The 55248-nt window shown below is 71.8% G+C and carries 54 protein-coding genes, 1 tRNA gene, 1 pseudogene and 1 riboswitch; of the genes and pseudogenes, 24 read left to right on the plus strand and 32 right to left on the minus strand.

Annotation, left to right across the window (positions count from 1 at the left end):
- Positions 1–1854, plus strand: a 1854-nt coding sequence (locus ABZ192_RS10925; RefSeq protein ID WP_356924190.1) for a cysteine protease StiP domain-containing protein, incomplete at its 5' end; no start/stop codon positions are given.
- Positions 1854–2663 carry an HAD family hydrolase gene (locus ABZ192_RS10930; protein WP_356924191.1) on the plus strand — a complete coding sequence of 270 codons (810 nt, stop codon included), beginning with the start codon at positions 1854–1856 and terminating at the stop codon, positions 2661–2663. The genes ABZ192_RS10925 and ABZ192_RS10930, both read left to right, overlap by 1 nt.
- Here ABZ192_RS10930 and ABZ192_RS10935 read toward each other — a convergent pair.
- The gene (locus ABZ192_RS10935) at positions 2584–3351 is read right to left on the minus strand and encodes a DedA family protein (RefSeq protein ID WP_356924192.1); all 768 of its coding nucleotides are present in this window, start codon (positions 3349–3351) and stop codon (positions 2584–2586) included. The two genes, ABZ192_RS10930 and ABZ192_RS10935, sit on opposite strands and share 80 nt — an antisense overlap.
- A gap of 57 nt (positions 3352–3408) precedes the next feature.
- Positions 3409–3633, minus strand: a complete 225-nt coding sequence (locus tag ABZ192_RS10940) for a zinc ribbon domain-containing protein (RefSeq protein WP_356924193.1) — start codon at positions 3631–3633, stop codon at positions 3409–3411.
- A gap of 247 nt (positions 3634–3880) precedes the next feature.
- Here ABZ192_RS10940 and ABZ192_RS10945 point away from each other — a divergent pair, with 247 nt between their 5' ends.
- From ABZ192_RS10945 to ABZ192_RS10955, 3 genes are read left to right on the plus strand one after another with little or no spacing between them, the layout of a single operon-like run.
- A complete protein-coding gene (locus tag ABZ192_RS10945) occupies positions 3881–6037 on the plus strand; it encodes a transglycosylase domain-containing protein (RefSeq protein WP_356924423.1) in 2157 nt (718 codons plus the stop codon).
- A 55-nt stretch (positions 6038–6092) separates the two neighbouring features.
- Positions 6093–7373, plus strand: a complete 1281-nt coding sequence (locus tag ABZ192_RS10950; protein WP_356924194.1) for a hypothetical protein — start codon at positions 6093–6095, stop codon at positions 7371–7373.
- Between the two features lie 57 nt (positions 7374–7430).
- Positions 7431–8585 carry an amidase domain-containing protein gene (locus ABZ192_RS10955; RefSeq protein WP_356924195.1) on the plus strand — a complete coding sequence of 385 codons (1155 nt, stop codon included), beginning with the start codon at positions 7431–7433 and terminating at the stop codon, positions 8583–8585.
- Between the two features lie 19 nt (positions 8586–8604).
- Here ABZ192_RS10955 and ABZ192_RS10960 read toward each other — a convergent pair whose 3' ends face one another.
- Together ABZ192_RS10960 and ABZ192_RS10965 are read right to left on the minus strand one after the other, a co-directional pair.
- Positions 8605–10005 (minus strand): hypothetical protein, encoded by a 1401-nt coding sequence (locus tag ABZ192_RS10960; protein ID WP_356924196.1) that lies wholly within the window; start codon positions 10003–10005, stop codon positions 8605–8607.
- A 74-nt stretch (positions 10006–10079) separates the two neighbouring features.
- The gene (locus ABZ192_RS10965) at positions 10080–10943 is read right to left on the minus strand and encodes a DUF4097 family beta strand repeat-containing protein (RefSeq protein WP_356924197.1); all 864 of its coding nucleotides are present in this window, start codon (positions 10941–10943) and stop codon (positions 10080–10082) included.
- Between the two features lie 200 nt (positions 10944–11143).
- On the opposite strand from ABZ192_RS10965, the gene ABZ192_RS10970 reads away from it, so the two are divergent.
- A tRNA-Val gene (locus ABZ192_RS10970) sits at positions 11144–11215 on the plus strand.
- 308 nt (positions 11216–11523) lie between these two features.
- On the opposite strand, the gene ABZ192_RS10975 is transcribed toward ABZ192_RS10970, so the two are convergent.
- Positions 11524–11721: a hypothetical protein gene (locus ABZ192_RS10975; protein ID WP_356924198.1), complete on the minus strand. Its 198-nt coding sequence runs from the start codon at positions 11719–11721 to the stop codon at positions 11524–11526.
- 352 nt (positions 11722–12073) lie between these two features.
- Between ABZ192_RS10975 and ABZ192_RS10980 the strand changes: the two genes are divergently transcribed.
- Entirely contained in the window at positions 12074–12490 is a 417-nt protein-coding gene (locus ABZ192_RS10980) for an HAD family hydrolase (RefSeq protein ID WP_356924424.1), read from the plus strand.
- 86 nt (positions 12491–12576) lie between these two features.
- On the opposite strand, the gene ABZ192_RS10985 is transcribed toward ABZ192_RS10980, so the two are convergent.
- From ABZ192_RS10985 to ABZ192_RS10995, 3 genes are all read right to left on the minus strand, one after another.
- On the minus strand, positions 12577–13233 hold the full coding sequence (locus ABZ192_RS10985; RefSeq protein ID WP_356924199.1) for a hypothetical protein: 657 nt from the start codon (positions 13231–13233) through the stop codon (positions 12577–12579).
- A 199-nt stretch (positions 13234–13432) separates the two neighbouring features.
- The gene (locus tag ABZ192_RS10990) at positions 13433–13786 is read right to left on the minus strand and encodes a hypothetical protein (RefSeq protein ID WP_356924200.1); all 354 of its coding nucleotides are present in this window, start codon (positions 13784–13786) and stop codon (positions 13433–13435) included.
- Positions 13787–13893: 107 nt separating this feature from the next.
- Complete coding sequence (locus tag ABZ192_RS10995; RefSeq protein WP_356924201.1) at positions 13894–14481, minus strand: TetR family transcriptional regulator; 588 nt, start codon at positions 14479–14481, stop codon at positions 13894–13896.
- A 94-nt stretch (positions 14482–14575) separates the two neighbouring features.
- Here ABZ192_RS10995 and ABZ192_RS11000 point away from each other — a divergent pair, with 94 nt between their 5' ends.
- Positions 14576–15619, plus strand: coding sequence for an NAD(P)-dependent alcohol dehydrogenase (locus ABZ192_RS11000; RefSeq protein WP_356924202.1), 1044 nt, complete (start codon positions 14576–14578; stop codon positions 15617–15619).
- Between the two features lie 70 nt (positions 15620–15689).
- Here ABZ192_RS11000 and ABZ192_RS11005 read toward each other — a convergent pair whose 3' ends face one another.
- Complete coding sequence (locus tag ABZ192_RS11005) at positions 15690–16610, minus strand: 2-dehydropantoate 2-reductase (RefSeq protein WP_356924203.1); 921 nt, start codon at positions 16608–16610, stop codon at positions 15690–15692.
- Between the two features lie 102 nt (positions 16611–16712).
- Between ABZ192_RS11005 and ABZ192_RS11010 the strand changes: the two genes are divergently transcribed.
- Complete coding sequence (locus tag ABZ192_RS11010; RefSeq protein WP_356924204.1) at positions 16713–16955, plus strand: DUF2277 domain-containing protein; 243 nt, start codon at positions 16713–16715, stop codon at positions 16953–16955.
- A gap of 35 nt (positions 16956–16990) precedes the next feature.
- On the opposite strand, the gene ABZ192_RS11015 is transcribed toward ABZ192_RS11010, so the two are convergent.
- From ABZ192_RS11015 to ABZ192_RS11035, 5 genes are all read right to left on the minus strand, one after another.
- Positions 16991–17587: a VTT domain-containing protein gene (locus ABZ192_RS11015; protein ID WP_356924205.1), complete on the minus strand. Its 597-nt coding sequence runs from the start codon at positions 17585–17587 to the stop codon at positions 16991–16993.
- Positions 17588–17826: 239 nt separating this feature from the next.
- A complete protein-coding gene (locus ABZ192_RS11020; RefSeq protein WP_356924206.1) occupies positions 17827–18279 on the minus strand; it encodes a DoxX family protein in 453 nt (150 codons plus the stop codon).
- 80 nt (positions 18280–18359) lie between these two features.
- The gene (locus tag ABZ192_RS11025) at positions 18360–20273 is read right to left on the minus strand and encodes an FAD/NAD(P)-binding protein (protein ID WP_356924207.1); all 1914 of its coding nucleotides are present in this window, start codon (positions 20271–20273) and stop codon (positions 18360–18362) included.
- A gap of 182 nt (positions 20274–20455) precedes the next feature.
- Complete coding sequence (locus ABZ192_RS11030; RefSeq protein ID WP_356924208.1) at positions 20456–22093, minus strand: alkaline phosphatase D family protein; 1638 nt, start codon at positions 22091–22093, stop codon at positions 20456–20458.
- A 100-nt stretch (positions 22094–22193) separates the two neighbouring features.
- Positions 22194–22838: an HNH endonuclease family protein gene (locus tag ABZ192_RS11035; protein ID WP_356924209.1), complete on the minus strand. Its 645-nt coding sequence runs from the start codon at positions 22836–22838 to the stop codon at positions 22194–22196.
- A gap of 399 nt (positions 22839–23237) precedes the next feature.
- On the opposite strand from ABZ192_RS11035, the gene ABZ192_RS11040 reads away from it, so the two are divergent.
- Both ABZ192_RS11040 and ABZ192_RS11045 read left to right on the plus strand, forming a co-directional pair.
- Positions 23238–23819, plus strand: coding sequence for a TMEM165/GDT1 family protein (locus tag ABZ192_RS11040; protein ID WP_356924210.1), 582 nt, complete (start codon positions 23238–23240; stop codon positions 23817–23819).
- 184 nt (positions 23820–24003) lie between these two features.
- On the plus strand, positions 24004–24696 hold the full coding sequence (locus tag ABZ192_RS11045; RefSeq protein WP_356924211.1) for an HAD-IA family hydrolase: 693 nt from the start codon (positions 24004–24006) through the stop codon (positions 24694–24696).
- Positions 24697–24717: 21 nt separating this feature from the next.
- Here ABZ192_RS11045 and ABZ192_RS11050 read toward each other — a convergent pair.
- Both ABZ192_RS11050 and ABZ192_RS11055 read right to left on the minus strand, forming a co-directional pair.
- Positions 24718–25151 (minus strand): annotated as a pseudogene (locus ABZ192_RS11050) (chloramphenicol phosphotransferase).
- Between the two features lie 41 nt (positions 25152–25192).
- Entirely contained in the window at positions 25193–27214 is a 2022-nt protein-coding gene (locus ABZ192_RS11055; RefSeq protein ID WP_356924212.1) for a peptidoglycan-binding protein, read from the minus strand.
- A 178-nt stretch (positions 27215–27392) separates the two neighbouring features.
- Between ABZ192_RS11055 and ABZ192_RS11060 the strand changes: the two genes are divergently transcribed.
- Positions 27393–29459, plus strand: coding sequence for an MFS transporter (locus ABZ192_RS11060; protein ID WP_356924213.1), 2067 nt, complete (start codon positions 27393–27395; stop codon positions 29457–29459).
- A 20-nt stretch (positions 29460–29479) separates the two neighbouring features.
- On the opposite strand, the gene ABZ192_RS11065 is transcribed toward ABZ192_RS11060, so the two are convergent.
- Positions 29480–29971, minus strand: a complete 492-nt coding sequence (locus ABZ192_RS11065; protein WP_356924214.1) for a GNAT family N-acetyltransferase — start codon at positions 29969–29971, stop codon at positions 29480–29482.
- A gap of 158 nt (positions 29972–30129) precedes the next feature.
- On the opposite strand from ABZ192_RS11065, the gene ABZ192_RS11070 reads away from it, so the two are divergent.
- Positions 30130–30846 (plus strand): hypothetical protein, encoded by a 717-nt coding sequence (locus ABZ192_RS11070; RefSeq protein ID WP_356924215.1) that lies wholly within the window; start codon positions 30130–30132, stop codon positions 30844–30846.
- Positions 30847–30851: 5 nt separating this feature from the next.
- Positions 30852–31391, plus strand: coding sequence for a hypothetical protein (locus ABZ192_RS11075; protein WP_356924216.1), 540 nt, complete (start codon positions 30852–30854; stop codon positions 31389–31391).
- Positions 31392–31412: 21 nt separating this feature from the next.
- Here ABZ192_RS11075 and ABZ192_RS11080 read toward each other — a convergent pair whose 3' ends face one another.
- Positions 31413–31820 carry a DUF1992 domain-containing protein gene (locus ABZ192_RS11080; RefSeq protein ID WP_356924217.1) on the minus strand — a complete coding sequence of 136 codons (408 nt, stop codon included), beginning with the start codon at positions 31818–31820 and terminating at the stop codon, positions 31413–31415.
- Between the two features lie 100 nt (positions 31821–31920).
- On the opposite strand from ABZ192_RS11080, the gene ABZ192_RS11085 reads away from it, so the two are divergent.
- Positions 31921–32313 (plus strand): hypothetical protein, encoded by a 393-nt coding sequence (locus ABZ192_RS11085; RefSeq protein WP_307174893.1) that lies wholly within the window; start codon positions 31921–31923, stop codon positions 32311–32313.
- Between the two features lie 9 nt (positions 32314–32322).
- Here ABZ192_RS11085 and ABZ192_RS11090 read toward each other — a convergent pair whose 3' ends face one another.
- Both ABZ192_RS11090 and proP read right to left on the minus strand, forming a co-directional pair.
- Entirely contained in the window at positions 32323–32994 is a 672-nt protein-coding gene (locus ABZ192_RS11090) for an O-methyltransferase (RefSeq protein ID WP_356924218.1), read from the minus strand.
- A 104-nt stretch (positions 32995–33098) separates the two neighbouring features.
- Entirely contained in the window at positions 33099–34436 is a 1338-nt protein-coding gene (gene proP, locus ABZ192_RS11095; RefSeq protein ID WP_356924425.1) for a glycine betaine/L-proline transporter ProP, read from the minus strand.
- Between the two features lie 323 nt (positions 34437–34759).
- Here proP and ABZ192_RS11100 point away from each other — a divergent pair, with 323 nt between their 5' ends.
- Entirely contained in the window at positions 34760–36811 is a 2052-nt protein-coding gene (locus tag ABZ192_RS11100; RefSeq protein ID WP_356924219.1) for a phosphatase PAP2 family protein, read from the plus strand.
- A gap of 10 nt (positions 36812–36821) precedes the next feature.
- On the opposite strand, the gene ABZ192_RS11105 is transcribed toward ABZ192_RS11100, so the two are convergent.
- Positions 36822–37502, minus strand: coding sequence for a VOC family protein (locus ABZ192_RS11105; protein ID WP_356924220.1), 681 nt, complete (start codon positions 37500–37502; stop codon positions 36822–36824).
- A gap of 4 nt (positions 37503–37506) precedes the next feature.
- On the minus strand, positions 37507–37938 hold the full coding sequence (locus ABZ192_RS11110) for an ATP-binding protein (protein ID WP_356924221.1): 432 nt from the start codon (positions 37936–37938) through the stop codon (positions 37507–37509).
- Positions 37939–38029: 91 nt separating this feature from the next.
- On the opposite strand from ABZ192_RS11110, the gene ABZ192_RS11115 reads away from it, so the two are divergent.
- Together ABZ192_RS11115 and ABZ192_RS11120 are read left to right on the plus strand one after the other, a co-directional pair.
- The gene (locus ABZ192_RS11115) at positions 38030–38857 is read left to right on the plus strand and encodes a helix-turn-helix transcriptional regulator (RefSeq protein WP_356924222.1); all 828 of its coding nucleotides are present in this window, start codon (positions 38030–38032) and stop codon (positions 38855–38857) included.
- A complete protein-coding gene (locus ABZ192_RS11120; RefSeq protein WP_356924223.1) occupies positions 38844–39023 on the plus strand; it encodes a DUF397 domain-containing protein in 180 nt (59 codons plus the stop codon). Before ABZ192_RS11115 ends, ABZ192_RS11120 begins: the two co-directional genes overlap by 14 nt.
- On the opposite strand, the gene ABZ192_RS11125 is transcribed toward ABZ192_RS11120, so the two are convergent.
- The gene (locus ABZ192_RS11125) at positions 39007–40176 is read right to left on the minus strand and encodes a steroid 3-ketoacyl-CoA thiolase (protein ID WP_356924224.1); all 1170 of its coding nucleotides are present in this window, start codon (positions 40174–40176) and stop codon (positions 39007–39009) included. The two genes, ABZ192_RS11120 and ABZ192_RS11125, sit on opposite strands and share 17 nt — an antisense overlap.
- A 217-nt stretch (positions 40177–40393) precedes the next feature.
- Here ABZ192_RS11125 and ABZ192_RS11130 point away from each other — a divergent pair, with 217 nt between their 5' ends.
- Complete coding sequence (locus tag ABZ192_RS11130) at positions 40394–41629, plus strand: cytochrome P450 (protein WP_356924225.1); 1236 nt, start codon at positions 40394–40396, stop codon at positions 41627–41629.
- A 12-nt stretch (positions 41630–41641) separates the two neighbouring features.
- On the opposite strand, the gene ABZ192_RS11135 is transcribed toward ABZ192_RS11130, so the two are convergent.
- On the minus strand, positions 41642–42232 hold the full coding sequence (locus ABZ192_RS11135) for a TetR/AcrR family transcriptional regulator (protein ID WP_356924226.1): 591 nt from the start codon (positions 42230–42232) through the stop codon (positions 41642–41644).
- 143 nt (positions 42233–42375) lie between these two features.
- Here ABZ192_RS11135 and ABZ192_RS11140 point away from each other — a divergent pair, with 143 nt between their 5' ends.
- On the plus strand, positions 42376–43296 hold the full coding sequence (locus tag ABZ192_RS11140) for an alpha/beta fold hydrolase (protein ID WP_356924227.1): 921 nt from the start codon (positions 42376–42378) through the stop codon (positions 43294–43296).
- Positions 43297–43512: 216 nt separating this feature from the next.
- Here ABZ192_RS11140 and ABZ192_RS11145 read toward each other — a convergent pair whose 3' ends face one another.
- Genes ABZ192_RS11145 through ABZ192_RS11165 form a run of 5 tightly spaced genes read right to left on the minus strand, consistent with a single transcriptional unit; the run spans position 43513 to position 48988 of the window.
- Positions 43513–44337: an ECF transporter S component gene (locus ABZ192_RS11145; RefSeq protein WP_356924228.1), complete on the minus strand. Its 825-nt coding sequence runs from the start codon at positions 44335–44337 to the stop codon at positions 43513–43515.
- The gene (locus ABZ192_RS11150; protein WP_356924229.1) at positions 44334–46001 is read right to left on the minus strand and encodes an ATP-binding cassette domain-containing protein; all 1668 of its coding nucleotides are present in this window, start codon (positions 45999–46001) and stop codon (positions 44334–44336) included. Before ABZ192_RS11150 ends, ABZ192_RS11145 begins: the two co-directional genes overlap by 4 nt.
- Positions 45998–47155 carry a CbiQ family ECF transporter T component gene (locus ABZ192_RS11155; RefSeq protein ID WP_356924230.1) on the minus strand — a complete coding sequence of 386 codons (1158 nt, stop codon included), beginning with the start codon at positions 47153–47155 and terminating at the stop codon, positions 45998–46000. The genes ABZ192_RS11150 and ABZ192_RS11155 overlap by 4 nt, the downstream gene beginning before the upstream one ends.
- On the minus strand, positions 47148–47774 hold the full coding sequence (locus ABZ192_RS11160) for an SCO2322 family protein (protein WP_356924231.1): 627 nt from the start codon (positions 47772–47774) through the stop codon (positions 47148–47150). The genes ABZ192_RS11155 and ABZ192_RS11160 overlap by 8 nt, the downstream gene beginning before the upstream one ends.
- Positions 47771–48988 (minus strand): prenyltransferase/squalene oxidase repeat-containing protein, encoded by a 1218-nt coding sequence (locus ABZ192_RS11165; RefSeq protein ID WP_356924232.1) that lies wholly within the window; start codon positions 48986–48988, stop codon positions 47771–47773. The genes ABZ192_RS11160 and ABZ192_RS11165 overlap by 4 nt, the downstream gene beginning before the upstream one ends.
- A 129-nt stretch (positions 48989–49117) precedes the next feature.
- A riboswitch (cobalamin riboswitch) is annotated at positions 49118–49189 on the minus strand.
- Positions 49190–49278: 89 nt separating this feature from the next.
- Here ABZ192_RS11165 and ABZ192_RS11170 point away from each other — a divergent pair.
- Together ABZ192_RS11170 and ABZ192_RS11175 are read left to right on the plus strand one after the other, a co-directional pair.
- A complete protein-coding gene (locus ABZ192_RS11170) occupies positions 49279–49953 on the plus strand; it encodes a phosphotransferase (RefSeq protein ID WP_356924233.1) in 675 nt (224 codons plus the stop codon).
- Between the two features lie 45 nt (positions 49954–49998).
- Positions 49999–50814: an SAM-dependent methyltransferase gene (locus ABZ192_RS11175; protein ID WP_356924234.1), complete on the plus strand. Its 816-nt coding sequence runs from the start codon at positions 49999–50001 to the stop codon at positions 50812–50814.
- Positions 50815–50836: 22 nt separating this feature from the next.
- Here ABZ192_RS11175 and ABZ192_RS11180 read toward each other — a convergent pair whose 3' ends face one another.
- From ABZ192_RS11180 to ABZ192_RS11190, 3 genes are all read right to left on the minus strand, one after another.
- The gene (locus ABZ192_RS11180) at positions 50837–51742 is read right to left on the minus strand and encodes a helix-turn-helix transcriptional regulator (RefSeq protein WP_356924235.1); all 906 of its coding nucleotides are present in this window, start codon (positions 51740–51742) and stop codon (positions 50837–50839) included.
- A 91-nt stretch (positions 51743–51833) separates the two neighbouring features.
- Positions 51834–52307 (minus strand): nuclear transport factor 2 family protein, encoded by a 474-nt coding sequence (locus tag ABZ192_RS11185; RefSeq protein WP_356924236.1) that lies wholly within the window; start codon positions 52305–52307, stop codon positions 51834–51836.
- 49 nt (positions 52308–52356) lie between these two features.
- Positions 52357–53412 carry an MBL fold metallo-hydrolase gene (locus ABZ192_RS11190; RefSeq protein WP_356924237.1) on the minus strand — a complete coding sequence of 352 codons (1056 nt, stop codon included), beginning with the start codon at positions 53410–53412 and terminating at the stop codon, positions 52357–52359.
- An 85-nt stretch (positions 53413–53497) separates the two neighbouring features.
- On the opposite strand from ABZ192_RS11190, the gene ABZ192_RS11195 reads away from it, so the two are divergent.
- Complete coding sequence (locus ABZ192_RS11195; RefSeq protein ID WP_356924238.1) at positions 53498–54949, plus strand: aldehyde dehydrogenase; 1452 nt, start codon at positions 53498–53500, stop codon at positions 54947–54949.
- A 2-nt stretch (positions 54950–54951) separates the two neighbouring features.
- Positions 54952–55185, plus strand: coding sequence for a ferredoxin (locus tag ABZ192_RS11200; RefSeq protein ID WP_356924239.1), 234 nt, complete (start codon positions 54952–54954; stop codon positions 55183–55185).
- Positions 55186–55248 lie beyond the last annotated feature (63 nt).

The raw sequence follows: 55248 nt of genomic DNA on the forward strand, positions 1-55248 counted from the left end.
TCGGGTGGCGTCCGGCGTCAGGCGCAGGGCGGCCAGGCAGTCGCCGGCGACCCGCTCCCAGTCGGTGTACAGGGTACGCAACGCCCTCAAGGGGCGCGGGGAACTGCGCGACCAGCCCCCACCGGCCCGCACCCGGACGGCAACGGAACCGACCCCCACGTCACCCGCGTGGACCTGCACTGGCCCGCCGACCTGCCGGACGGCGGCCGGCACGGGTTCACCCCCGCGCATCGCGAGCGCCTGGAGGACGCCCTCCCGGCGATGGCCCGCCGCCTGGCGGACGCCCTGCCCGCCGATGCCCGCCGCGTGCTCGTCCTCGGCTTCGAGGAGCTGATGTACGCCCCGCTCAGGCTGGCCCGGGAGCTGGAACAGGCGGTCGGCGCTGACGTGCGCTACTCGACCACCACGCGCTCGCCCGTCCTCGCCGTCGACGACCCGGGCTACGCGATACGCACCCGCCTGCGCTTCCCCGCCCACGACGACCCCGCCGACGGCCCGGGCGAGCGGTACGCCTACAACGTCGCCGGTGCCGGCTACGACGCCGTGATCGCCGTCGTCGACTCGGCCGCGGACACGCCCCCGCTGCACGCGCCCGACGGATTGCTGGCCCAGCTCGCCGCGCACACCCCCGAGGTCCTCCTCGCCGTCGTACCGTCGTACGTCCCCGAGGCCCCGCACGCCCCCGAAAGGCCCTCCATGCTGCCCGAGCCCCTCCGCGGCCCCGCCTTCTCCTCGTACGCGCCCGAGGAGGTCGGCTGGCTGCTCCAGGACCTCTCGGACGTGACGCTGGAGGCGCCGACCGAGGAGCGCGAGGAGGCGATCCAGAGCGGCGGCGCGCACTACGCCGAGTCGCTGCCCGTGGAGTACCAGCCGAGCGAGCAGTACCAGGAGCTGTTCCACGCCGCGCTGGAGGACTCGGCGGCCCGCATCGCCCAGGCGGTCGGCGTGGTCACCGAGACCGTCCTGGCCGAGCGGTCGCCCCGCCCGGTCCTGGTCTCCCTCGCCCGCGCGGGCACCCCGATCGGCATCCTCATGCGCCGCTGGGCCCAGCACCGGCACGGGCTCGACCTGCCGCACTACGCCGTGTCGATCGTCCGCGGCCGCGGCATCGACGCCAACGCCCTGCGCTGGCTCGCCGGGCACCACGACCCCCGGGACGTCGTCTTCGTCGACGGCTGGACCGGCAAGGGCGCCATCACCCGCGAACTCGCCCAGGCCCTGGAGGAGTTCGAGCAGTCCGACGGCATCACCGGATTCGACCCCCAGATCGCGGTCCTGGCCGACCCGGGCTCCTGCGTCCGCACCTACGGCACCCGCGAGGACTTCCTCATCCCCTCCGCCTGCCTCAACTCGACCGTGTCCGGCCTGATCTCGCGGACCGTGCTGCGCGCGGACCTGGTCGGACCGCACGACTTCCACGGCGCCAAGTTCTACCGCGAACTCGCCGGCACCGACGTCTCAGTGGCCTTCCTGGACGCCGTCTCCGCCCGCTTCCCGGAGGTCGCGGACGCGGCCTTCGCCCAGGCCAAGGAACTACTCGCCGCCGACCGCTCGCCCACCTGGGAGGGCTGGGCCGCCGTCGAGCGCATCAGTGAGGAGTACGGCATCCACGACGTGAACCTCGTCAAGCCCGGCGTCGGCGAGACCACCCGCGTCATGCTGCGCCGCGTGCCCTGGAAGGTCCTGGCACGCGCCGGGGCGGGCAGCGACCTCGACCACGTCCGCCTGCTGGCCGGGCAACGCGGCGTGCCCGTCGAGGAGGTGGCCGACCTGCCCTACACCTGCGTCGGCCTCATCCACCCCAAGTACACCCGGGGCGCGACCGGTGCCGACGGCAAGGCGGTGACCGCCTGATGCCCGCACTTGTCGCGAGCGACCTCGACCGCACCCTGATCTACTCCGCCGCCGCTCTGGCGCTGACGATGCCGGACGCGCGGGCCCCACGGCTGCTGTGCGTGGAGGTGCACGAGAGCAGACCGCTGTCGTACATGACGGAGACGGCGGCGCAGCTCCTCACCGACCTGGGCGACGCGGCCGTTTTCGTGCCGACGACGACCCGCACGCGCAAGCAGTACCTGCGCATCAACCTGCCGGGCCCCGCGCCCACCTACGCGATCTGCGCGAACGGCGGCCACATCCTGGTGGACGGCGTGTCCGACCCCGACTGGCACGCAACTGTGACCGCGCGGCTGGCCGAACAGTGCGCGCCCCTGGCCGAGGTGCAGGAACACCTGCTGAGGGCCGCCGACCCGGTCTGGGTGCGCAAGCACCGCGTCGCCGACGACCTCTTCGCCTACCTCGTCGTCGAGCGTGAACTGCTCGACGAGGACTGGGTGAAGGAACTCGCGGTCTGGGCGGAGAACCGCGGCTGGACCGTGTCCCTCCAGGGCCGCAAGATCTACGCCGTGCCCAAGCCGCTCACGAAGAGCGCGGCGATGCGCGAGGTCGCCCGGCGGACCGGCGCGGACCTCACTCTGGCCGCCGGTGACTCCCTGCTCGACGCCGACCTGCTCCTCGCGGCCGACCAGGGCTGGCGCCCGGGGCACGGGGAACTGGCCGACAGCGACTGGACGGCTCCGGCGATCAGGGCGCTTCCCGAGCGGGGTGTGCTGGCGGGGGAGCGGATCCTGCGGGAGTTTCTGGGGGCAGTGCGGGGCGCCTGAGAGCTCGGGTGTCCTGGTCGTCGTGCGGGTGCGGCGTCGCGGTGGCTTGTCGCGCAGTTCCCCGCGCCCCTTTGGGGCGTCGCAGCAGCCGTACTCCGATGAACGCCGCCACTGCCACGGCAGCCACCGCCAGGACCACCTTCGAGTAGGCGGAGACCATGTCCGTCACCTGGTGCCAGTTCGCGCCGAGCAGGTAGCCCGCGAGGACGAACGCCGTGTTCCAGATCGCGCTGCCCAGCGTGGTCAGCCCCAGGAACACCGGCAGGCGCATGCGTTCCACGCCCGCCGGGACGGAGATCAGGCTGCGGAAGATCGGGATCATGCGGCCGAAGAACACGGCCTTGGTGCCGTGCCGCAGGAACCACGCCTCCGTCCGCTCGATGTCGGAGACCTTCACCAGCGGCAGCCGGGCCGCCATCGCCACCGTCCGGTCACGACCGAGCAGCGCACCGATGCCGTACAACGCGAGGGCGCCGATCACCGAACCGGCCGTCGTCCACAGCAGGACCGCGAGCAGGCCCATCCGCCCGCTGGACGCGGCGAACCCGGCGAGCGGCAGGATCACCTCGCTGGGCAGTGGCGGGAACAGGTTCTCCAGGGCGATGGCGAGACCGGCGCCCGGCGCGCCCAGCGCGTCCATCAGGTCGTTGACCCACTGCGGCCCGGCGTCCGCTGCGATGGCTGTCATGCCGCCACGCTAGGGAACCGAAGCTGAAGGACTCCTGAGGAAGGCTGCGGAGAAGCGTCAGCCGCAGCAGCCGCCTCCGCAGCAGCCGCCCCCACCGCCACCGCTCGAGCGGGGCGCCGATACCGGGGCGGAGGCAGAGCCGCCGACCGCGACCGTGGAGAGGAGCTTCACCGTGTCGTCATGCCCCGAGGGGCAGGCCGCGGGGGCGGAGGACTCGGCCATGGGGCGGCTGAGTTCGAAGGTGTCACCGCAGGTCCGGCAGCGGTACTCGTAGCGAGGCATAGGGACAGACTAATCCGCGCCGGCGGAAATACCGCCCTTCGGGATTCCTTTTGATCACTCTTGCCGTACCGGTGTGGAGGACCTGTAAAGACCGCTGATAGTTTTCGATCGCCACGAGGAGCCGCAAGGCGGGGGACACAGGGTTCGTTGCCGTCGACCACGGCAGCCATGCCCTTCCGCGCGCGCACCACCGTGAGGGGGAGGGAGACAAGCCGTGCACAAGGCTGGGCGGGAACCGGACGAGACCATGCAGTTGAAGGTCCCCGCTTCCATGAACGCGGACGAGACCGTGCTCTTACGCACCGTCGAAGCGGCCGCCACCGACAACGCGAACCCGTCCTCCGCCACGGCCCCGGACGGCAGCGCATCCGGCAGGTCGCGCCACCGGCGCAGGGCCCCCCGGCCTTCCCTCCTGTCCCGGATCCCGGCCGCAGGCCCCGGGCTGAACCGATTCGTCACCCGCGTCGGGTCCCACGCCCACCGCCTCCGCCCCCGTTACCCGCACGCCGACCGCACCGGCTGGCGCCGCTGGGTGCCTTCCTGGCGGCAGTGGCTCGGCGCCGCGCTGACGTTCACCGGCCTGACCGTCGCCCTCCTGGGCTCCGCCTACGCCGCCACCGACATCCCGGAAAACCTCAACTCGTACGCCACCCAGCAGGACAACGTCTACTTCTGGTCCGACGGGACGCCCATGGCCCGCACCGGCTGGGTACGGCGGCAGGAGATGCCCCTGAAGGACATACCCGAGGACGTCCGGGGCGCGGTGCTGGCGGCGGAGAACGCGAGCTTCTACAGCGACCCCGGCATATCCTTCAGCGGCCTCACCCGCGCCCTGTGGCGCACCCTCGGCCAGGGGGACACCCAGGGCGGCTCCACCATCACCCAGCAGTACGTCAAGAACGTCTACCTCAACCAGGACCGCTCGGTGGGCCGCAAGTTCACCGAGGCGATGCTCGCCCTCAAGCTCGACAACGAGATGAGCAAGGACGACATCCTCGAGGGCTACCTCAACACGAGCTGGTTCGGCCGCGGCACCTACGGCATCCAGCGTGCCGCCCAGGCCTACTACGGCAAGGACGTGGGCGAACTCGACGCCGGCGAGGCCGCGTTCCTCGCCTCCCTCCTCAAGGGCGCGGGGCTCTACGACCCGGCCCTGAGCGAGGCCAACCACGCCCGGGCGGTGGAGCGCTGGTCCTGGATCCTCGACCGCATGGTCGACACCGGCGCGCTGTCGAAGTCCGAGCGGGCCCGGTACAAGGAGTTCCCCGAGCCGCTGAAGCGAACGCCCGGGTACGACACCGGCAAGCAGAGCGACTATCTCGTCGAACTGGCCGCCCAGTACGCCAAGAAGGCGGCGCACCTCTCAGCCAGGGAGTTCGACCTCGGCGGCTACCAGATCTACACGACCTTCGACCGCAAGCAGGAGACCGCGCTCACCGACGCCGTCGACAAGGCCCGCAAGCAGGCGCGGAAGGACGACCCGGCCAAGGCGAAGTCCCTGCACTTGGGCGCCGCCTCGGTGGCCACCGACGGGCGCATCCTCGCCCTCCACGGCGGCCCCGACCATCGCGAACAGGGCTTCAACGAGTCGAACGCCACCACCGTCCCCGCCGGTTCGGCCTTCCTGCCGTTCGTCTACGCCGCCGCCCTGGAGAACGGGGTGCACAAGACCCGTGAGGGCCCCGCGACCGAGGTGACCCCGCAGACGCTGTACGACGGGGACGACGGCATCGCCGTCACGACACCCGAGGGTCCCTACTGGGACCGCGGCGGCAAGAAGGTCATCTCCCACAACGACGGCAGGAAGTCGTACGGGCGGATCAGCCTGAGCCGGGCGCTCGCCCTGTCGGTGAACACGCCGTTCATGCAGCTCGGCATGGACACCGGCCTGGACACGGTGCGGGACACCGCCCAGCGGGCGGGCCTGCTCTCCTCCAGCTTCGGCCCGCAGGTACCCGCGATGTCCCTGGGCAGTGCCACGCCCAGCGCGATCCGCATGGCGAGCGGCTACGCCACGTTCGCAGCCGCCGGCAAGCACGTCGAGCCGTACTCGGTGGCCCGGATCACGCGCAACGGCTCCGAGGTCGCGCTGGCGAAGCCCGCGTCCCGCCGCGCGGTGAAGGCGACCGTGGCCGAGGCGGTCCAGTCCGCCCTCACCGACGCCTTCCGCACCGCCCGCCCGCAGGCGGCCACCACCGCCACGGTGGCCGGGAAGGCCGGCACCACGCAGAACGACACCGCCGCCTGGTACGTCGGCACGGCCGACTCCGTGTCGACCGCCGTGGTGGCCTACCGCATCGACCTCTCCAAGAGCCTCGAACCCCTGCCGCTGAAGGGGATCGCGGGTTCCCTCGACGACAGCGTCCCGTACCGCATCTTCTCCGGTGCCCGCGGCATCGGCTGATCCCGCGCCCGGCACCGCCCCATACCCCCCACCCCCCTCGCAGAATGAGCCGCGCATGACACAGCCCTCCGGCCGCCGCCGACGACCCCGCGCCCCCCGCCGCACCGCGCCTGCGGGGATGCTGACCCTGGCGGCCGTCCTCGTCGTCGCGTCCCTGGTCGCGGGCTATCTGATCCTGACCCGCTCGGACACCACCACCCCCACCGCCTCCTCCGGGGCCCGCGAGGAGCTGCCCTCCGCGAAGCCGGACCGGGAACCCGAGTGGGACGGCAGGACGAAGGTCCTCGGGGACGGCTCCACCTCCTACACGGGTCCTCCGAAAAACCAGTTGAAGCCGGTGCCGCTCAAACCGGGCGAGAAGCCGCCCCAGTTCGTCGTCTTCTCCTGGGACGGCGCGCTGCAGGGCGACGACGGGCTCTTCGCGCACTACCGGGAGCTGGCCGAGGAGTACGACGCCCACATGACCTTCTTCCTCACGGGCATCTACCTCCTGCCCAAGAGCAAGAAGGACCTCTACACCCCGCCCCAGCACTCCAAGGGCTCGGCGGCGATCAGCTTCGCCACCGACGAGCACATCCGCACCACGCTGGAGCAGCTCGGCAAGGCCTGGCAGGACGGGAACGAGATCGGCACCCACTTCAACGGCCACTTCTGCGGCAAGAAGGGCGGCGGCGACTGGAGCGTCGCGGAGTGGAAGAGCGAGATCGACCAGTTCTACGACTTCGCCGAGAAGTGGAAGACCAACACCGGCTTCCGGGACGTCGACCCGCTGCCGTTCGACTTCAGGAAGGAGGTCACCGGCGGCCGGGCGCCCTGCCTCGAGGGCCAGGAGAACCTGCTGAAGGCCGCCAAGGACTACAAGTGGCGCTACGACGCAAGCTCCGCGGGCGACTTCCAGATATGGCCCCGCAAAAAGAACGGCATGTGGGATTTCCCGCTGCAGATGCTCCCTTACGAGGGCGGCAAGTACCAGGGCCTGTCGATGGACTTCAACTTCCTCTACAACCAGTCCGAGGGCGAGATCGAGGGTGACCCGGCGAAGTACCCCCAGTGGGAAGAGGAAACCGTCGCCTCCTACATGTCCGGCTTCAACCGCGTGTACTACGGCAGCCGCGCCCCGCTGTTCATCGGGAACCACTTCGAGGACTGGAACGGCGGCATCTACATGCGGGCCGTCGACCGGGTCGTCAAGGCCATGTGCACGAAGAAGGACGTCAAGTGCGTGTCCTTCAGAGAACTGGCCGACTGGCTCGACGTGCAGAAGCCCGCAACCCTGCAGCGGCTCCGCGGCCTGGACCCGGCGCAGTCACCCGACTGGTCGACGGTCGTGAAGTGACCAGGTTCGGAAGCAACAGACGCAACAAGAGGGGAAACACCAGTGAGATCCAGGAAATTGAGCGGGACGCGGCGGCGCGTCACGATAGTCGGCGCCGCGGCGACCTCGGTCGTCGCCGGAGTCGCCCTGCTGCCCAACTGGAGCGCGGGCGCGGCGGTCAGCGACGATCCGACGGTGGACGCGCGGACCAGGGCCACCTTCCAGCGGCTGGCGGACGCCGTCTTCACCGACCGCACCAACGCCCTGGTCGACGGCGGGCAGGCCGGCGCGGACAAGCCGCTGACCGACGGCTTCACCGGTGACGTCGCGCTGTCCTCCGGCGCGGCCCGCACCGAGGACGCCACCCGCTCCGCGCTGGGGCAGCGCAAGGAGAAGCTGGCGAAGGCCGGCGAGACGTACCGCGACGCCCGCACCACCGTCACCCTGAACGCCACCCGGGTGACGGGCCGCACGGCCAAGGCGGAGGTCACGGAGACCACGACCCTGACCTACGCCCGGACCCGCGGCGACGCGCCGAAGACCACCGGATTCCAGGCCCGGCACGAGCTGACCTTCAAGGCCGACCGGCAGGGCGACTGGCGGCTGACGGGCGTCCGCGACACCGACCAGGGCGGTCTCGCGGTGAACACGCTCTCCAAGCCGGCCCCCGTCAAGGCGGCCACCACCGCCGACACCATGCCGAACGCCCCGCGCGCGGCGACCACCCGCAACCCGGCCGCCGCCCCGAAGACCGGCACGACGTACGACTACAAGGCCATGGCGGCCTACGCCGAGAAGTACTGGAACGTCTACAACAAGGACTACCCGGACTTCAGCGGCCACGGCGCCGGCGGTGACTGCACCAACTTCGTCAGCCAGTCCCTGAAGGCGGGCGGCTGGAAGCACGCCCCCGGCTACGTGTACGACTACACCAAGTGGTTCGGCAACGCCGACATCCAGTCGGACTCCTTCGTCGGCGTCAACGAGTGGTCATGGTTCGCCCAGAACTCCAAGCGGACCAAGCCGCTCGCCAACGTCTTCCAGCTCGAGGTGGGTGACGTCCTCCAGATCGACTTCGACAGGGACGGGTCCAAGGACCACACCATGATCGTCACGTACAGGAGCGGCGGTGTGCCGTACGTGACCTACCACTCCAACAACACCCTCCGCAGGTCGGTGGCGAGCCTCGTCGCGTCGTACCCGAACGCGTACTACTACGCCTACCGCACCTGAGACCGGACGGGGGCGGGGCTCAGTGTCCGGCCCCTCGCTCCTCACGGATCTCGGACACCACGCGGGACACGGCCCGGCGGACCGCTTCCGTTTCCGTGAGGAAGTGCCAGTAGTCCGGGTGGCGGCCGTCGAGCGTGGCGATGGCGCGTTCCAGGCGGGACACCGCGTCGTCCAGCGGGCGGGCGTGGCGCGGGTCGGGGGTGTTGCGGCCGGCCATGGCCAGGCGCTGGGCGTCGCGGATGGCGAAGCGGGTGCGCTCGATCTCCTGCTGGGGGTCCTTCTGCACGGCGTTCAGACGGTGCAGGCGGTCGCCGGCGGCCGAGACGGCCTCGTCGGTGGTGTTCAGCAGGGCCCGTACGGTCGACAGCAGGGCCGTGGCGTCGGCCCAGCGCTGCTCGTCGCGGGCGGACTGGGCCTCGGCCAGTTTCGTCTCCGCCCGGCGCACGTTCTCGGCGGCGACGTCGGGGACGCGTTGCAGGTCCTGCCAGCAGGCCACGGTGAAGCGGCGGCGCAGTTCGCTCAGGATCGGGTCGACCTGCTCGGAGCGGGTGGTGAGGGCCTGGGCGCGGGTGCGCAGGGAGACCAGCCGGTGATCGATCTCGGCGGCGCGCTCCGGCAGCCGCTCGGCCTCCGCGCGGACCGCCTCGGCGCCGCGCGTGACCCGCTCGGCCCGCTCCAGGGTCTGCGGCACGCCATGCTGCCCGGCGCCCTGGTTCAGCTTGGTGAGCTCGGGGGACAGGGCGGCGAGACGGGCGGCGAGGTCATCGGCCTTCAGCCCTGTCCCCCGTACGGAGTCGAGGGCGTTGGAGGCGGCGAGCAGCGCCTGCCGGGCGCGCTCGACCGCCGGGGCGAGGCGGGCCAGCTGGGTCTCGGCCTTGCCGAGCAGCGGGCCGAGGCCCTCGGTGAACCGGTCCAGCTCCTGCTTGACCCGGCCGAGCTCCTCCTTGGCGGCGGTCAGCTCGGTGCGGGCGCGGGCGGCGGACGAGGCTTCCAGGTCGTCGCGGTCGAGGTCGTGGGCGTCGACGGCGTTGATGTACTGGTGGCTGGCCTCGTCGATGCGCCGGCCGAGCGCGTCGAAGTCGGCGACGGCGCGCCGGGCGGCGGGGGAGCTGTCGACGGCGGTGATCGTCTCGATCGAGATGCGCAGATCGCGCTGCGCGGTGTCGAGCTCGTAGAAGGCGGCCGCGGCGGCGTCCTTCGCGGCCTGTGCCTCGGCCCGCTGGCTCTCGGCCCGGCCACCGAACCAGCGCCGGGTGCCTCCGCCAGCGAAGGCGGCGGGCAGCGCCAGCGCGGCCAGCAGGGGCAGTCCCATCAGGGTGAGCGCGTCACGGACCGGGCCCGGGGTGCGGGGGAGGCGGCGGCGCGGGCGGTGTGCGCGCGGCAGCGACGGCGAGTACGGCTGCGCTGGAGTCGCCGTCACATCCCTCTCCCGTGCTGTGGTCCACCCTGCCCGGTGTCATTCTCCCACCGGTTAAGGACGAACACACGGGCCGGTTAGTTCGCCGTGCGGACCGTCACTTTGCCGTCACCGGTGTGGGCGGACACCACATGGGAGCTGCTCTCGTCGCGGGGGACGGACACATCCACGCCGCCGTCACCGGTCTCGGTGGTCACGCGGTAGGGGGCCTTGGGCAGCGCGATGGTCACGGAACCGTCGCCGCTGCGGGACTCCACGCGGTCCGGTACGGCGCCGAGTTCCAGGCGGACCGAGCCGTCGCCGGTGCGGGTGCGCACGTCACGGGAGGAGACGTCCGCCCGGATGGATCCGTCGCCGGTGCGCATCCGAAGGGGGCCAGAGGTGTCGGTGACGCGGACGGAGCCGTCACCCGTGCGGATGTCCAGAGGGCCGGTGGTGTCGGTGACGCGGACCGAGCCGTCGCCCGTGCGGATGTTCAGGGGGTCCCGGAAGCCGTGGGCGCGCACGCTGCCGTCGTCGTCCTTGACCTGCACGGTGACGCCCCGCGGAACCTCGATGCGGTGCTTGGCCGAGCAGTCGACGACGAAGCCGGAGCACTTCAGCCGCAGCACCAGCCGGTCGTCCCGCATGGACCAGGTGGCCCTGGGCTCCTTGCCGACGACGACCGAGCCCTGGAACCACCGGGTGACCTCGATCTTGCCCTCCGGGTTCTTGTCGGCGGCGACGATCTCGAGGGCCGAGTCGTCGGAGTCGACGGTGAGCGTGCGGCTCCGGAGGTCGAAGGACCGGCGGTCGGGGTCGGTGTCGTCCCCCGCGGACGCGCCGCCGCAGGCGCTGAGACCGGCGACGAGCACCACGACGGCACCGGCGACGGCGACCGCGCGGGCCGAGACGGTGCGGGTGGTGCCGGTGGTGCCGGCAGTGCGAGTGGTGCGGGTCATGACGATCTCCCCCTGGACGGACGGCGAGCGCTTTCGAGCGCTCTACGACCGTATGGATTCAGGGGCCTGCCGGGGGATCCGGACCACTCCCGGAACGACGGTGGGGTTAACCCCCGGGCCGACCCGCGGATCTGGTTTGCGGGACCGTGCCCCGGGCAATGTAGGCTGTCGACTCGTCCTGGGCACATGGCCCGGGAGCCGGGTGCGTAGCTCAGGGGTAGAGCGCCTGCCTTACAAGCAGGATGTCGGCGGTTCGAAACCGTCCGCGCCCACCGGTAGCGAGCAGCAGGTCAGAGGCCCTCCAGGGATCACCTTGGAGGGCCTCTCCTGTGATCGAAGTCCACAAAGAGTGATCACCAGCTGATGGTCTGGCCCTCCGGCGTGACGGTGACGGTGAACTCCTCCGCCATCGGCGCGCCGGCCGCGCGCCAACTCCCGACCTGCTCTTCCACGTGGTCCCACAGAGCCTCAGGGCCGTCCTGCCTGACAAGCCAACGGCCACCGTCCTGGTACACCGCAGCCCACGAGCCGGTCTCGATGTCGATCAGGACGTCCTCGCTGCGTCCGTTCCGCTGGATCGTCAGCCGTTGTGGCCCGGCACGGCGAGCTGCACTACGAACCGGGAGGTCCAGTTGCTCAATACATCGGCCCCGGTGCCGGTCTCGCGTTCCTTGCCCTCGTCGAGGTCGGGGAGCAGGCCGAGCGGCGGCGCCTGATGCGGCCGCGCCAGCATGAAGTTCACCCCGCCGCCGAGCAGCGGCCCAGGCAGGGACGGCACCTTGAGGCCGCGCTCGATCTGGGACAGGTGGTCGGGCGAGATGCCGACCAGGCCGGCGACCGCGTCCTGTCAGCGCCCGCCGCGGTAGTGCCTGATCCGGTCCCCGATGGGGAGGTCTGCTGCAACCATGCGCCTACTCCTTGCTCCTTGTCATGAGCGTAGGGTGCCCGCTGCGTGGGGACCGGGAGTTCGTGAAGGGGGGAGGCGCTGGTGCCTGAGCTGGTGCTGTGGCACATCGACCACACGTTGATGGAGGAAGACGGCCCGGCTGTACGACGTCGACTATGACGAGGGCCTGTTCACTCGGTTCGCTGACGCGCTCGGCGCTGTACACGTCCGCCGCGCGGCAGAGCTGCGCGAGAGAGGTCATGCCCTGCCGGGCGCCGCCGCGGTGCTTGCTGCACTCGACGAGCGGGGTGTGCGGCAGTCGGTCGTCACGGGCAGCGTGCGTCAGGCTGCCGAGGTGAAGCTCGCGGTATTCGGCCTCGACGCTTACCTGCGGCTCGATGACGGGGCGTACGGGGAGGATGGGGAGGGGCGCCCCGAGCTGCTGCACGCGGCCCTCAAGCGGGCGGCAGTGTCGCCGAAGAGTGCAGTGTTCCTAGGGGACACCCCTGCGGACGTCGCGGGAGGGCGTGACGCCGGCGTTCGGGTGGTCGCGGTAGCGACGGGCCGGGCCTCGGCGAGTGACCTGCGCGACGCCGGCGCCCATGTCGTGCTGGACGGGCTGGAGGACACCGGCCGGGCGTGCGCGGCGATCCAGGCATGACGAAGGGCCCCCTCCCGCCCGAAGGCCGAGAGGGGGCCCTCGCCGGGTGAACCACCCAGCCGCCACCGCCGACGGGGGGAGTCAGGTCAGCAGGATTCCTCGAACTTCACCGCTGTGAGCGTCACCGGCTGACCGTCCAGCTTTGCGCCGGCGGCGGGCTCCTGGCTGCACACCTTCCAGTTCGACTCCATGAGGACCATGCGGTCCTGGCCGGAGGCATCGTTGACGGTGATGCTCGTCGAAGCGTCGAGGCTCTGGCGGGCGACCTTGACGGCCTTGCCCTTGAAGTCGGGCATCGAGCCGCCGGCCGCCTCAGGGGCGGCGCCCTCGTCCTTGGCCGGACAGTCCTCTTCGAGCTTGACCGTGGCGAAGTCGACCTTGGTGTCGGTGGAGTGCTTGCCGGCCTTCGGAGTCTGGGAGCACACCTTCCAGTTCCGGTCGAACGCCTGCATGCGTCCGCGGCCGAGGGCGTCGTGCGAGGTGAGGCTGTAGAACCCTGCCTCTTGGGCCTGGTCCTGCGCGGACTGGAGGCCCTTGCCGGTCATGTCGGGCAGGGAGGCGGTCTCGGCCTTCGTGGTGTCGTTGCTGGTGGCGGCCTTGTCGTCGCTGCCCTGGCTGGGCTTGGAGCTGTTGCCCTGGCCGGTCTTGGAGTCGTTGCCGCTGCTCGTGTCGGTGCCCTCGCAGGCGGTGAGTGTGAGCAGGGCGGCCGCGATGAGTGCGGCTGTGGTGGTGCGCTTGATCATGGTGTCCCCCAGTGGTGCAGGTGCTGAGGGAGCATCATGCGCCTCGTGAAGGCCATGTGGATGCAGAGTGATGTTCCTGTGACACGAATGGGTGTGTTGCGTTCGTTTCCAGGCATATGGCTCTGCGGCCCGTGGTGAGGATCGTCAGAAGCGCCCCGGGTTCACATCGGCCCGGGGCGCTTCTTCGGGTGTATGGCCGCTACGGCGCTCCGTCCGTCCCCTCCGGCGGAGCCTCGTGCGCGTGCTTCAGTTCCGAGCGGGCCGCCACCCGCTCGGGGCCGGAGAGTTCGGACCAGTAGCGGTGGGTGCTGATGAACACCGCGAGCTCGTGTTCTCGCCGCCGGAGCTTCTCCACTTCGGCCTGTTCGTCGGCTGTCCAGCCGGGGGAGGCGGGGCGCTCCACCTTGCGCCAGCCGTTGTCGTCGCTGAAGCCGTCCAGGGGTTCGACCGACCAGGGGAGGCGCTTCAGCAGGGCCGACAGTTCGGCCCGGACCTGATGGAGTTCCTCCTGACCGGCGAGGAGGTCACTCGGAAAGTCATAGGTCGTTGCCACGGCCCAATGATACGCCTGTTCGAATTGGCCAGGCGAGTTCCTTCCCGTGGTTCCTGCGAACTGGCGTGACCGAGCGCTCCAGTTGGCGGGCTGCCGCCCGACCGGCCTCAGTCGGCTGCCATCGCGCGGCGGACGCTGTCGCGGAGCAGGGCGCGACGCTGCTCATGCCGCTCGGGGGGCTCCTGTGCGGTCGCGGCGTAGACATTGCTGACCGGTGACCACGCCATGGACATGGCGATGACGACGGCCATGAGGTCGAACGGATCTCCCTGGCGCACCAGGCCGGCGGCTTGGGCCTCGGCGATGGCGCGCAGTTTGGGGTCGTCGAGGCGGTCGCGGTCGTCGACCAGGTGGCCGGCCGGGCGTCGCTCCAGGCGTGCCCAGGTGGCCAGCCTGATGAGGTCGGGGCGGCGGAGGTACTCGTCGTAGAGGCGTACGGCCCAGTCCGCGAGGTCGGTGGCGTCGATCGGGACGACATTGACGATCCGTTCGAGCGAGCCGAAGAAGATGGCGTCGAAGAGCCCTTCCTTGCTGCCGAAGTAGGCGTAGAGCTGCGCCTTGTTGGTGCGTGCGGCGGCCACGATCCGCTCGACGCGCGCGCCGGCGATTCCGTGCTCGGCGAACTCCTGGGTCGCGACATCGATGATGCGTTGGTACGTCGCGGCTCCGCGCGAGGTCAGGGGCTGCTCTGCCATGCTCCCAAGCTACCAAACAGAACAGTTGGTTTGCCTCGCTCTCCAGATGCCCTAGTCTCAAATAGACCGACCAGTCTGTCTATGAGGAGGCGTCATGAGGAAGACCATCGGCTGGCACGTGGACGGTCCGTCGACGACGTTGCGGCTGACGCCACTGGAGAGGCGCGATCTGCGCCCCGACGACCTCGCGGTCCGGGTGGACTTCTGCGGTGTCTGCCACTCCGATCTGCACGCCGTCGGCGCCCGGGACGGTCAGGGAGACCGGCCTCTGGTGCCGGGGCACGAGTTCACGGGCGTGGTGACCGAGACCGGACCCGCGGTCACCGGCTTCACCGTCGGCGACCCGGTCGCGGTGGGCAACATCGTCGATTCCTGTGGCGAGTGCGCCATGTGCCGGACCGGCCAGGAGAACTTCTGCCACGCCTTCCCGACCCTGACCTACGGCGGTGTCGATCGGCACGACGGATCGGCCACACTCGGGGGCTACTCCCGCGAGTACGTCGTCCGCGACCGTTTCGCCTACCTCCTTCCCGTCGGTCTGGATCCGGCCGCTGCCGCTCCTCTGCTCTGCGCCGGGATCACCGTCTGGGAGCCGCTGCGCGCCCTCGGCGTGGGGCCGGGGACGCGCGTCGCGGTGGCGGGACTGGGCGGCCTCGGCCACCTCGCGGTCAAGATGGCCGTGGCGCTCGGCGCCGACACGTCGGTCATCAGCCGCTCAGCGGACAAGGCCACCGACGCGCGTCGTCTCGGCGCCCAGGGGCTCATCGTCTCCACCGACCCTGAACAGATGGCTGATGCCCGCGACCGGTTCGACGTCGTCATCGACACCATCTCCGCCCCCCACGACCTCGGTCCTTACCTGCGCCTGGTCTCCATGGACGGCACGCTCAGCCACGTCGGGTACCTGGGACCCGTCACCGTGGAGACCACCGACCTGCTCATCGGACGCAAGAAGCTCAGCTCCGCAGGCAGCGGCGGCAGGCCGGCGACCGCCGCCATGCTGGACTTCTGCGCCGAGCACGGCATCACCGCCGACATCGAACTGCTCCCCTCGGCGCGCGTGAACGAGGCCCTCGACCGTCTCCGGCGCAACGACGTCCGCTACCGCTTCGTCCTCGACATGTCCGACCTGGACTGAACGGCGCTCCGGGCCACTGCCTTCATGTCCTCACCGCCGCTGCGGTCGGCTTTCGCGGCGCCAGGCCGGATCAGCCTCTGCCCGGGGCCTGCGCCCCCGGGCCGGCGGACAGCTCGCCCACCACGCGGGCCGTCACCGGAGCCGGTACGCCGTGCCGCTCGGCCGCGCGGAGCAACGCGCCGCCGATGGCGTCCAGTTCGAGTGACCGGCCCGCTTCGGCGTCGCGCTGCATCGAGGATTTCATCGACGGTGGGAAGGCGTCGTAGCGGGCGAGGGACTGCGCCGGGTCCGCCGGGCCGCCGCACGCCCGGCTGATCGCGGCCGTCTCCTCGACCAGTGCGCTCAGTTCGTCGCGGTGACGGGTGCGGACGTCTCCGAGAGGGACGCCGTAGCGGGTGGTCAGCAGGGCCATGGGGGCCAGGAACGACATCTTCGCCCACAGGGCCGCCGTCTCGTCGTCCTGGGCCCGGGTGACCGGGCCGGCGGCGGTGAGGGCCTCGGCGAGGGTGTCGAGGCGGGCCCGGGGCACCTCGGCGCCGGTCAGGTCGATCTCCGCGAAAGGGCTGCCGTGTTCGATGACGCCCGGGGCGACGCGGGTGGACTCGACGCGGATGACGGCGGGGGCGACGCGGTCGGGGCGGTAGCGGGCGCGCAGGGTCGCCGGGTGTTCGACGCCGTTCAGGAACGGCACGAGGAGTCCGTCGGCCAGTGCGGCCGCGGGGACGCGCGTCAGGGCGGCGTCGAGGGCGGTGTGTTTGACGGCCACGAGGCACGCGTCGACAGGTTCGCGCAGCTGCGTGTCCGCCTCGACCCGGGTCGCGAAGTCGCCGAAGTGCGCGCTGCGGACGCGGATACCGTCCGTGCGCAGCGTACGGGCCGTCTCCTCGCCGGACAGGCAGATCACCCGGTGGCCGGCGCGGGAGAGCAGGGCGGCGAGCAGACCGCCCACGCCGCCGGGGCCCAGGACGGCCACGGTGAGTTCGTTGCCCATGTCGGGTTCCTCTCGTCGGTCGGCCCCACGGTGGTGGCCGCCTCGAGAAGATCTTGGCAGGTGTCGCTGTCGTACGGGGGGCGAAAGGGTGAGACTGGGGGCATGTGCCGGAGTATCAAGACCCTGCGTCCGCCCGCCCTGCCCGAAGAGGCCACGGAAGCGGACATCCGGGCAGCCGCGTTGCAGTACGTGCGGAAGGTGTCGGGTTTCCGCGCCCCCGCCGCTCACAACCAGGAGGTGTTCGACCGCGCCGTGGAGGCCGTCGCGCAGGCCACGGCCGAGCTGCTGGACGGGCTGGAGATCCGCGGCGCCGGGGCCCAGCGGACACCTTCCAGCGCCGCCTGACGACCAGGGCCGGCCGGCCCCCCGAACGCCCCGCCCTACGACACCCGCGGCTCCCTGCGCATCAGGTACGCCGCCCCCGCCCCGGCCCCGAACAGCGCCGCCACCGACACCGCCGTCCCCAGCCAGCTCGCGCCCAGCCAGTGGGCGCCGAAGTAGCCGAGGGCGACGCTGTACACGGCCCAGGTGAGGCCCGCCAGGGCCGACCAGGGGAGGAAGTCGCGGGCGCGGCGGTGGGCGGCGCCCGCGCCGAGGGAGACGACCGAGCGGCCGGCGGGCGCGAAGCGGGCGAGGACGACGAGGGCGCCGCCACCCCGTGCGAGGGCCGTGCCGAGACGTTCCTGCGCGGTGGTCAGGCGCCGGGAGCGGGAGATCGCCCGGTCCAGCCGGTCGCCGCCGCGCCAGGCGAGGCGGTACGCGGCGAGGTCACCGAGTACGGAGGCGGTGGCCGCGCAGAGGGTCAGCACCAGGATGTCGGGCACGTCGGCCGCCGTGCCCGCGGCCGCCGCCGTCGCCGCCGTGATCACCAGGACGCCGCTGGGCAGCACCGGCAGGAACACGTCGAGCAGGACGGACAGGGTCACCACCGCGTAGATCCATGGGCTGCCGAACAGCGACCCGACATGCTCCAGCACCGCAACTCCCCGTGGTCCCCCGTGGGCCAGACCGTGCCGCGATGGCGCGGCGGAGCGGCAGGAGTGGCCGATGACAGCCATACAGCGTACGCCTGGGGTGTGACGAGCCGTTCACGGGGGGTTCGGCACGGAAACTCCCCGCATACACGGAAGCGGCGCCTCCCCTCACGAGGGGAGGCGCCGCTCCGAGGTGCACGGTCCGAGGCACACGCTCCGAGGTGCACGGTCCGAGCCGCGGCTCAGGCCGCCACCGGCGTCTGGTCCGTGGCCTGCCGGCCCTGCGCCGAGGTGCGCTTGGCCAGCAGCCGGTCCACGCCGAAGGCGCCGGAACCGGTGAAGATCAGCAGGAACATGGACCAGCAGTACATGGCCGCGCCCTCGCCGCTGTTCTCGATCGGCCACAGGCCCTGCGGCTGGTGGACCTTGAAGTACGCGTACGCCATCGCGCCGGAGGCGACGAACGCCGCGGCGCGGGTGCCCAGGCCCAGCAGGACCAGGGTGCCGCCGACGAGTTCGATGACGGCCGCGTACCAGTTCGGCCAGGCTCCGGTCGCCGCGGTACCGCCCTTGCCGTCCACGCCTCCGAGGACACCGAAGAGCGCGACGGCGCCGTGGCAGGCGAAGAGCAGGCCGATGACGATCCGGAACAGTCCGAGAGCGTACGGCTGCGCGCCGTTCAGGCGTGCGGTCATGTGGGGGTCTCCTTCGGTCGGCCGGCCTGGGGAGGGCCGGTCGGGGGACAGAACCGATGAGTAACCCACGTTAGAAGTGCCTAATAGATGCTTGCAAGTTCAACATTTGGCCACTGGTTCACCTGTCGTTGGGGCGCATTTTCCGCCGCAACCGCACGTAGGGCGGCTCTCGCCACCGCGTCCGCGTCCGAAAGCATGACCGAATCCACACCCGGACGAGCCCCTGCCGCCGTCACCCAGTGCACGCCCTCCGTCGGCACTCCGAAGGCAAACCGCCTGGTATGCGGGACTCCTTGACGGTCTATCAGATAATAAGGGCGCGGTGTCACATCCAACCCGCCTGTCTCATAACCGTCGACGGTGTGCGGACGGCACCGCCCGGTCCGCAGCAGCTCCGCGAGGAGCCCATCGGCTGATTTCCGCACGTCGGGTTCGGGCAGACGGGCCTCTATGAGGGTTCTCACACGGACGGCCGAACCCGGCACATCGGGCGAGTGCGCCGCCCAGGCCCCGTCCGCCTCCGTCACCTTCAGGCGCGGCCCGAGCACCCGCACCACCCCCGCCTCCACCAGGGCCGCCAGCTCCTCGATGCGGCGCCGGGGCGGGCCGATGGACAGGAAGGCGTTGAGCGGGGTGTACCAGCGGTCCAGGTGGTCCCGGCGGGAGGCGCCCGCGAGGCCGCCGTGGTCGACGATGAGCCGGAGTTCGTTGCGCAGGTCGCGCAGCACGTCGAGGGCCGCCTTCAGCGGGCCGCGCACATTGCCCAGGGCGGCCTGCGCGGCGTCCTCGCGCAGGTACGACAGCAGCCAGTCACGCCACTCGCCGGGGTGGGCGAACTCCCGCCCGGTGTACGGCCGGGAGATCCGCTCCCAGCTCCAGCGGTCGGCGTCCGCCACACCGAACCGGTCCAGCAGTACGGCCTCTTGGGGATCTCCGTGCGGTACGGACAGGAAGTGACCGGTGAACTCCCGGCACTGCCGCGCGGAGGCGCCGGCCCGCCGCAGCAGCGCGGTGCAGTACACCGTCTCCACCTCCTTGGCGACCAACGGCCATATCTCCGCCAGGAAATCGGGTGCCTCCCCGGAGTCGGCGCGCTTGCGGAAGCCCGCGATCACGTCCGGTGTGAGGACCAGGGGGTCGTGCCGGCCGTACGCCCCCTTCGCGTTGTCGCCACGCGCCTGGTACGGGATGCCGCGCCGCGACCCGGCGTACAGCCGCGGTTCGCGGCCGGAGGGGAGGTAGCGCAGGCCCTGGGCGTCCCGTACGAAACGGCCGCCGCGGCCGGTCGTCAGCAGGGCCGTGTGGTCGAAGAAGTTGAGGCCGAGGCCGCGCAGCAGGACGGGCTCGCCGGGCGGTACGCGGGACAGGTCGATGTCGGCCGGATTGGCGGGCGGGATGTGGCGCAGGCCGTGGTGTGCGGCGTGGGCGGCCTGGCGCCGCAGGCCCGGGTCGGCGGTCGCCGGCAGGTGCCCCTGGGCCAGGACCACGGCGGACAGGCCGGTCAGGGTGCGGCCGTCGTCGAGGGTGAGGGCCTGGTGGCCGTCGGAGGCGTCGTCGAGCCGTACCGCCCGGGCCCGGTGTGTCTCGACGCGGACGGCCGCCGGCGCGTCCCGTACGACCTGCGCGAACACCCACTCCAGGTAACGGCCGTACTCCGCCCGGGTCGGGTACTCGTCCGGGCCGAGCGTGCCGCGCGCCCACGCGTGCAGGCTCGGGCCCGGGCGGATCGGGCCCGAGCAGTCCACGCTGTCGTCGGTGAACAGGGTCACCTGGCAGGCCACGGTGTTCATCAGCAGCTCGGGCGACTGGTCGGTACGCCAGACGCGGCCCGGGCCCGGCGGGTCCGGGTCGATCACGTGCACCGTCAGCCGGGCTCCGGGCGGGAGGAGCTCAGGGGCGGAGGCGCAGAGGCGTTCCAGGACGCTGGTTCCGCGCGGGCCGGCACCGACCAGGGCGACGGAGAACAGTGCGGATTCTGCGGTCGGCGCAGGCAAGGGCGGGACTCCCGGGCGTGTGGGGCGCGATCGGCGGTCCGTCGGTGGGGAAGCGGACGGTCCGCCTCATCATGCCGTCGCCGGGAGCGGGAACCGAGGACCGTGGCGAAGGATTGACCCCGCTGTGGGGCGCGTCACGAGCATCACGGTCACCGGTGCAGCAAACGGGCGGAACGCATCGGTTACGGGGCAAGTTCGGAGTCCAGGAGGGTCGTCAGGCGCGGGCCCTTCCCCTCCCGCGTCCGCGCCTGCTCCAGTCGCAGCCGCGCCGAACGGCCACGCAGGGTCAGCGTCATGAGCTGGTTTCCGAACCAGGGGCCGCCCGTCTTGCGCCACCCGACCGGCGGCCGGGGGAGGCGTCCGTGCCGGGCGAGACCGCGGCCCAGCCCGCGGGCCACCGCGCTCCAGCCGATGCGGAAGCCCATCCGGATCGACGCCGGGACGGAGTTGTGGACGGGCGAGCAGACGAGCTGCACCACCCGGGCGTCCGGGCCCCGCCCGGGCCACGAGGGCTCGGCGATGTAAGCGTGGTGCACGTCCCCCGACAGCACGCACACCGTCGCCGGGGCGTCCCGCCCCGAGCCGGCCTCGGCGATCAGCTCCGCCAGCCCGGCGAACGACTCGGGGAACGCCGACCAGTGCTCCAGGTCCGCGGCCCGCCGCACCTTCTCCCCGAACCGCGCCCAGCGCTCACCCCGTGCGCCCCGGCACAGCGCCGCGTTCCAGCCCTCGGCGTCGTGCACCAGGTGCGGCAGCAGCCAGGGCAGCGAGGTGCCGAGGAGGAGGTGGTCGTACGACCCGGGGCTGTCCAGTACCTGCTCGCGCAGCCAGGCCTCCTCGCCCGGATCGAGCATCGCGCGGCGGTCCTCGTCGAGGACGCGGGCGGCCCGGCTGTCGACCATCAGCAGGCGCACGCGCCCGAAGTCGCGCCGGTAGCTCCAGCGGGCCGTGGCCGGGTCGGCGTCGGCCCGGGCGGCGAAGGTGCGCAGCACGTCGGTGCCGTCCGGGACCTTGCGGACGCCCTCGTACACCGGGTCGGCCGCCAGCTCCGCCGGGGAGAGGTTCCCCAGGTGCTGGTGGACCCAGTACGACATCAGGCCGCTCAGCAGCCGCTCCCGCCACCAGTCGGTGGCCCGCATGTCGGCGAGCCAGGCGGCGGAGGTGTTCCAGTCGTCGATGACGTCGTGGTCGTCGAAGATCATGAAACTGGGCACGGTGGACAGCAGCCAGCGGATGCGGGGGTCGAGCCAGGACTCGTAGTAGAGGTGCGTGTATTCCTCGTAGTCCGCGACCCCGTTGCCCGGCGGTTCGTCCAGGTCGCGGCGGGCCGCCAGCCAGCGCTGCGTCGTCTCGGAGGTCTCGTCGGCGTACACCTGGTCGCCGAGCAGCAGCAGGACGTCGGGGCGCTCGCCCTCCGGGTCGGCCACGAGGCGGGTGGCCAGCGCGTCCAGGGCGTCGGGGCCCACCGGGTCGTGCCCGCCGGCCGGCGGGGCGGCCCAGCGGCAGGAGCCGAAGGCGACCCGGAGGCCGCCCTCGCTGCCCGGCGCGTGGATCGCCGAGGGCGGGAAGGGGGATTCGGGCAGCGGCCACACGCGGGTGCCGTCGAGGAAGACCTCGTACGTCGTGGTCGTACCGGCCGTGAGGCCTGTCACCGGGACCAGCGCGTAGTGGTGGCCCGCGACCTGGAAGGTCGAGGTCGTGCCGCCGGCGCCGTCGGCGCAGCGCACCGCGGCCGTGCACGGACGGCTCGTCTCGACCCATACGGTCGCGGACGAGCCGTCGGTGTGTCTCAGCAGCGGTCCGAGCCGCAGTCCGGCCATCGCCGATCCCCTCTCCGTCGCCCCGTACGGTACGGAACGACGGAGGCCGGCGGGGAGGTTCCGGCGCGCGACTTCGCGCGTGTCAGCGGTTCGCGACCTGTCAGCAGTTCGCGAGGTGGGTCTGGAGCGCGGACTTCTCGGCCGAGTCGACCGAGAGGCCGTAGTAGTACTTCACCTGGACCCAGGCACGGACGTAGGTGCAGCGGTACGCCGTCCGGGAGGGCATCCAGGTGGCCGGGTCCTGGTCGCCCTTGGCCTGGTTGACGTTGTCGGTGACGGCGATGAGCTGCGGGCGGGTCAGGTCGTTGGCGAAGGACTGGCGGCGGGAGGTCGTCCAGGAGTCGGCGCCGGAGTCCCAGGCCTCGGCCAGCGGGACCAGGTGGTCGATGTCGACGTCGGAGGCGGCGGACCAGGTCGCTCCGTCGTAGGGGGAGTACCAGCTGCCGCTGGTGGCGGCGCAGGAGGAGTCCTGCTGGACGTTCGAGCCGTCGCGCTTGAGGACGACCTCGCGGGTGTTGCAGGCGCCGGACTGGGTGATCCAGTGCGGGAAGAGGTCGCGGTTGTAGCCGGTGCGGTCCTCGGTGGCCACCGTGAGGGAGGCGAGGTAGGAGCGGGCGGTGGCCCCGCTGACGGGGGTGGGCAGGGCGGCGGAGGCGGCCGGGCCGTTGAGAAGCCCGGCCGAGGCTATGAGACCGGTGAGGCCCGCGAGTATGCTGAGCCGTCGACGCGCGTAGAACTTCGGCATGCGAACTCCCTTGTGGGGTGGGGGCGTTGGGCTGCGAGCGAGGGAATGCTCGTCGCGCCGTGTTGCGGGGAGGTGTGCGCCCGGTGAGAAGTTAGTGACGCGTGCATGACATGACAAGCTTTAAGGCGGAACTTTTCGCTCCAGGGCTGTCGCGTACCATGGACGGCGCAGAAGGGGAGTAGCTCTTCGCCGGACCGTCGACATACTGCTCAGCTCGTCTGAGCCGGCGCCCGGAGGCAGGTCCTACTGGTCCGTCCAGGGGGCCCGCCAGCGAGACCTTCGGCAAGCAGTGCACGCCCGTGCCCCACGGCACGGGTGCCGAGTGTGCTGCCGTGCCGAGGTGTCGTGTGTGAGGATCCAGCACTCTCGGTGGGGCAGCCCCGACCGATTGAGGAACCCTTGATCAGCCTGACCGTGACGGCCGTCGTCTTCGGCGTCGTCTTTCTCGCCGAACTGCCGGACAAGACCGCCCTGGCCGGACTCGTCCTCGGCACCCGCTATCGCGCCTCCTACGTCTTCGCCGGTGTCGCCGCCGCGTTCGCGCTGCACGTCGCGCTCGCCGTCGCGGCGGGCAGTGTGCTGACGCTGCTGCCGCAGCAGATCGTGCAGGCGCTGACGGGCGTGCTCTTCCTGGGCGGGGCCGCGGTCCTGCTGCTGAAGAAGGGCGAGGACGAGGAGGAGGTCCGCAAGCCGGAGAACCAGTCCTTCTGGAAGGTCTCGGGAGCCGGGTTCATGCTCATCCTGGTCGCCGAGTTCGGTGATCTCACGCAGATCATGACGGCGAACCTGGCCGCCCGCTACGACGACCCGCTCTCCGTCGGCCTGGGCGCGGTGCTCGCGCTGTGGGCGGTGGCCGGGATCGGCATCGTCGGCGGAAAGGCGCTGATGAGGAAGGTGCCGCTGCGGTTGATCACGCAGGTCGCGGCGCTGGTGATGCTCGCTCTCGGGGTGTGGAGCCTGTGGGAGGCCGTGGCCGGGTGAGCCGCGGCGAGCTGAACGGCGAGTGAAGGTCTGCGGGAGGCCCTGGCCGATCCGGGGATTGTTTTGTACCGTGGAGAAACAAAGTGGCTCCCGCCCGTTTTCCCTGACCGGCGGGCGGGGCCGCCTTGTCCCTCCCGGGGGCTGCCGTGCGCCCTCGTCCGCGCCCTGAGCCTTGGAGCTGCCGATGACGGCCACCGCCGCGCTGACCGCCCGCGCCCTCCTGCTGGACATGGACGGCACCCTCGTCAACTCCGACGCCTCGGTCGAACGCGTCTGGCGACGCTGGTCCGAGCGGCACGGGCTCGACCCGGACGAGGTCATGAAGGTCGTCCACGGGCGGCAGGGCTACGCGTCGATGGCGCTGCTGCTGCCCGGCCGGCCGATGGAGCAGAATCACGCGGACAACGCCCGGATGCTCGCCGAGGAGACGGCCGACACCGAGGGTGTCGTCCCGATCCCCGGAGCGCCGGAGTTCCTCGCCTCGCTGCGGGGGTTGCCGCACGCGCTCGTGACCTCCGCCGACGTTCCGCTGTCGACGGCGCGGATGGCCGCGGCCGGGCTGGACCTGCCCGAGGTGCGGGTGACCGCGGAGTCCGTCGGGGCGAGCAAGCCGGATCCGGAGGGCTTTTTGAAGGGCGCCGCCGAACTGGGTGTGGCGCCCTCGGACTGTGTGGTCTTCGAGGACTCCGGGGCCGGGATCGCTGCGGGGCGCGCCGCGGGGATGACGGTGGTCGGGGTCGGGCCCCGGGCCGCGTTCCACGAGCCGGATGTGGTGGTGGACGACCTGACGCGGGTGCGTGTGGAGGCCGTGGGGGACGGGACGATCCGGCTGCACATCGGGACATCGGGAGAGGGACGCGCGTCGGCTGTCGGATGAGGGGCGTCGTCGTCCGGTCGGTCAGACGTGGGCGGCGATGGTGCGCGCGCACTCCAGGGCCTCGGTGTGGGTGGTGTCCACCTCCAGGTCGTAGTGCACGCCCTCGTGCACGAGCTGTGCCTGGGACGCGGCCATGCCCCGGACGCGGTCACCTCGGGTGATCTCACGGCCCTCGGCGACCGCGCTGTCGCACCTGACGCCGACCCACAGCACGTCGAGTCCGGCCAGGGCCTTCCGCCGGCGCTCCTGAGAGTGCGGTCCGCCGAGGAAGACGTCGTCGACGACGATCCCGGCGCCGGCTCCGGCCACCGCGGCGATGCCCTCGGTCCAGGCCGCGTCCAGTGCGCGGAACTCCGCGCCGACGCTCACCCCGCCGGCCACGGGTCGGGCAGTACCTCTTGCAGACACCGGACGATCCCGGACTTGCCCGAACTGGAACCGCCGTTGAGCACCATCACCTGAGTAGTTCGGCGTCACAGTAGGGCGGCCGCGGTGGTCACGGCTTCTTGGTTTCCGACTCCAGCTTGGCCCGCGTCTCCCGGTCGTAGACGCCGAGGTCGTCGGTCTGGATGCCGCGTGACCACTGGTAATTGCGGACGGCCTCCTCGAGCCGGCCGTCGTAGTCGCCGTCGGGGTCCTCGCCGAACAGGTACAACTGGCGTAGCCGGAGCTGGAGTTCGGTGACCTCCGGGCCGCGGTCGCCGAGGCGCAGGACGGTGGGGCCGCCGCTCTGGCGGGAGTTGCCGGGAGGTGCGTTCCCGGGACCGGTGGCCGTGGCGGACGCCGAGGGCGTCGACGGGGATGCCGACTGCGATGGGCTCGGCGAGGCACTCGACGCGGACGGCGACGGGGAGGCCGACGGGCTCCTGCTGACCGACGGCGACGGCGGCGGTGCGGCGGGGGCCGACGGCGTGACCTGGGCGCTCTGCGCCGGTGGCGTGGACGCGGGGCTGCTCGACGGGGCGTCCGGCACGCTGGCCCGGAGGTCGTCCGGCAGCGCGGTGTCCCGGGACGGCGCCTCGTAGGAGAACATCCCGCTCGCGAGCCCGGCCGCTGCCACGACGGCGGCACAGGCCCCGGCGGCCACACCGAGCAGCACGCCACGCCGCCGACGCCGGGGCCTCCGGCCGAACTCGTCCGCTTCCGGCCTGCCCCGGCCGGGTCCTCCCATGCCGTCGAAAAGCCGCAGGTCGGTGACGCTGGGCTCGGTCGCGGCGGGGGCCAGGGGGGTCGGCAGGACGGAGGTATCCGGGGAGGTCGGCGGCACGGTGGTCGCGTCCGGGTCGATCGGGCGCAGGGGCATGGTCGCGTCGGCGGGGGAGGACGGCGGCGCAGCGCCTTCGGCGCGCGAGGTCTGCCCGGGGTTCGTCACGGGCCGTCGCGGAGCGCCCTCGGCTGCCTGCGCGGGCTGGCCGGTGTGGGTCTGGGCCGGTCGCGGGGCGTCGTCGGCCGCCCGGCCAGGAGCGTCGGCAGGCGAGGCCTGGCCGTACCGGGGCGAGGCGGAACGGTTCGCCGGGGACGGCTCGTCGGCGTGCCGGGGCTCCGTCGGATGGGTCTGGGCCGGTCGCGGGGTGTTGTCAGGGGTACGCCCGGGGGCTCGTCGCGGGGCGCCTTCGCTCGCTCGCGCGGGCTCCATGGGGTCCGTGGGCGAGAGCGAGCCGCCCGCGTGGGTTTGCCTGGGGGTGCCTTCGGGTGGCGTGGGCTGCTCGGGGCCCACGCCCTTCGCGTGCCAGAGCGTGGTCGGAACGTCCGCGCGGGGGCCGGCAGCCTGGGCGGGGGCGTCGGCGGGCGCGGTCTGGGCGCGCGGGGGCGGGGTGGGTGCGTCCGCCCCGGACGGCTGTGCGGGCCCGTCGGCACGCCGAGGCCCGGCCGGATGGGTTCGGGACAGTCGCGGGGCGCCGTCGGCCGGTAGCCCGGGCGTCCGGCGCGGGGCGCCTTCGGGGGTCGGCGCCGGGTTCTTGGCGTGGGAGGCCCCGGTAGGCGTGGGCCTGCCGTCCGTGTGGGGTCGCCGCGGGGTGTCGTCGGCCCGGGTGGGCTGCTCGGGGCCGTGGGTCGTCGCCTGCGAAGGCGTGGGCGGGGCGTCCGCGCGGGTCGGTCGCCGGGCGCCTTCGGGGGTCGCCGCGGGGTTCTCGGCGTGGGAGGCCCCGGTAGGCGTGGGCCTGCCGTCCGTGTGGGGTCGCCGTGGGGTGTCGTCGGCCCGGGTGGGCTGCTCGGGGCCCTGGGCTGTCGTGGGCGAGGGCGTGGACGGGTGGGGGCGTCGCGGCGGGGCGGCGTCGGCTGCCCGCGTGGGGCGGCCCGGCGTGTCCTCGTCCTCGGGGGACCGTGCCGGAGTGTCGGGCGTGAGTTCGACGTACGGGCGGATGCGGAGTGGGTCGAAGTCCTCCGCTGCCGCCGCCTCCGTGGTGCGGGCGTTGCGGAGGGCCTCTGCGGCGCGGTGCGTGCAGGTGCAGGACGGGGTGTTGTCCGGCCGTCTGGGCGTGCCGCACTCCGGGCACGGGTGGCCGTTCGGCTGTTCCACGCGTTCCTCCCTCCCCTCGCGAATTCCAGCTCCCCTCGCGAACTCCAGAGATTATCCAGATCTTCTCCACAGCGCGGACGGCCAGCTCCCGGAATGAAAGCTTCCAAAAGGACTCGGCGGGCCATAACACGTCACACCGGTCACGATGGAAAATGTCACAGGACCCTCGGGAGGTCTCATGGCCGGGCATGCGCACGCCACGAAGGCATCGGACCAGGGCGCCGCCGTCCGGGAACAGGTGCCCGGCAACGTCCTGGTCTCCATCGGCGCCCTGCTGCTCGGCATGCTGCTCGCCGCCCTCGACCAGACCATCGTGTCGACCGCGCTGCCCACCATCGTCAGCGACCTCGGCGGCATGGATCACCTGTCCTGGGTGGTCACCGCCTATCTGCTGGCCGCGACCGCCGCGACCCCGCTGTGGGGCAAACTCGGCGACCAGTACGGCCGGAAACGGCTGTTCCAGACGGCGATCGTGATCTTCCTCGTCGGCTCCGCGCTGTGCGGCGCGGCGCAGGACATGACGCAGCTCATCGCCTTCCGGGCCGTGCAGGGCCTCGGCGGCGGCGGGCTGATCGTGTTGTCGATGGCCATCGTCGGGGATCTCGTGCCGCCTCGTGAACGCGGGCGGTATCAAGGGCTGTTCGGGGCCGTGTTCGGGGCGACGAGCGTGCTCGGGCCGCTGCTCGGCGGGCTGTTCACCCAGCACGCGAGCTGGCGCTGGGTGTTCTACGTCAACCTGCCCGTCGGCGTCGTCGCGCTCGCCGTGATCGCGGCCGTACTGCACATCCCGCGCCGGACGCAGCGGCACGTCATCGACTACCTCGGCACGTTCCTCATCGCGGCCGTCGCCACCTGCCTGGTGCTCGTCGCCTCCCTCGGGGGCACGACCTGGGGCTGGGGATCCGCGCAGATCGTCGCCCTCGCGGTGCTCGGCGTCGCCCTCGCCGTCGTCTTCGTGGCCGTCGAGCGGCGGGCCGCCGAACCCGTCCTGCCGCTGAAACTCTTCCGCGTGCGCACCTTCGCGCTCGCCGCCGTGATCAGCTTCGTCGTCGGCTTCGCCATGTTCGGCGCGATGGTCTACCTGCCGACGTTCCTCCAGGTCGTGCAGGGCATCAGCCCGACCATGTCCGGTGTGCACATGCTGCCGATGGTGCTGGGGCTGCTGCTGGCCTCCACCGCCTCCGGGCAGATCGTCAGCCGGACCGGCCGTTGGAAGGTGTTCCCGATCGCCGGCACCGGCGTCACCACCCTCGGGCTGCTCCTGCTCCACCAGCTCGACGAGCACAGCTCCACCGCCGAGCTGAGCGGCTTCTTCTTCGTCTTCGGACTCGGCCTCGGCCTGGTGATGCAGGTCCTCGTGCTCATCGTGCAGAACGCCGTCCCGTACGAGGACCTGGGCGTCGCCACCTCCGGCGCCACCTTCTTCCGCTCCATCGGCGCCTCGTTCGGCGTCGCCGTCTTCGGCACGGTCTTCGCGGGCCGGCTCGGCGACCAGCTCACGGACGCCCTCCGGGGGACCCCGCTGCCGCCCGGCGTCTCCGTGGGCGCACTGGAGGCCGATCCGCGCGGCATCGCCGCCCTGCCGCCCGGCCTGCGCCCGCCTGCCCTGCACGCGTACTCCGTGGCCATCACGGACGTCTTCCTGTACGCCGCCCCGGTCGCGCTCCTCGGCTTCGTGCTGGCCTGGTTCCTGAAGGAGGACCGGCTGCGCGGCTCGGTCACCGCGCCCGACGTCACGGAGACCCTGGCCAGCAACCCCGTCGAGCGGTCCTCGTACGACGAGGTGTGCCGTGCGCTGTCGGTGCTCGGCACCCGCGCGGGGCGGCGCGAGATCTACCGGGAGATCACCGCCCGGGCGGGCTACGACCTGCTGCCCGCGGCGAGCTGGCTGCTGCTGCGGATCAGGCGGTACGGCTCGGTGGAGCCGGCCGTGCTGGCCGAGCGGATGCCCGTGTCGCTGTCCGTGATCATGGCGGCCGTGCGCCAGGTCGAGGAGCGCGGGCTGGCCGTGCGCACGGGCCTCGACATGGTGCTGACCGACCGGGGACGCGAGGTCGCCGGGCGGCTGGCCGAGGCCCGTGAGGCGTCCCTCGCCGAGCTGCTCGGCGACTGGTGGGGGCCGGACCGTCCGACCGACCTCGTCCAACTCGTGCGGGAGTTGAACGGCGAACTGTGCGGCTCGCGGCGGGAGCGGCCGTATGCCGAGCGGCCCTATGCCGAGCGGCCGGTGGAGCGGACGTTGTGAAAGAGAAGGGAACTCCTGGTTCAGGTGAGGTGCTTGGCGAACCAGTGCTCGGCGTACACGTCGTCGTTGTGCGGCTCGGTCTCCTCGTAGCCGAGCCGGGCGTAGAGGGCGCGGGCTTCAACGAGATCACCGCGGGTGTCCAGGATCATCCGCCGGGCACCGAGTGCGCGGGCGGCCTCCTCGGCGGCCCGGACCAGCAGCGCGGCACCGCCCTTGCCGCGCATCGCCTCCCGTAGGAAGACCCGCTTGAGTTCAGCGGTCGTGCCGTCGACCAGCCGTACGCCCGCGGTGCCGGCCGGCTCACCGCCGTACCGGGCGACCAGCAACTGCCCGCCGGGCGGGGCGAGATCGGCGCCCGGCTCCTTGGCGATCTCCCGCTCCAGCTCGTCCGGGTCGGTCCGGCGCCCCTCGTGCAGCAGGTACCAGCGGTCGCTGACCTCGGTGTAGTACGCCCGCCACAGGGTGGCGGCGACGGGGGAGTCGTACGGTTCCGGTGCCACGGTCCAGGTCATGACCGGCATTCTCCGCGGGGACCGCAGCGGGTCCGCAACCCGATAACCCCCGGAGGCGTCCGGGCCCGGGCGCCGTTTGGGGGCCTGCTTCCGGGCTACCCGGTCGGCGAACCGGCTCGCGAGGAGAGCCGGTTGGGCCGAGAACCCGGAAGGCATTCATGTCCACTGGCCTGATCATTGCACTGATCGTGATCGCGGCGGTCGTCGTCATCATCGCGGCCGCCATGACCCTGCGCGCCCGAGGGGCTCGGCGCGGCCCGAGCCTGAAGCGGCGCTTCGGACCCGAGTACGACCTGGCCGTCGCCCGGCACGACGGCGACACCAAGGCCGCCGAGCGCGAGCTGGCCGAGCGCGTGGAGCGCCACGGTGAGCTGCGCGAACGCGCGCTGGAGCCGGCGCAGCGCGAGCAGTACGAGGCGCGCTGGACGGCCGCTCAGGAGCGGTTCGTCGACTCGCCGCGGGAGGCGGTCGCCGAGGCGGACCGGCTGCTCGCGGAGCTCGCCGGCGCCCGGGGCTTCCCGGACGGCGGGCAGTACGAGGAACAGCTCGCCGCGCTGTCCGTGCACCACGCCCACCACGTGGACGGCTACCGGCGCGTCCACCGCGCGGCGCACCTGCGCGCGGACGACGCCCGGGACGGCGGCACCGGTACGGAAGACATGCGTGAGGCCATGGTGGCGGCCCGCGCCCTGTTCGAGGAGCTGGTGCGTCCTGCCCGCCACGACGGCGGAGGCCACGTCGCCGGCCCGCACCTGGGCGGACGCCATGAGGGCGGACGGCACAAGACCGGGCTGAACGGCGGCCGCAAGGCCACCGCCGGCCGCGGCGGACACATGCCGTGGGCGATGCACCGACGTCAGGCGAAGGAGAGTTGAGATCGATGTCCGACATGACCCGACCGCCCGGCGACGACACGCGTGACGCGCAGGTCACCTCTGACACTCGCGTCACCCCTGGCACCACCTCCCACACCCCCGGCACCCGTGGCTCCTCCGCCGACCCCGATGCCCGCGGTGAGACCGCCCTGGGTACCGGCCACGGCACCGGTCACGGAACCGGCCGGGGCACCGGCCTCGCCGGTGGCAAGGAACGGGAAGGCGTCACCTCCCAGGGCTCCCACGGCACGTCCGCGCACCTGCTCCCCCACGACGAGTCCGACAAACTCACCTCGCAGTTGCACCACGCCGTCGCCGAGTTCGTCGACGCGCCCCGGGCCGCCGTCGAGGAGGCCGACCACGTGCTGGAGGAGATCACGGCCCGGTTCACCGAGGCCGTGACGCAGCGCCGCCGCACCCTGCGCCACTCCTGGCAGGCGGTGGAGGGCGGCGAGGGCAAGCCCGTGTCGAGCGGCGACACCGAGCAGCTCCGGCTGGCCCTGAAGGACTACCGGGAGCTGGCGGAGCGGCTGCTGCACGTGTGAGCCGGGTGCTCCGAGCCCCGTTCACCGGCCCGCCCGGCGCTCCCGCCATTGCCGTACGACGTCCTCGACGTCGTACGGCTTTTTTCCGAGCGGGGGCCCGGGCGGCGGCTTGAACATCATGTCGCGGATCTTGTCGTTGATCTCGCCGATGATCTTCCTGACGGCCTGCTCAGAGGGCGCCGCGTACGCGGCCAGGAGCGCGTCCTCCGCCTCCTTGCGCAGGGCCAGCGTCGGCGGCAGGACCGAGAGGCCTTCGCGGGCCATCTTCCGCTTGACCCACCACAGTTCGTCGTAGGTGGAATCCACATCGGCCGGCAGCGGTCGGCCCGCCCCCGGCAGCCGCTCGAACTCGCCGCGTGTCTCCGCGTCACGGATCTGTTTGTCGACCCAGGACTCGAAGTCGACGCCGGGTGGCTTTCGCTCGGTCATGAACCCATTGTGCCGGACACCGTGCGGCCGGGCGTTCTATCATGCGGCGGGCTTAGGGCCTGTCCGACAGACCCATCAGGACGTCTCAGGAGGAGCGCACGTGCTCGAACTCACCATGGCCGCCGTGTCCGCGGCGGAGGAGGGTGCCACGGCCGGCATGCTCATGGCCGACGCGCCCAGCGAGCCGGGTGCCGTGCTGCGGGTGGGCCGTGACAAGTCGGTGTGCCGGCTCTCCACGCCGGACGACTGGCTGTTCGTCTCCCGCGTCCACCTGGAGTTCCTGTGCGGGCCCGACGGGACCTGGCAGCTGACCTGGCTGCGCGGCTCCCAGCCCGACCCGTCCTCCGAAGTCCGGCTCACGGTCGGGGAGTACGTCCAGCCCCTCGCCTACGGCGGCACCGTCCCGCTGCCCAGGGGCGGCAGCGGCGAGGTCATCGTCCAGGACCGCACCGCCCCGCGCAGCGTCAACGTCGGTTTCTTCCACGAGGTGTGACGCCGAGGGTCAGGCCAGCACCCGTGCCAGCGCGAACCCGTCGTACCCCTTCATGCCGACCGTCTGGATGGCCGTGCCGCTCAACCGCGGGTGGCTGCCGATCAGTTCGATCGCGGCGCGGGTGCCCGCCACGTCCGGTGCCGTGCTCGCCGCGTCGGTGACGCGGCCGCCGCGGACGACGTTGTCGAGGACGATCAGGCTGCCCGTGCTGGTGAGCTTCAGGGCCCACTCCACGTAGTGCGGGTTGTTGGCCTTGTCGGCGTCGATGAAGACCAGGTCGAAGGGGGGCGGGTTCTCGTCGGCCAGCTTGGGCAGGGACTCCAGGGCCGGGCCGACCCGGACCTCGACGAGCTTGTCCAGGCCGGCGCGGGCGATGTTGCGGACGGCGACCTCGGCGTGCTTGGGGTCGTACTCCAGGGAGACCAGCCGCCCGTCGGCGGGCAGGGCCCGGCCCAGCCAGATGGTGCTGTAGCCGCCGAGCGTGCCGATCTCCAGGATGTGGCGGGCGCCCTGGATCTGGGCCAGGAGCTGGAGGAGCTTGCCCTGGTTGCCGGAGACGTTGATGTGCGGAAGCCCGGCGGCGTCGCTGTCGCGCAGGGCGGCCGCCAGGGCTTCGTCGTCAGGGGCGAGGCGGGCGGTGAAGTAGGCGTCGACCTCGTCCCAGACGTGCGACTCGCTCATGCACCTCTACCTTTCGTACGCATAGTTAGCATCCCTAACTACTGGCGTGACGAAGATACGTGGTGCACCGGTGCACTGTCAGGGGGATTTCCCCCCGGCGTGTCTCAGCCGGCCACGGACGGTGCCGAACCCGGCAGCGGGCGCCCGGCCGACTCCGCCATGCGCCACACCGCGAAACCGCCGATGACGGCCGCGGCCATCATGTAGTACGCGGGCATCATCATGTTCCCGGTGGCGCCGATCAGGGCCGTGACCGCCAGCGGCGTCGTCCCGCCGAACAGGGACACGGAGACGTTGAAGCCGATGGACAGGGAGCCGTAGCGGACCTTCGTCGGGAACAGCGCCGGGAGCGCCGAGGGCATGGCCGCCGTGAAGCAGACCAGCAGCAGGCCGAGGGCGCCCATGCCGAGGGCGACCGCGAGCAGGCTGCCCTCGCGGATCAGCAGCAGGGCAGGGACGGACAGCAGTAGGAAGCCCGCGCAGCCGGTGGCGATCACCGGGCGGCGGCCGACCCGGTCGGTCAGCGCGCCGGCGAACGGCTGGACGATCATCATCAGGGCCATCACGCCGAGCACGACGAGCAGGCCGTGCGTCTCGTCGTAGTGGAGCTGACCGGTCAGGTAGCTCGGCATGTACGACAGGAGCATGTAGTCGGTGACGTTGAAGACCAGCACCAGGCCTACGCAGAGCAGCAGCGCGCGCCACTGGCCGGTGATCATCTCGCGCAGCGGCACCTTGGGGCGGTGGGTCTCGGCCTTCTCGACCTCGGCCGCGAACGCCGGGGTCTCCTCCAGGCGCAGCCGCAGGTAGAGGCCGATGATGCCCATCGGGCCCGCGATCAGGAAGGGGATGCGCCAGCCCCAGGAGGTCAGGTCGTCGGCGGAGAGCAGGGCCGTCATCACCGTGACCAGGCCCGCGCCGCCGATGTAGCCGGCGAGCGTGCCGAACTCCAGCCAGCTGCCGAGGAAGCCGCGCCGCTTGTCGGGGGCGTACTCGGCGATGAACGTGGAGGCACCCGCGTACTCGCCGCCGGTGGAGAAGCCCTGCACGAGGCGGGCCACCAGGAGCAGGATCGGCGCGCCGACACCGATCGTCGCGTACGACGGGATCAGGCCGATCGCGAAGGTGCCCGCCGCCATCATGATCATGGTGAGCGCGAGGACCTTCTGGCGGCCGACGCGGTCGCCGAGCGGGCCGAAGACCATGCCGCCGAGGGGACGGACCAGGAAGGCCGCGGCGAAGGCGCCGAACGTGGAGAGCAGCTGTGCGGTGGGGTTGCCCGAGGGGAAGAAGACCTTGCCCAGCGTGACCGCGATGTAGCTGTAGACACCGAAGTCGAACCATTCCATCGCGTTGCCCAGCGCCGCCGCCTTCACGGCGCGCTTGACGAGCGCGGGGTCGGTGACGGTGGTCTCGCGGGATTTCGCTGCGCGGCTCTTCAGGCCGGACGCGGGAGCGACGACTGAGACAGTCGACAAGACTCGCTCGCCTACCTTTCGACGGGGACAGGGACGCGGTCCGCGCGGCGGCGCTGTCGTACGGGCCGAAAAGCGACGATAGGCGAAGAAAAGCCCTGTACGGGCGGTACGCCCTTCGTTGCAGGATGCATCTAAACACCGGCTATGCAGGCACGTATGCCCGGCTGGGAGCGGTTCCCACGAGATCTTGATGTGATCCTTCTCGCGTCGCGAGAGGCAACCGCGCGCCTCCCGCACTATCGTCAACCGGACGAAGGGGGGCATACCGGGTAAAGGGTCGACGAGGCGTGGCGAATGCGGAGCGCAGCGGACGACCGGCGGAAGCCTTCGGAGCGACAGCCGTCGGCCGGACCCGCACACCCACCCGCACGCCCACCCGCGCACCCCTGCGCATGGCCTGTCTCGCGCTGTGGCTGATCGTCGCCGCCCTCGTCGCACGCCAGGTCACCGTCGTACTCGGCACCCCTCGCGGCGAGCGGCTGACGGATCTGAAGACCTGGGTCGGGCCGAACGGCGTCCTGCACGTGAACGGCTCGCTCTACGACTCGACCCGCTTCACCGGCACCCCCTTCAACGGCCTCGTCCTCAAGCCCCTCACCCGAGCGGCCGAACAGGCCCTCGGCTGGGGCTGGACCTTCGGCACGCTGCTGCTGGTCGTCGCCCTCGGCCTGGTCGCCGCCCGCGCCCTGCCCCAGCCCGTCGGCCGCCGCACTGCCCTGCTGGCAGCGCCCGTCGCCATCAGCCTGCTCATGCTGTCCCTGCCGGTCCGCAACACCCTGTGGCTCGGCCAGACCAGCATCATCCCGGTCCTGCTCGTCCTGCTGGGCTGCTTCACCGCCCGCGGTCAGCGGACCAGCGGCCTTCTCATCGGCGTCGCGGCAGCGCTCCAGCCCACCCTGCTGCTCTTCACGCCCCTGCTGTGGTGCACCGGCCGCACACGCGCCGCGCTCTCCACCGGCGTCACCTTCGCCGCCTGCACCGCACTGGCCTGGGCGGCGATGCCGCACGACTCCCACCGCTACTGGGTCCACCACCTGGCGGGCGTCGGTCTCGGCGGCCCGGCCGACGACCTCGCGAACCAGTCCCTGCACGGCGCCCTGCTCCGGCTCGGTCTGACCGGCCCCCTGGAGATCGCGCTCTTCCTGACGCTCGGCGCGGCCGTCGCCGTCCTGGCCCTGCGCCGCGCCGTGCGCTACGTCGACGACGGTCAGCTCCTCCTGGCGGTCGCGGTCACCGGCTGCGCCGCGATCGTCGTCTCGCCCACGGCCTGGCAGCACCAGCTGCTGTGGGTGCTGCTCGCGATCGTCGGACGGGCCGGAAGACGCGCCGGTGACCGGTACGTCTGGCCGGTCGCCGTCGTCCTGGTCATGACCCTGCCGACAAGGATGCTGCTTCCGGAGATGCGGGCGCTGGACCCACTGGGCACCAACCTCGTCCTGCTCGCCGCCCTCGCCGCCGCCACGGCCGTGCCGTTCCTCTCCCGCACCTCCCCGCACTACCGGACGCCGCTCCCGCCCGAGTACGCCCCCGCCGCCCCGGCCCGCTTCCGGCACGTCCCGCTCGCGCCCGTCCTGCGCCGGGTCCTCACCCGGCCGAACCTCCTCCTGGAACTGCTCCTCCTGCGGGTCACCTACGCCGCCTACGCCCAGGTCCGGCTCGCCGCGACCGGCGGCAGCAACTCGGCCGGCCGGGCCGAGGCCGAGGAGAACGGCCGGCAGATCCTCGGCCTGGAACGCGCCCTGCACATCGACGTCGAGCACTGGGCCAACCGCACCGTCGTCACGATCGGCTGGCTGCGGGACTTCTGCGACTTCTACTACGTGTCGCTGCACTTCATCGCCCCGCTGACCGTCCTCGCCGTCCTGTACTGGCGCCGCCCGGCCGACTACCGCTGGGCCCGCTCCGCCCTGGGCTTCGCCACCCTGCTCGCCCTGATCGGCTTCTGGCTCTACCCGCTGGCCCCGCCCCGTCTGATGCCGACACTCGGCTTCGTCGACACCGTCCACGGCGTCCAGGACTTCTCCCAGCCCGACTACGGCACGCTCACGTCCCTGACCAACCAGTACGCGGCGATGCCGTCCCTGCACTTCGGCTGGTCACTGTGGTGCGGCGTGGTCATCGCCGTCCTGGCCCGCCGCCGGTGGATCAAGGCCCTGGGGATGCTGCACCCACTGTTCACCCTGTCCGCGATCGTGGCGACCGGGAACCACTGGGTGCTGGACGCGGTGGGCGGGGCCCTGGTGGCCGCGGCGGGCTTCGGTCTCGTGTACGTACTGACGGGCCCCAGGACGGCCACCGAAACCGGTCCTCGACGCATTCCGTCCGAAGTCCGCGCCTAGACGATCGGTGTCACGGGCGGTCGGTGGCCGTCCTGGGCGGGCCGGCCGCACCGACGCACGCCTCGTTGCCCTCGGGGTCGGCCAGCACCCAGTTCGACGGCGCGTCGGCGTCGTTCACCAGGCGGCCGCCGGCCGCGAGGGCCGCTGCTATCCGGACCTCGGCCTGGTCGTACGGCACCCAGACGTCGACGTGGACCCGGTTGCGCTGCGGGCGCGGTGCGTCCATCTGCTGGAAGTAGAACGGTGCTCCGCGGCGGCGCGGGTCTATCAGGTCCTCGCCGCTGTTCGCGCGGTCCTGGTAGCCGAGCAGGGCACGCCAGAACGCCACCACGTCGGGACCTGCGAGGGCATCGATGGTGACCTGGACGGTCTGCACGGCGGACGGGTCGGCCGGTATGCCCAGCGCGCGGGCCACCGCCGAGATCTTCCGGGCCAGCTCGACGTGCCGTTCGGTCAGCCCGTAGTAGTCGTCGGTGACCGTGATCAGCCGTACGGTCACGCCCTCCCGCCGCACGTCGACATCCGGGTGATCGTCCCCGACTCCCGGTAGCTCACCGATCGCCTGCAAGAACCGGGCGCCGACCGCGAACGATCCGGTGCGGAAGTACGCACACGCCCCCTCGCCCACGACGCGCCAGTCCTCCACGCCGACGCTCTCGTGGAACTGCTGCGGCCTCATGTGTTCGGTCATGCGCTCAACGTAGCTCGCGGGTCTGACAAACCCAGTCACCACTAGGCGACGCGCATTCGAACCACACGGTCTTTCCGCCGCCGCGCCACAGCGACACGCCCCACTTGTCGGCCATCGCGTCGAGCAGCAGCAGCCCCCTGCCGCCCTCCGCCTCCGGGTCCGGCGAGGCGGGTGAGCAGGGCAGCCGATCGCAGCCGTCCGTCACCTCCACGCGTACTCCGGCCGGCTGCCGCAGCAACAGCAGTGCGCAGCGGCGGTCCGGGACGTGCTGTACGACGTTCGCCAGCAGCTCGGTCACGCCCAGCTCGACGGCGTCCGACAGTTCGGGCATGCGCCACTCTTCGAGGAAGGAGCGGACGATACGGCGGACGTGGCGGGGGGCGTGTTCACCGACGGTAAGGCGCATCGTGTACTGGGCGGGAATGTATTCGTTCACGGGACGAGCCTGACGTGCCGTGACTACTCTGGGCTACGGAACGGATACAACCGGTCCCGTGGTGGACCGAGTTGCGTGAGAGGGGCTCTGCGTGACCAACATCAACGCCCTTGACCCGGGTGCTTCTCCGCTCGATTACTACGGCTACGAGCTGCGCAGGCGCAGGGAGGCGGCGGGACTGACGCTGAAGCAGCTCGGAGGAATCCTCAACTACACCGGCTCGTTGGTAGGCCAGATCGAGACAGCCCGGAAGGTTCCCACGCCGGAGTTCAGCGAGCGGGTGGATGCGGCGCTGGGCACGGACGGCCTGTTCTCCCGGCTGGTCGAACTGGTGCTGCGGAGTCGGCTCCCGGCCTGGTTCCAGCAGGTGGCCGAGCTGGAGATGCGGGCGACCGAGATCTGCTCCTTCCAGACGCACATGATTCTCGGGCTGCTTCAGACCCATGGATACGCGCAGGCTGTGCTCGGCGCGCTCGACAGGACCGACCTCGAAGACCGCACGGCAGTCCGCCTGGCTCGTCAGCGCGTCTTCGAGAAGGGGGATGCGCCGGTCTTCTGGGCTGTCCTCAGCGAGGCCGCGCTGTGCTTGGAGATCGGCGGCCCGGAGGTGATGCGGGAGCAACTGGCCCACCTGTTGTCGTTCGAGGGCAACCCCCTCATCAACGTTCAGGTGCTGCCGTTCTCAGCCGGTGCTCACGCGGGACTGCAAGGCTCGTTCGACGTCTACCGCTTTACGAGCGACCCCACCATCGTCTACACGGAGGGGTATGGCAGCGGGCATCCGGCCGCGAACCCGGACACGGTCAGGGAGTGTTCGCTCCGTTACGATCACCTCCGGGCCGCCGCGCTTTCCCTCACCGACTCGGCGGAGCTCATCCGGCGCGTAATGGAGGATCGCTATGGAGATGCAGTGGCGTAAGTCGACGTACAGCGGCGACCAGGGCGGCCAGTGCCTCGAAGTCGCGGAAACCCCCCACACCACCATCGCAATACGCGACTCCAAGAACCCGGCGGGACCGATCCTCACCCTCGACCCCGCCACGTTCACCACCTTCGTCAACTGGACGACTACAACCGCTGAATGATCGTGCCGGTGGCCAAACCGCCGCCCGCGCACATCGTGATCAGCGCGAACTCCTTGTCCGTGCGCTCCAGTTCATGAAGCGCCGTCGTGATGAGCCGGGCCCCGGTGGCTCCCACCGGGTGCCCGAGCGCGATCGCGCCGCCGTTCACGTTCACCTTCTCCAGGTCCTGCTCGAAGACCTGCGCCCAGCTCAGTACGACCGACGCGAACGCCTCGTTGATCTCCACCAGGTCGATGTCCTTCAGGGACATCCCGGCCTTGCCCAGCACGGCCCTGGTCGCGTCGATCGGGCCGTCGAGGTGGAAGTGGGGGTCGGCGCCCACCAGGGCCTGGGCCACGATCCGGGCCCGGGGCCGCAGCTTCAGGGCGCGAGCCATCCGCTTCGACGCCCACATGATCGCCGCCGCCCCGTCGGAGATCTGCGACGAGTTGCCGGCCGTATGGACCGCCGTCGGCATGATCGGCTTCAAAGCCGCCAGCGCCTCCGCCGTCGTGTCGCGCAGGCCCTCGTCCTTGTCGACCAGGCGCCACATGCCCTGCCCGGCGTGCTGCTCCTCCTCGGTCGTGGGGACCTGGACCGCGAACGTCTCTCGTTTGAAGCGCTCCTCCGCCCAGGCGTGGGCGGCCCGCTCCTGGGAGGCGAGGCCCAGGGCGTCGACGTTCTCCCGGGTCAGGCCACGGTGGCGGGCGATGCGCTCGGCGGCCTCGAACTGGTTCGGCAGGTCGACGTTCCACTCGTCGGGGAACGGCTTGCCCGGCCCGTGCTTCGAGCCCGACCCGAGCGGCACCCGGGACATCGACTCGACCCCGCAGGAGATACCGACGTCGATCACGCCCGTGGCGACCATGTTGGCCAGCATGTGGGAGGCCTGCTGCGAGGACCCGCACTGCGCGTCGACGGTCGTCGCGGCCGTCTCGTAGGGGAGCCCCATCGTGAGCCAGGCCGTGCGCGCGGGGTTCATGGACTGCTCGCCGGCGTGGGTGACCGTACCGCCGACGATCTGCTCGACGCAGTCGGCCGGGATACCGGTGCGGCCGAGGAGTTCGCGGTACGTCTCGCCCAGGAGGTAGGCGGGGTGCAGGTTGGCGAGCGCGCCTCCGCGCTTGCCGATGGGGGTGCGTACGGCTTCGACGATCACGGGTTCGGCAGCCATGGGTGCGGGTCCTCTCCGGGAGGCTACGCGGAACTAGTACGCGTTCTAGTTCTGCCTGCAGTGTGCTGAGGGCTGCTCGTCGACCGCAAGAGTCGTGCGGGTAATTGAGGAGTCCGTGCCTCTTGCTACTTGTAGAACCCGTTACTACCGTCACCGCAACTCCGCACAGCTGATGCGCCGTCAGAATCAGAGTCGGTACGAGTGGTGGGAGCCGCCCATGTCCTGTCCCGCGCTGCCCGACGGGTTCGACTTCACCGACCCCGACCTGCTGCACAGTCGCGTGCCCCTGCCGGAGTTCGCCGAGCTGCGCCGGGTGGAGCCGGTCTGCTGGGTGCCGCAGCCGGCGGGTCTCGCCGGCTTCCAGGACGAGGGGTACTGGGCGGTCACCCGGCACGCCGACGTCAAGTACGTCTCCACGCACCCGGAGCTGTTCTCGTCGTACCTCAACACGGCGATCATCCGCTTCAACGAGCACATCGACCGCGACTCCATCGACGCGCAGCGGTTCATCCTGCTGAACATGGACCCGCCGGAGCACACGCGGGTCCGGCAGATCGTGCAGCGCGGTTTCACGCCCCGGGCGATCCGCGCGCTGGAGGAGCGGCTGCGGGCCCGTGCCCACGCGATCGTGGCGAGCGCCCGCGCGCACACCGGCCCGTTCGACTTCGTCACTCAGGTCGCCTGCGAACTGCCCCTCCAGGCGATAGCCGAGCTGATGGGCGTACCGCAGGAGGATCGGGACAAGATCTTCGACTGGTCCAACAAGATGATCGCCTACGACGATCCCGAGTACGCCATCACCGCGGAGGTCGGCGCCGAGTCGGCCACGGAGATCATCGCCTACGCGATGAACATGGCAGCCGAACGCAAGCAGTGCCCCGCCCACGACATCGTCACGCAGTTGGTGGCGGCGGAGGACCAGGGGAACCTCAACTCCGACGAGTTCGGCTTCTTCGTGCTGATGCTGGCCGTCGCGGGCAACGAGACCACCCGCAACGCCATCACCCACGGCATGCACGCCTTCCTCACCCACCCCGAGCAGTGGGAGCTGTACAAGAGGGAGCGGCCGTCGACGACGGCGGAGGAGATCGTGCGCTGGGCGACCCCGGTCGCCGCCTTCCAGCGCACCGCCACCCAGGACACCGAACTGGGCGGCAAGCTCATCCGTAAGGGCGACCGGGTGGGGCTCTTCTACGCCTCCGCCAACCACGACCCCGAGGTCTTCGACGAGCCGGACGCCTTCGACATCACGCGCGACCCCAACCCCCACCTCGGTTTCGGAGGCGGCGGCCCGCACTACTGCCTGGGCAAGTCCCTCGCCGTGCTGGAGATCGACCTCATCTTCAACGCGATCGCCGACGCCATGCCGGGTCTCCAACTCGTCGAGGATCCGCGCCGATTGAGGTCGGCGTGGATCAACGGAGTGAAGGAACTCCGGGTTCGGGCTCAGTGACCGTAGTAACCGTCACTGCGGTTGGCGCAGCCCCGCGACGAGGAGCGCGACCAGTCGGCGCGCGTCGTAGCGGGGGTCGCTGTCGGCGCCGACGCAGAGGTTTCCGATGCCGCGCATGAACTGGTACGCGTCGAGGTCGGAGCGGATCTCGCCGGAATCGGCGGCGGCGTGGAGCAGGTGGGTGCACACCGGCAGGAGGCGATCGAGGAAGTAGGTGTGCAGCGGCCCGAAGCAGGTGCTGTCCCCCTGCATCGCGGTGGCCAGGCCGTGCTTGGTGACCAGGAAGTCGACGAAGAGATCGACCCACCGCACCAGGGCGGCATGGGGCGTCGGGCCGTCCGCCAGCAGGGCCGGGCCCGCTTCGGCGCAGGCGTCGACCTGGTGGCGGTAGACGGCGATGACGAGGTCCGCCCGGGTGGGGAAGTGGCGGTAGATCGTGCCCACCCCGACGCCGGCCTTGGCCGCGATGTCCCGTACCGGCGCGTCCACGCCCGAGCTGACGAAGACCTCGGCGGCCGCGTCCAGCAGGGCCTGCTGGTTGCGCCGGGCGTCCTTGCGCTTGGACCGGGCCGGGCTTCCGGCGCTCTGGCCGCTGTCGTTCACCGTGTCGTCCTTCCGTGCGGTTGCGTACGTCGAGTGCATTGCGTGCGGTTGTAAAGCGGAACCGTGTTCCGTATCGTGAGGGATGTAATCGGAACGGTGTTCCGTTTCCTTCATGATGGCAGACCTGATCGGAGGGCACTCCCATGCCCGGCTCTTCCCTGTCCGACTCCACTACGGTGATCTCCGCGAAGCCGGTGGTCCTGCCCGCCCCGGGCCGCGGTGAGGACCTCCAGGTCCGCGTGTCCGCCCCCGCGACCGGCGGCGATCTGCCCGTGGTCGTCTTCTCGCACGGCTTCGGCTGGTCGATGAACGGCTACGCCCCGCTGGCCGACTTCTGGGCCGCGCAGGGCTTCGTGGTGGTGCAGCCCACCCACCTGGACTCCAGGACGCTGGGCCTGCCACCCGAGGACCCCCGCACGCCGCGGATCTGGCGCTTCCGTATCGAGGACCTCACGCGGGTGCTGGACGGACTCGACGTCCTCGAAGCCTCCGTACCGGGCCTCGCCGGACGCCTCGACCGCGACCGTATCGCCGTGGTCGGCCACTCCTGGGGAGCCCAGACGGCGAGCACGCTCCTGGGTGCGCGCATTCTCGGCTCCGACGGTGTTCCCGGCGAGGACATGTCCGACGCGCGTGTGAAGGCGGGTGTGCTGCTCGCCATGGCCGGCCTGGGCGACGACCTGACCCCGTTCGCCGTCGAGCACCTGCCCTTCATGAGGCCGTCCTTCCACACCATGACCACGCCGGCGCTCATCGTCGCCGGGGACCGTGACGACTCCGCGCTGTCCACGCGCGGACCCGACTGGTTCACCGACCCCTACACCTACAGCCCGGGCAACAAGAGCCTCCTCACGCTGTTCGGGGCGGAGCACTCGCTCGGGGGCATCCCCGGCTACGAGGTGGCGGAGACGACCGACGAGAGTCCCGCACGCGTCGCACTGCTCCAGCGCCTCACCACCGCCTACCTGCGCAGCGCCCTCTACTCGGGGGACACCAGCTGGAAGGCGGCGGCCGCCGCGCTGGAGGAGGACCCCGACCCGTTGGGGAAGATCGAGAGCAAGTAGGCGAAGGCGGCGGCCCCGGGGATCAGGGAGCCGCCGCCTTCGGTCTGTGGGGGTGGGTGTTCTCAGGAGTGGCCCGGCCAGCGAAACAGGCACGCCGGATGCCCGCAAGGAGCCCGCTTACTAGGGGTGGCCGCATGTGCGCGGAAGGTCCGCCTTGTGACCGGGGGTTGTTCCTACGGCCCCGCTTCGTAGGTGACGGGGGCCATGTGGGGGGCTTCACGCCCGGGGCGCCTCGAACGTGACCGGCGTCTCGAAGGCCGCCCGGCGGGTGGCGCGGCGCAGCGCCCGCAGGACCGCGGGGCCGAGCGTGAGCGTCAGCACGACCGTGACGACGGCGCGGCCCAGGTCCCAGCCCAGTGAGGTGGCCAGGCAGTACGCGAGGAAACGGGCCAGGTTGGTGGCGACCGCCGCGTGCGGGTCGAAGCCGACGTTCGACGCGAGGGCGCTCATGAAGGGCCAGCCGGCCAGGTTCATGACCGTGCCGTAGGCGAAGGCGGCGAGGAAGCCGTAGCCCGCGAGCAGCACGAGCTCCGCCCGGCCGCGCAGCCGGTCCGGGCCCGGCAGCAGGCCCGCGCCCATCGCGAACCAGCCCATCGCCAGCATCTGGAACGGCAGCCACGGGCCCACCCCGCCCGTGAGCAGCGCGGACGCGAACATCGTCACCGAGCCGAGGACGAACCCGAACCCCGGTCCGAGGACCCGCCCGCTCAGCACCATCAGGAAGAACATCGGCTCGATACCGGCCGTACCGGCGCCGATCGGCCGCAGGGCCGCCCCCGTCGCGGCCAGCACGCCGAGCATCGCGACCGCTTTCGGGCCGAGACCGGCCTCCGAGATCGCCGCGGCCACCACCGCCACGAGCAGCACCAGCAGGCCCGCGAAGAGCCAGGGCGCGTCCTGCGCGTGCGCGCTGAGCCGCGAGGTGGGCGGGGTCAGGAACGGCCAGCCGAAGCCGATGACGCCGACCGCGCTGACGAGGGCCAGGGCGGTGACGGAGCGGGGGCCGAGGCGGACGGCTCGGGCCTGGCGCTGAGTGTTCACGAGATGGTCCCGGGCTGGAGGGCCGCGCGGACCTGGGAGACCGTGAGCCAGTGCTGCGGGGCCAGGATCTTGGTGACCTGTGGGGCGAAGGAGGGGGAGGAGACGACGACGTCCGCCGTCGGGCCGTCGGCGATCACCTCGCCGTCGGCGAGCAGGACGACCCGGTGGGCGATCTCGGCGGCCAGCTCCACGTCGTGCGTGGCCAGCACGATGGCGTGCCCCTCGGCGGCGAGGATGCGCAGCACCGCGACCAGGCGGGCCTTCGCCGCGTAGTCCAGGCCGCGGGTCGGCTCGTCCAGCAGGAGCAGCGGGGGCCGGGCGGTGAGTACGACGGCCAGGGCGAGGGCGAGCCGCTGGCCCTCCGAGAGGTCCCGGGGGTGAGTGTCGTCGGTGACGCCGGGGAGCAGTTCGGTGACCAGGGCACGGCAGGTGCCGGGTTCTGCGTCCGCGTCCTGGTCGGCCGCGGCGCACTCTGCGGCGACGGTGTCGGCGTAGAGGAGGTCGCGGGGTTCCTGTGGTACCAGGCCGACTTTGCGGACGAGGTCCTGCGGGCGTGTGCGGTGGGGGAGTGCGTCCCCGACCCGGACGGATCCCGAGGTGGGTGTGACGAGGCCGACCAGGGAGTTGAGCAGGGTCGATTTTCCTGCGCCGTTGCGGCCCATGAGGGCGATCGTCTCGCCGGGGGTGATGGTGAGGTCGATGCCGCGGAGGGCCTGGATGCGGGCGCGGGTGACGGAGAGGGCTGAGGCTGCGCCTACTGGGGTGGGGGGTGCGGAGTGTTGGCGGGTGCGGGTTGTGTGTGGCTTGTCGCGCAGTTCCCCGCGCCCCTGGAGGGCGATGTTCTCCCGAACCTCGAGTTGCCGGCGTAGGTCTGATGCGCGGCGGCGGGCGTCGCGGACGGTCATCGGCAGGGGGGACCAGCCTGCCAAGCGGCCCAGGGCCACCACCGGTGGATACACCGGGGAGACGGCCATCACCTCGGCCGGGGCGCCCAGGATCGGGGGTATGCCCGGGCCCGGCAGCAGGGCGATCTGGTCGGCGTACTGGATGACGCGTTCCAGGCGGTGTTCGGCCAGGAGGACCGTCGTGCCGAGGTCGTGGACGAGGCGCTGGAGGACCGCCAGGACCTCCTCGGCGGCGGCCGGGTCGAGCGCGGAGGTCGGCTCGTCCAGGACGAGGACGCTCGGGTGCGGGGTGAGGACCGAGCCGATCGCGACGCGCTGCTGCTGGCCGCCGGAGAGCGTGGCGATCGGACGGTGGCGCAGGTCGGCCAGGCCGAGCAGGTCGAGGGTCTCCTCGACGCGGCGGCGCATCACGTCCGGGGCGAGGCCCAGGGACTCCATGCCGTAGGCGAGTTCGTCCTCGACGGTGTCGGTGACGAAGTGGGAGAGGGGATCCTGGCCCACCGTGCCGACGACGTCGGCGAGTTCGCGCGGCTTGTGGGTGCGGGTGTCGCGGCCGGCGACCGTGACCCGGCCGCGCAGGGTACCGCCGGTGAAGTGCGGCACGAGCCCGCTGACCGCGCCCAGGACCGTGGACTTGCCGACACCGGACGGGCCGGCCAGGAGGACGAGTTCGCCCTCCGGGACCTCGAAGTCGACGCTCTGGACGGCGGGTTCGGCGGCACCGTCGTACGTCACGGACACGTCCTCGAAGCGGATCACAACGGCTCCTTGGGATCGGGGGCGACGAACGCGGGCAGCAGGCCGAGGAGGATCGCCGCCGCGGGCCAGAGGGGGAGCGTGGGGGCCACGAGCGGTACCACGCCGGGGTGCAGGGCCGCGGGGTCGCGGGCGGCGGCGAGCGTGAGCAGCGCCGCGACCGCCACGCCGGAGGCGACGACCAGCCAGGCGCGCACGTCCCAGCAGTCGGGACGGTAGCGGGTGCGCGGCGACCGCCGTCCGCCGAGCCGGAGACCCGCGAGGGCGGCGGCGAGGCCGGTGAGGAGGACCGGGATGCCGTAGGTGGCGCCCTCGGCGGTGAGCAGACCGTACGTTCCGGCGCACACGCCGAGCAGACCGCCGAGGGTGAGGGCGGCGGTGGTGCGGCGGACGGCGGCGGGGACCTGGGCGGTACGGCCGTAGCCGCGGGCGTCCATCGCGGCGGCGAGCGACACCGAGCGCTCCAGCGCGCCCTCCAGGACCGGCAGGCCCACCTGCAGCAGGCCCCGGAGGCCCTTGTCCGGGCGGCCGCGCAGGCGGCGGGCGGCGCGCAGGCGCTGCACGTCGGCGATGAGGTTCGGCGCGAAGGTCAGGGCCACGACGACCGCGACGCCCATCTCGTACAGGGCGCCCGGGAGGGACTTGAGCAGGCGGGAGGGGTTCGCGAGGGCGTTCGCGGCGCCGACGCAGATGAGCAGGGTGGCCAGTTTCAGGCCGTCGTACAGGGCGAAGGTGAGGGCCTCGGCGGTGACCGCGCCGCCGAGGCGGATGCCCTGGGCCCAGGCGGGGAGGCCGACTTCGGGGAGGGTGAGGAGGGTGTGCGTGCCGGGGATGGGGGAGCCGAGGATCGTGGCGAAGAGCAGGCGGATGAGCAGGACGGCGAGGGCGAGCTTGACGAAGGCGCCGTAGGAGCGGGACCAGGGGGTGTCGGGGCGGCGGGTGGCCACGACGTAGGCGGAGACCGTGATGAGGAGGGTGAGGAGGAGGGGGTTGGTAGTGCGGGTGGCGGCGGTGGCGAGGGAGAGGGACCAGAGCCACCAGGCGCCGGGGTGGAGGGGGGTGGGCTGCGCAACCCGGCGCTGTGGGGTGCCGCTCTTCGGGACGGGCGCCGCCCCAGCGGCACGACTGCCCGCAGGCTCGGGCGTCGTCCTACGCACGTCGGCGTACCTGCCACACTGCTGCTCCGCCCAAGGCCACCACCACTGCGATGCCCGCCACCAGGCCGAGGGACGGGCCGTCGTCCGAGGTGTCCTTCTTCTGCGCGGACGGCTTCTGCTTTCCGGCCACTTGCTCCCCGCAGCCCTTCTCCGGGTAGCCCGAGATGGCACACAACAGGGCGTTCGTGTCGTAGCGCAGTGGCTTGGCCACCGTCGCCAGGGCCTCGGCCGTCGTCGCGTCGGGGGAGACCTGCGCGCAGGCCGTTCGGGGAGCGGGTGGGGTTTCGCCGGACGGGGCGTCCGTCGTCGTGCCGAAGTCGAGGAGCAGGGCCACCCGCTTCTTGCCGTCCCGTGCGGGCGTTGCGCCGCAGATCGTCTTGAAGTCGGCCTGGCCGCGCGGCCGGGCCGCGTCGCCGGAGTCCTCGCTCACCGCGAAGCGGAAGCCCTGGACGTCGCCGTCGGAGGGGCGGGCCGTGGACGGGCCCTGGGTGGCGTACACCCAGTGGTCGCCGTCGCGATCCCAGAACGACCAGTACCGGTAGCCGGCGGCCTGGGCCTGACCCGCTCCCGCGCACAGCAGGAGCGAGGCCAGGAGGAGCAGAACGGCCCGGCGGATCACGGCTGCTGCCTCTTCCGGCGGCCGCTGAAGAGGAATCCGATGCCGACGCCGGCGACGAGGCAGACACCGACGTACCACCAGACGCCGAAGACGCCCGAGTCCGAGTCGCTCTTTTCCTCCGCCGCTCGGGTCTTCCCGGCGGTCTGCGGGGCCGGGCCCGTCGCGTTGAGCTGCTTGACCAGGTCGGTGCCGCCGAAGTCGCGCGGGTCCGTGCCGGTCGCGTGGGCGGCGAAGATCAGCTGGGCGTAGGCGGCAGGGCCGTTCTGGGCGGCCCAGGCCGAGGCGTTCTTCTCCAGCCATTGCAGGGACTTCGCGGCCTGCCCGGTGTCGCCGCGCGCGGCGAGTGCGACGACCGCGTCGGCGGTGTTGCCGTAGTCGGGCTGGGGGTCCGAGCCGGGGGTGGGGGAGGTGAGGTGGCCGTCCTCGGCGAGAGCCTTGGTGAGGTAGGCGGCTCCGTTGGCCGCGGCCTGCTGCGGCGTCTTCTCGTCCTCGCAGACCTGGCCCTTCGCGGCCTCGGTCTTCTCGCCGGGCTTCACCACCAGGCCCTTGCCCAGGGCGCCCAGCACGCCCGCTGCGGTGGCGTCGGCGTTGGCGGTCAGTTCGCCCTTCTCGTCCGGCTGGAACGCGAAGGCGCCCGCGTCGTCGCCGTCGCAGCCGAGGGCGAGGGTCAGCAGCGCGTCGTAGGGCGACTTGCCGCCCTTCTCGACCTGTTGCGGCTTCTCGCCGGCGGCGGTCAGCGCGCCGATGACGACGGAGGTGGAGTTGGTGTCGCTGGCGCCGCCGGGCGTGTAGCCCCAGCCGCCGTCCTTGTTCTGGACCTTCTTCAGCCAGGAGACGGCCTTGCCGGTGACGGCGTCGTGCCCGCCGAGGGCGGTGAGGGCCTGTACGGCGGCGGCCGTCTGGTTGGTGTCGACCATGGTCTTGGCGTCGCACGCGGCGGTGGGATCGGCGCGGTACGGGGCGAAGGAACCGTCCGCGCACTGCTGGCGCACCAGCCACTGCACGGACTTCGCCGCGGGCTTCACCCCCACGGTGTGCTGCGCGAGCAGGGCGAGTGACTGGCGCCAGACGCCGTCGTACTTCGGGTCCTTGCCCCCGTACAGGGCGGACGGGAACGCCTGGGACGGGGAGGGGGACGGGGCGGCGGCGGCCGGTGTGGCGGCGCCGATCACGGCGACGGCGGCCAGGACCGCGGCGCTGCGGCGGACGTTCATGATCGGCGGGTGCCTCTCCCTGCGGGGAGCCGGGCAGCACGGGGCACCCCCGCGGCTCGGCTCCGTATACCTCGACGGTGCCGTGCACCGGCGCTCCGCCGGACACGTGAGCCGGTCACGAACCGTACGGGGCGATCCGGCTCACCACCTCGGCGGCGGTACACGGTTGCGGGTCAGCGCCGGAATTGCACCGGCTTCCCCCCGTACGGGTGTGATGACGACCTGCCCACTGTACCCGCACGCCCAGAACGGGCCGAGGGGGTGCCGGGAGGCCGGAGTACCTTCGGTTCATGCGGCCACCACCCGGACGACTGCTCGGCTCCGGCCGCCGCGCCGACGTGTACGAGATCGACGAGGCGTGGGTGCTGCGGCGTGAACGGGAGGGCGGGGGAGACGCGGCGGGCGAGGGCGCGGTGATGGCGCACGTGCACGCCCACGGCTACCCGGTGCCCCGGGTCCGCCCGACCGGCTCGCGCACGGACCTGGTGATGGAACGGCTCCCCGGCCCGACCCTGCTCCAGGCCTGCCTGGCGGGCACGCTGGATCCGACGGAGGCGGGCTCGGTGCTCGCCCGGCTGCTGCGCCGGCTCCACACCCTCCCCGCCCTGCGCTCCACCGACCCGGCCGTCCGCGTCCTGCACCTGGATCTGCACCCGGAGAACGTGATCATGACCCCCGACGGCCCCCGCGTCATCGACTGGTCGAACACGGAGGAGGGCGACCCGGCCCTGGACTGGGCGGTGTCCGCCGTGATCCTCGCCCAGGCCGCCGTAGCCGGTGACGCGCTCTCCGCCCCGGCCCGCACCATGCTGACCGCCCTGCTGGAGGGTCCGTCCCCCCTCACCCGGACCGCACTGGCGGAGGCCCTGCGCCGCCGGTCCGCCGACCCGGCCATGAGCCGGGCCGAAGTCGAACTGCTGGGCCGGGCAGAGGAGTTGGTCCTGTCCCAGGGGCGAACACACTGACGAACAAGCTAACGTGGGGCTCCACGACCACACGCAGGAGCGTCCATGAGTGATCAGGCGGGGAACTCCGGGCAGGAGCCGCTTCCCAAGATCGACACGTCCGTGCCGCACTCGGCCCGGATCTGGAACTACTGGCTGGGCGGGAAGGACAACTACGAAGTCGACCGTGTGGCCGGGGACGCGTTCCGCGAGATCTTCCCGGGCATCGAGACCGGGGCCCGCGCCGCCCGCTACTTCCTCGCCCGCGCCGTCCGCCACCTCGCCGCCGAGGAGGGCATCCGCCAGTTCCTGGACATCGGGACCGGGCTGCCCAACGTGGACAACACCCACCAGATCGCCCAGCAGGTGGCCCCGGACAGCCGGATCGTCTACGTCGACAACGACCCGCTGGTGCTGGCCCACGCCCGTGCGCTGCTCACCAGCACCCCGGAAGGCGTCACCAACTACGTCGACGCCGACCTGCGCGAGCCGGACACGATCATCCGGGAAGCCGGCAAGACGCTGGACTTCGGCCGGCCCGTCGCCCTCATGCTGATGGGCATCCTGGGCCACATCGAGGACCACGACGACGCACGCTCGATCGTGCGGCAGCTGGTGGACGCCCTGCCTCCCGGCAGCTACCTCGTCCAGTACGACAGCACCGACACCAGCGAGGACTACGTCCGGGCCATCGAGCAGTACAACGACGGCGGTTCGATCCCGTACATCCTGCGCAGCCCCGAGCAGATCGCCCGCTACTTCGACGGTCTGGAACTGCTCGAACCGGGCGTGACGTCCTGCTCGCGCTGGCGCCCCGACGCCGCGGCCCTGGATCTCCCCGCGGAGGTGCACCAGTACGGCGGCGTCGCCCTGAAACGCTGACCTCTCAGGTCTCCTGCGGGGATCAGGTCTCCTGAAGGATGCGGTGGAGGATGGTCGGAGTCTCGTCCGGTGACTCGGCTTCGACCACCAGCCGGTTCATCGCGTCCCAGTAGCACTCGATCTCGGCCGGCCGGTCGGGATAGAGCGCGGTGGTGAGCTGTTCGAGGTAGACCACGTCGGGCAACTCGCCGCCGGGCAGGCGCAGGATCGTGACCGGACCGCCCTCCGCGGCGTGGCCGCCGGCGCGGAACGGCAGGATCTGCACCGTGACCTGCGGCAGCCGGCAGATCTCGATGAGATACCTGAGCTGCGCGCGCATGACGGACAGGCCGCCCACCGGGCGGCGCAGCGCCGCCTCGTCGATCACCGCCCACAACTGGGTCGCGGGCTGCCGGTGCAGTATCCGCTGGCGGGACATCCGCAGCGCGACCCGCCGTTCCATCTCCTGCGCACCGGCGTCCGGATGGGCCAGCCGCAGGGAGGCCCGTGCGTAGTCGGCGGTCTGGAGCAGCCCGGGAACACGCTGGACCTGGAAGCAGCGGATGACACTCGCCGCCTGCTCGGCGCCGAGGTACGTCTGCATCCAAGTCGGCACCACGTCGCTGTAGTACTGCCACCAGGCCGGGGTGTTGGCCTGCTCGGCCAGCGCCAGCAGGGTCGCGCGCTCGGCCTCGTCCGTGACGCCGTAGAGCGTGAGCAGATCGGTGACGTCCCGCCGCTTGAACCCGTGCCGGCCGGCCTCCATCCGGCTGATCTTGGACGAGGAGGCCCGGATGACATGCCCGGCGTCCGCCCGGCCGATACCCCGCTCCTCGCGCAACCGCCGGAGCCGGGCGCCCAGCGCCAGCCGCGGCACCATGGGCCCGGCCGACCTGCTGTCCAGAGCTCCGCTGCCGGACGTCGTACGAGCGGCCTCTTCGGTGCCCATGGGATGTCTCCTTGCGGTGGAACGCAGCTCCGCGGGCCTGTGAGCGCCGCGGCATATTCATCCTAGGGGCCCGGCCCGGACATCATCTGGCTTATGCCGAAGGGGAGTTCGCCTGCGGTGTGGCTCCGCCGAAAGGAAGGTGCAGCGTCCGGGAGGCGAGCAGCCAGGCGCCGTCGGCCCTGTGGAACACGTCCTCGTAGTGCCCGACCTGTACCGGCGGCCCGGCCGGGACGACGCCGCCCTCGTAACCGTCGACGCGGTACGTCGTGAAGTACGAGATCGCCGTGGCCGCGTCCCAGGACGTCACCGTGACCAGGACGTTGGACATCATGCGGCGGGACAGCCGGTCGGCGGGGCGAGAGCCGAAGTACGCGCGCAGGGCGTCCCGGCCCTTGACCAGCCGTCCGTCCTCCGGCCACTGCCAGACGCCGTCCTCGGTGAACAGCTCGGCCACGGAGGAGGGTTCGCCGAGGTCGAGCCGGTGGACGAAGTCGGTGATCAGGCGCTCGCAGGCGCGTTCGGCGAGGAGGCGGTCCATGCGGTCCATGCGGTCCATGCGGTCCATGCCGGATTCGTAGCACCCCGGCGGCCTGTCCTCCGCCGGGTTTGCCACCTCATTGCACCGCCACGTACGTCACCGGATCGCTCCCCGGCACCGCCTCCGCCCGGCCCGCCTTGACCAGGCGGCGCAGGTGGGACTCGGCCTCCGAGACGGCGATGGTGCGGGAGCCGTGGGGGATGTCGGCCCAGGGGCGGTTCCACTCCATGCGTTCGGCGAGCTGCCAGGGCGTGAGTGGCTCGGCGAGGAGGGCCAGCAGGTCCGTGAGGCGGGCCTCGTGGTGGGCGAGCAGTTCGCGGACGCGGGTGGCGGCGTCGGGGAACGCGTGCTGGTGGGCGGGGAGTACTTCGGCGGGGGCGAGGCGGCCGACGCGTTCGAGGGAGTCGAGGTAGTCGCCCAGGGGGTCGGTGACCGTCGTGTCGTCGGGGTCTTCGTAGAGGCCGATGTGCGGGGTGATCTCGGGCAGCAGGTGGTCACCGGAGAACAGGCGGCCGTGGCCGGGGAGTTGCGCCGGGTGGGTCTCCTCCAGGTGGAGGCAGACGTGGCCCGGGGTGTGGCCGGGGGTCCAGATCGCGCGCAGGCGGCGGCCGGGGAGGTCGAGGAGTTCGCCGGGGGCGATGTCGCGGTCGGGCAGGGCGGGGGAGAAGCCGGGCAGGGCGCGGGGCCGGGCCGCGCGCAGCGGGGCGATGTGCTCCTCGGGCGCACCCGCGGCGGCGAGCTTGGCCGTCATGTACGAGAACCAGCGCTCGGGGCGAGCCTCACGGGTCCGCCGTACGACCGCCGTGTCCGCCGCGTGCATCGCGATCCACGCCCCGGAGGCCTCGCGGACCCGGCCGGACAGGCCGTGGTGGTCCGGGTGGTGGTGGGTGACGACCACGCCGTGGATCTCGGCGGCCGAGGTGCCGCAGGCGGTGAGGCCGGACGCGAGGGTGTCCCAGGACGTCGGGTCGTCCCAGCCGGTGTCGATCAGTACCGGGCCCCGGTCGGTGTCGACGACGTACACCAGCGTGTGGCCGAGGGGGTTGTCCGGGATGGGGACGCGCAGGGACCGGACGCCTCCGCCGTGATCGTGCACTGCCGGTGCGGGCTCGCGGTCCTGGCTGTTCTGCATGTGCCCTCCGTTCCACGGCCATTGCCCACTATAACGAGAACTGGTATCAGTTCCTGAAACACCGTCAGATATGAAGGCAGCGGCCATGACCGAGCTCGTGGAACACGGACAGCTGTTCGTCGGCGGGGAGTTGACCGACCCCCTGGGTACGGACGTCATCGAGGTGATCTCGCCGCACACGGAAGAGGTCATCGGGCGCGTTCCGCACGCCTCGACGGCGGACGTGGACCGGGCCGTGGGAGTGGCTCGGCGGGCCTTCGACGAGGGACCCTGGCCGCGCATGAGCCTCGACGAGCGGATCGAGGTCGTGAGCAGGATCAAGGACGGGATCGCCGCCCGGCACGACGAGATCGCGCGCGTGATCTCCGCCCAGAACGGCTCCCCGTACTCCTGGAGCGTCCTCGCCCAGGCCCTCGGCGCCGTCATGGTCTGGGACTCGGCCATCACCGTCGCGTGCAACTTCACGTACGAGGAGCGGCGCGACGGCGTGCTCGGCCGCATCCTCGTCCGGCGCGAGCCCGTCGGGGTCGTCGCCGCCGTCGTCCCCTGGAACGTCCCGCAGTTCGTCGCCGCCGCCAAGCTCGCTCCCGCCCTGCTCACCGGCTGCACGGCCGTGCTCAAGCCCTCGCCTGAGTCGCCGCTGGACGCGTACCTGCTCGGCGAGATCGCGCGGGAGGCCGGGCTGCCGGAGGGCGTGCTGTCGATCCTGCCCGCGGACCGGGAGGTGAGCGAGTACCTGGTCGCCCACCCCGGCGTCGACAAGGTGTCCTTCACCGGGTCGGTCGCGGCCGGCAAGCGCGTGATGGAGGTGGCGGCCCGCAACCTCACGCGCGTGACGCTCGAGCTGGGCGGCAAGTCGGCGGCCGTCGTCCTGTCCGACGCGGACGTCGAGACGGCCGTGGCGGGCATCGCCCCGGCGGCCTGGATGAACAACGGCCAGGCCTGCGTCGCCCAGACCCGCATCCTCCTCCCGCGCTCCCGCTACGACGAGTTCGCCGACGCCCTGGCCGCCGCGGCGGGCGCGCTGACGGTCGGCGACCCGCTGGACCCCGCCACCCAGGTGGGCCCGCTGGTGGCCAGGCGGCAGCAGCGGCGCAACCTCGACTACATCCGCATCGGGCAGGAGGAGGGCGCCAAGATCCTCACCGGCGGCGGACGCCCGGCCGGCCTCGACCGCGGCTGGTACGTCGAGCCGACCCTCTTCGGCGACGTCGACAACTCCATGCGCATCGCCCGCGAGGAGATCTTCGGCCCGGTGATCTGCCTGCTGCCCTACGACGACGAGTCCGACGCGGTGAAGATCGCCAACGACTCCGACTACGGGCTGAGCGGCAGCGTGTGGACGGCGGACGTCGAGCACGGCATCGAGATCGCCCGCCAGGTCCGTACCGGCACCTACTCGGTCAACACCTTCAGCCTGGACATGCTGGGCCCCTTCGGCGGCTACAAGAGCTCGGGCCTGGGGAGGGAGTTCGGGCCCGAGGGGTACGGCGAGTACCTGGAGCACAAGATGATCCACCTCCCGGCGGACGCGTAGCGATGGGCGACCGCTGGCACGTGGAGGTCGACCGCTCCCTGTGCATCGGCTCCGCCCAGTGCCTCCACCACGCGCCGGACGGCTTCCGCCTGGACTCCGCCCGGCAGTCCCATCCTCTCGCCCCGGACACGGACGCGAACGAGCGGGTGCTGGCGGCGGCGGAGAACTGTCCGGTGGAGGCGATCACGATCACGCTGGGGGACAGCGGGGAGCCGGTGTTCCCGCCGGAGGAGTAGCGACGGCCTCCGCCCCGGGGTTCCTCACAGTTGGGGCAGACGGCTTCCGTCGGCCACATCCAG

The sequence above is a fragment of the Streptomyces sp. NPDC006235 genome, from assembly GCF_040613735.1.
Classification (GTDB): domain Bacteria; phylum Actinomycetota; class Actinomycetes; order Streptomycetales; family Streptomycetaceae; genus Streptomyces.

Coding starts and splice junctions, on each gene's coding strand:
- ABZ192_RS10930 (WP_356924191.1), top strand. CDS start 1,854: ATGCCCGCACTTGTCGCGAGCGACCTCGACCGCACCCTGATCTACTCC.
- ABZ192_RS10935 (WP_356924192.1), bottom strand. CDS start 3,351: ATGACAGCCATCGCAGCGGACGCCGGGCCGCAGTGGGTCAACGACCTG.
- ABZ192_RS10940 (WP_356924193.1), bottom strand. CDS start 3,633: ATGCCTCGCTACGAGTACCGCTGCCGGACCTGCGGTGACACCTTCGAA.
- ABZ192_RS10945 (WP_356924423.1), top strand. CDS start 3,881: ATGCAGTTGAAGGTCCCCGCTTCCATGAACGCGGACGAGACCGTGCTC.
- ABZ192_RS10950 (WP_356924194.1), top strand. CDS start 6,093: ATGACACAGCCCTCCGGCCGCCGCCGACGACCCCGCGCCCCCCGCCGC.
- ABZ192_RS10965 (WP_356924197.1), bottom strand. CDS start 10,943: ATGACCCGCACCACTCGCACTGCCGGCACCACCGGCACCACCCGCACC.
- ABZ192_RS10985 (WP_356924199.1), bottom strand. CDS start 13,233: ATGATCAAGCGCACCACCACAGCCGCACTCATCGCGGCCGCCCTGCTC.
- ABZ192_RS10995 (WP_356924201.1), bottom strand. CDS start 14,481: ATGGCAGAGCAGCCCCTGACCTCGCGCGGAGCCGCGACGTACCAACGC.
- ABZ192_RS11000 (WP_356924202.1), top strand. CDS start 14,576: ATGAGGAAGACCATCGGCTGGCACGTGGACGGTCCGTCGACGACGTTG.
- ABZ192_RS11005 (WP_356924203.1), bottom strand. CDS start 16,610: ATGGGCAACGAACTCACCGTGGCCGTCCTGGGCCCCGGCGGCGTGGGC.
- ABZ192_RS11010 (WP_356924204.1), top strand. CDS start 16,713: ATGTGCCGGAGTATCAAGACCCTGCGTCCGCCCGCCCTGCCCGAAGAG.
- ABZ192_RS11020 (WP_356924206.1), bottom strand. CDS start 18,279: ATGACCGCACGCCTGAACGGCGCGCAGCCGTACGCTCTCGGACTGTTC.
- ABZ192_RS11030 (WP_356924208.1), bottom strand. CDS start 22,093: ATGGCCGGACTGCGGCTCGGACCGCTGCTGAGACACACCGACGGCTCG.
- ABZ192_RS11035 (WP_356924209.1), bottom strand. CDS start 22,838: ATGCCGAAGTTCTACGCGCGTCGACGGCTCAGCATACTCGCGGGCCTC.
- ABZ192_RS11045 (WP_356924211.1), top strand. CDS start 24,004: ATGACGGCCACCGCCGCGCTGACCGCCCGCGCCCTCCTGCTGGACATG.
- ABZ192_RS11060 (WP_356924213.1), top strand. CDS start 27,393: ATGGCCGGGCATGCGCACGCCACGAAGGCATCGGACCAGGGCGCCGCC.
- ABZ192_RS11065 (WP_356924214.1), bottom strand. CDS start 29,971: ATGACCTGGACCGTGGCACCGGAACCGTACGACTCCCCCGTCGCCGCC.
- ABZ192_RS11070 (WP_356924215.1), top strand. CDS start 30,130: ATGTCCACTGGCCTGATCATTGCACTGATCGTGATCGCGGCGGTCGTC.
- ABZ192_RS11075 (WP_356924216.1), top strand. CDS start 30,852: ATGTCCGACATGACCCGACCGCCCGGCGACGACACGCGTGACGCGCAG.
- ABZ192_RS11080 (WP_356924217.1), bottom strand. CDS start 31,820: ATGACCGAGCGAAAGCCACCCGGCGTCGACTTCGAGTCCTGGGTCGAC.
- ABZ192_RS11090 (WP_356924218.1), bottom strand. CDS start 32,994: ATGAGCGAGTCGCACGTCTGGGACGAGGTCGACGCCTACTTCACCGCC.
- ABZ192_RS11105 (WP_356924220.1), bottom strand. CDS start 37,502: ATGACCGAACACATGAGGCCGCAGCAGTTCCACGAGAGCGTCGGCGTG.
- ABZ192_RS11120 (WP_356924223.1), top strand. CDS start 38,844: ATGCAGTGGCGTAAGTCGACGTACAGCGGCGACCAGGGCGGCCAGTGC.
- ABZ192_RS11125 (WP_356924224.1), bottom strand. CDS start 40,176: ATGGCTGCCGAACCCGTGATCGTCGAAGCCGTACGCACCCCCATCGGC.
- ABZ192_RS11130 (WP_356924225.1), top strand. CDS start 40,394: ATGTCCTGTCCCGCGCTGCCCGACGGGTTCGACTTCACCGACCCCGAC.
- ABZ192_RS11140 (WP_356924227.1), top strand. CDS start 42,376: ATGCCCGGCTCTTCCCTGTCCGACTCCACTACGGTGATCTCCGCGAAG.
- ABZ192_RS11165 (WP_356924232.1), bottom strand. CDS start 48,988: ATGAACGTCCGCCGCAGCGCCGCGGTCCTGGCCGCCGTCGCCGTGATC.
- ABZ192_RS11170 (WP_356924233.1), top strand. CDS start 49,279: ATGCGGCCACCACCCGGACGACTGCTCGGCTCCGGCCGCCGCGCCGAC.
- ABZ192_RS11175 (WP_356924234.1), top strand. CDS start 49,999: ATGAGTGATCAGGCGGGGAACTCCGGGCAGGAGCCGCTTCCCAAGATC.
- ABZ192_RS11180 (WP_356924235.1), bottom strand. CDS start 51,742: ATGGGCACCGAAGAGGCCGCTCGTACGACGTCCGGCAGCGGAGCTCTG.
- ABZ192_RS11185 (WP_356924236.1), bottom strand. CDS start 52,307: ATGGACCGCATGGACCGCATGGACCGCATGGACCGCCTCCTCGCCGAA.
- ABZ192_RS11190 (WP_356924237.1), bottom strand. CDS start 53,412: ATGCAGAACAGCCAGGACCGCGAGCCCGCACCGGCAGTGCACGATCAC.
- ABZ192_RS11195 (WP_356924238.1), top strand. CDS start 53,498: ATGACCGAGCTCGTGGAACACGGACAGCTGTTCGTCGGCGGGGAGTTG.
- ABZ192_RS11200 (WP_356924239.1), top strand. CDS start 54,952: ATGGGCGACCGCTGGCACGTGGAGGTCGACCGCTCCCTGTGCATCGGC.